We start from the raw sequence: 55,706 nt of genomic DNA, 5'->3' as shown, positions 1-55,706 counted from the left end.
CCGGGAAGTTGTTGCGATAGATCGATTTGCGTGCCAGCAGCCCGACGTTTTTCAGCGGGCCGCCCTGGATCACGTATCCCAGCTCCATCTGGAACTCACGCTCCTTGCGATCCTCGGCATTGAGAGCCGCCAATTCGATGTGATCACCACGCACATAACGCAGTCGACTGCGCAGGCCCGGCACGCCCACGGCGGCAAAGTCGTAGTCATGGATCGCCTGCCAGGTGCGTTCCTTGGCATTGAGGAAATCCGAGCTCATGGTCATTTCGCTCAAGCCCATCAGCTCGGTGCCGGACACATAAGGCGTGGCCGTATCACCACTGGAATGCATGTAGCCCAGGCTCACGCGATGGCCGCCCAGGCGATAGCCGACCAGCGCCGAAACGTTGCGGTTATCCACTTTGCCAGCCTTGGCCGCGCCGTCTTCGTCGCTGAAAAAACTGCGCAGGTCAGTGGTCAGGACGCCATCGCCCAAGGGCAGGTTATGCAATAACGCCAAGGTGTTCTGTTGATACAAATCCGCCACTTCGGCGTGGTAAGCCCGCAGGCTGAGGTCTTTGTTGACCTGGTAGTCGCCGCCCCCATAAGCCATATGGGACGAAGTCGCCGCACCGTTGAAACGACGGTTGGGCGAGGCGATGCTCATCGGTTGGTAGTCGGTGGAATCGCGCCGGGCGATGCGATCGATATAGCCGGTGTTCAACGTCAAGCCGTCGATGTCCTTGGAACTGAGGGTCGTCCCGCGAAAAGTCTGCGGCAGCAGCCGCGATGGGCTGGCAAAGGCAAACGGCAGGAAGATCGACACATCGCCGGTCTTCACGGTGGTTTGCGCGAAACGCAGCTTACCGGTCACACCCAGGCGCGAATACTCATCCGCCGCACGCTTGTCGCTGCTCGATACCGGTAACAGTTCGGTGCCGCTTCGGTCAGGCGATGAGTCGAGCTTGATGCCCAGCAACCCCCTCACATCGAGGCCGAACCCAACCGTCCCTGGGGTAAACCCCGACTCGACGTTCATGAACACACCTTGAGCCCACTCCCTGGCCGCGGTCTTGGCGCCGCCGTCCTTGTAGTCGCGGTCCATGTAGTAATTGCGCAGGGTCAGGGTACCGTGGCTGTCGTCGATGAAGCCCTCCGCCCGCAAGGCAGGAGAACCCAGGCTCAGCCCGAGGCAGGCCAGCAGACTGGCGAACGAGAAAACAGGGCGCGCCATCGAGGCGTCCCGGGCAAGGTTTGGCATGTTCGATATCCACTTATTGTTGTTGTTTTGATCGGCCCAGCCTTGGTGATAGGGGCCGTGGGAACCAAGAATGGAAACCGCGAGGGCCCTTCGTCAATCAACACTGACCGATAATCGAACATTAATATCATTAACTAATTTACCAACTGACTTGAATATTCGTACCAAGCCCCTGATTTTCATAATGATCTGGCCCGTTTATGACTCCTCCTTGGCATCCTTCATTTTTTAGTTAGCTTTGTTAATCTTAAATGCGCCTGCCGGTTATCCTCCGAGCCGGTGTCCCTCACAAAAACAATAAGAGGATTTGCCATGAACCGTCCGGCGCGTCGTGCGACGCTGACTATCGCCCTGTGTTTCATCGTCGCGTTGATCGAGGGTTTCGACCTTCAGTCAGCCGGTACCGCAGCCGCAGGGCTGCGACAGACGTTTGCCCTCGACCCGAAAATGATGGGTTGGGTATTCAGTGCCGGGATCATCGGGCTGTTGCCTGGTGCGTTCTTTGGCGGCTGGATCGCTGATCGCATCGGTCGCAAGAAAATTCTCATCGCCGCTGTCTTGCTGTTCGGCGTGTTTTCCCTCAGCACCGCTTATGTCGAACACTTCTCCAGCCTCTTGCTGGCGCGTTTCATGACCGGCCTGGGCTTGGGCGCCGCCCTGCCCAACCTCATCGCCCTGTGCGCCGAAGCCGTGGGCGAGCAGCGCCGGGGCACGGCCATCAGCGTGATGTACGCCGGCGTTCCGTTGGGTGGTGCGTTGGCGGCAGTGGTCGCCATGTTGTTTGGCGAACACTGGCAGATGACGTTTTTCATCGGCGGGTTGGCGCCCCTGTTGGTGGTCCCGCTGATGCTCTTGTGGCTCCCCGAATCCAGCGCCTTTCGCCAGGCGCAGGATGGCGGCACAGCGCGCGGCTCCACCACTCAGGCGCTGTTTGGTGAAGGTCGCGGCCGTACCACCTTGGCGCTGTGGCTGAGTTATTTCTTCACCCTGACGGTGATGTACATGTTGCTCAACTGGCTGCCGTCGTTGCTGCTGGAACAGGGCTTCAGCAAACCCCAGGCCGGCCTGGTGCAAATGCTGTTCAACATCGGCGGAGCGCTGGGCTCGTTGCTCGGTGGCCTGTTGCTGGACCGTTGCAATGGCATCAAGGTGGTGCTGTTCGTCTATGCCGGACTGCTGAGCGCCCTGGCCGGGGTCGGGTTTTCGGTCGGTATCGTGCCGATGGCCATTGCCGGGTTCGCCGCTGGGTTGTTTGTCATGGCGGCGCAATTGGTCCTCTATGCCTTGGCGCCGCCCTCCTACCCTACCTCCGTACGTGCGACGGGGGTTGGTGCAGCGGTGGCCATCGGACGCCTGGGGTCGGTGGCCGGGCCGCTGGCTGCCGGACAGATCCTGGCGGCAGGGGGTGGGACCACGGCCGTATTGCTGGCGACGTCTCCTGGGTTGGTGGTTGCGACGTTGGCGGTTCTTAGTGTGATTCGTTATTCGGCCGGGCCGCGATTGGGTGCTTCTGAGCCGGTCGCTGGGAACTCCTGACTTGGTGTGTATATCCGTTATTTAGGTAACGGCGGCTTAGGGTTCCACCCTTAGCACAGCCAACACTATCACCAGCTGACCCTCCGCTATCGCGAGCAAGCTCACTCCCACAAGGGATTGTGGGGCCGAGGCCCTGACATTGATCGGCCTAGACCTTGAACCGCGCCACCGTCTCATGCAGTGACCCGGCCATCTGCGCCAGGTCCTGGCCCGCCGTATCGGTATGCCGCGCGCCCAGCATGACCTGTTCGGACAGGTTGCGAATGTCCACCAGGTTACGATCCACCTCTCGCGCCACCAGCGCCTGCTGTTCCGTGGCACTGGCGATCATCAGGTTGCGCTCGTTGATCTGCGAGATCGAATGGGCGATTTCATCCAGGGCCTCGCCGGAGCGCTGGGCCACCAGCAGCGTGGCTTGCACCAGTTCGCTGTTGTTCTGCATGGAGCTCACCGCATGCCCGCTGTCCAGGCGGATATTACCGATCATGCCCTCGATTTCCCGAGTCGAATCCTGGGTCCGATGAGCCAGCGCCCGGACTTCATCGGCCACCACTGCAAAACCACGCCCGGCATCACCGGCGCGGGCGGCTTCGATGGCGGCGTTCAGTGCCAGGAGATTGGTCTGCTCGGCAATGCTGCGGATCACATCCAGCACCGAGCTGATGTCCTGTACCCGCCCGGCCAATTGCTGGATTCGGCCGGAACTGTCCGTCACACCTTCGGCCAGCGCGGTAATGGAAGCCACCGTTTCCTGGACCTGTTCACGACCACGCTGGGCCGTTTGCTCGGACACCCGCGAGGCTTCGCTGGTGCTCACCGCATTGCGCGCCACTTCGTCCACCGCGGCGGTCATCTGGTTCACGGCCGCGGCAGCCTGTTCGATTTCATGCCCCTGCAACTGCAAGGTGCTGCTGGTCTGGCTGCTCACCGCGCTCAGTTCTTCGGAGGAACTGGCCACTCGATCCACCGAGGCCGCAATGTGCCGGACCATGCTGTTGAGACTCTGCTGCATGTCGTGCATGTTACTCATCACGCTGTCATTGGCACCGACACCCACGGGCACGCGGATCGTCAGGTCGCCCTGGGCGATGAGGTTAAGCACCCGCGCCGCGTCATTGGGTTCACCACCCAGGGGACGGGTCACACTGCGGGTCACCAGGATCGCCACGGTCGTCACCAGGGCCAGGCAGGCCAGCACCAACGCCAGCATGTTGCGCCGCGCATCGTTGTAACGTGCCTGGGCCAAGTGCTCACGTTCGACAAAGACCTTGCCCTGCATCGCCATCATCCCTTCGAGGCTTTTGTACACCTCAAGCTCCGCCGGAATCACGCCCTGCTTGAGCTGCGTCATCGCCTCGTCCGTCGCGCCCTGGCGGATCAACGCCTGCACCTGGACGAACGCCGCCACGTAGGCCTCGCGACGTTTCTTCAACTCGGCATACGCGGCCTTGCCTTCAGGCTGATCGAACAGCGGCTCCAGCGTGGCGAAGGCCTGGGTAATCCGTTGTCGGGTGGCGTCGATGGATTGCTGGACTTGCGCATTGTTCTTGTCGATCAACAAATCCCGGGTATTCCTGGCGTTATCGCGCACGCCCGTGGCGATCACCATGATCGGGTCGATCTTCGGCCAATCCTGCCTGACGATCTGCTCGGCCTGGTCGCGCAGCATCGCCAGGTCGCTCAAGGCGTAAAGCGCCAGGGCAATCAAGGCCAGTGGCGCGATGGCAAAGCCGATCACGATGCGTTGGGCGGTGGTGAGTCTGGTCATATCAAATGCTCCCTGTTCAACTACCTGCCGGTTGGCAGCGCATTTGAAAACCTAAAAAAGTGTGGCCCGGTCATCCCGGGCCGCTGTCGGTCGTTCATCCCGGCGCTCGCTCAACTGCGTAAGACGAACGAGGGGAACAACTCGCGCATGGCGGCCCACAGCTCAGGCTGCAAGGCTTGTGCCGAAACGCTGGAAAGGTGGGGATCGAGCATCCGCGCAGTGCGCACCAGTTGCACCGCGAACCGCGTGACGCCGCGTTCGCTCAAGCGTCGGGCCAGGTTCAGCAACCGCTCGGGGTCGAACAAATGCCAGTGCACCGTTGTGCGACATTCATAGTCCACGCCGCTGGCCAGCAGGTGGTCAAGGCTGCGCCAGTTGGCGGCGCCGCTGCCTTCGACACGGGTCACGTCCAGGGCATCTTCGGGCAAGGCCTTGACGTCGAAACCGACCCAGTCGGCAAGCCCGACCACTTTGGCGAAGGCCGCCGGCTTGATGCCGGCGCTGTGCAGGCCGATGCGAAAACCCATCTGCCGCACTTCCTCCATGGCCGGCGCCAGGCCGTCCTGCAAGGTTGGCTCACCGCCACTGAACACCACGGCGTCGAGCAGATCCTGACGGCGCTGCAGGAACGCCAACACCCGGCACCAATCCACCTCCTCGCTACCGCGCGGCGGGATCAGTTGCGAGTTATGGCAATAACGACAACGCCAGGCACAGCCTTGGCAAAACAGTACGCACGCCAGTTGGCCCGGATAATCGAGGGTGGTCAGGGGCACCATGCCCCCGACCCGTAGCACTCGACTCATGGACGCCCGGCCGCGCGTTCGGTGAAGTGCACCCGCTCGCGATGCTCGGACTGCTTACCTGGGTTGAAGGCCGCCACCGGGCGGTGATAACCCATCACTCGGGTCCAGACTTCGCAGCGTTGACGCTGTGCTTGTGGAAGGCTTTGCGATGCATTCATGGGTGAAGCTCCTTGCGGTCGATGGATCGGATCAGTGAACGCTGCCCTGGCGCTGTTGTTGCAGCAGCAAGGCCTCGTCGCATTTCGGGCAAAACTCATGTTCGCCGGCCAGATAACCGTGCACCGGACAGATGGAAAAGGTCGGCGTGATGGTCAGGTACGGCAGGCGGAAACGTCCCAGTGCCTTGCGCACCAGTTGCTTGCAAGCCTGTGTGGAGGAAATCTGTTCTGCCATGTACAGGTGCAACACGGTGCCGCCGGTGTATTTGCATTGCAGTTCGTCTTGTAGCTCCAGGGCTTCGAACGGATCCTCGGTGAAGCCCACCGGCAGTTGCGACGAGTTGGTGTAGTACGGTGCGACCGGGCTGCCGGCCTGCAAGATATCCGGATAGCGCTTGAGGTCTTCCTTGGCGAAGCGGTAGGTGGTGCCCTCGGCGGGCGTGGCTTCGAGGTTGTAGAGGTGGCCGGTTTCTTCCTGGAATCGCAGCAGCGTGGCCCGCACGTGATCCAACAGTTTCAGGGCGAATGCCCGGCCTTGCTCGGTGTGCAGGCCTTGTTGGTCATCGGTGAAATTGCGCAGCATTTCGTGCAGGCCATTCACGCCGATGGTGGAGAAGTGATTGCGCAAGGTGCCCAGGTAGCGCTTGGTGTACGGATACAAACCGGCATCCATGTGATGCTGGATGACCTTGCGCTTGACCTCCAGGCTCTCCATCGCCAGTTCCATCAGGGCATCGAGGCGTTGCAGCAACGCGCTGGTGTCGCCCTTGTACAGATAACCCAGGCGCGCGCAGTTGATCGTCACCACGCCCAGGGAGCCGGTCTGCTCCGCCGAGCCGAACAAGCCGCCACCGCGCTTGAGCAGTTCGCGCACGTCCAGTTGCAGGCGGCAGCACATCGACCGCACCTGGTTGGGTTGCATGTCCGAGTTGAGGAAGTTCTGGAAATACGGCAAACCGTAACGGGCGGTCATTTCGAACAGCCGGTCGGCGTTCTCGCTGTCCCACGGGAAGTCGTGGGTAATGTTGTAGGTCGGGATCGGGAAGGTGAACACCCGCCCTTTCGCATCGCCGGCTTGCATCACCTCGATGTAGGCGCGGTTGATCAGTTCCATTTCCGCTTGCAGGTCACCGTAGGCGAACGGCATCTCTTCGCCACCGATGATCGGTATCTGTTCACGCAAGTCCTGTGGGCAGACCCAGTCGAACGTCAGGTTGGTAAAGGGTGTTTGCGTGCCCCAGCGCGACGGTACGTTGAGGTTGTAGATGAACTCCTGCAACGACTGCCGGACCTCGTCGTAGCTGAGCTGGTCCTTGCGCACATAGGGTGCCAGGTACGTGTCGAACGAGCTGAACGCCTGGGCGCCGGCCCATTCGTTCTGCAGGGTGCCGAGGAAATTCACCATCTGTCCCAGGGCACTGCTCAGATGCTTGGGCGGCCCGGCCTCGACCCGCCCTGGCACGCCATTGAGGCCTTCGTGCAACAGGGTGCGCAACGACCAGCCGGCACAATAGCCGGCGAGCATGTCCAGGTCGTGGATATGCAGGTCCGCCTCGCGATGCGCCTGGCCGATGGCCTGGCTGTAGACTTCGTCGAGCCAATAGTTGGCGGTGACCTTGCCCGATACGTTGAGGATCAGCCCGCCGAGGGAATAGCCCTGGTTGGCGTTGGCCTGCACGCGCCAGTCTTCGCGGTCCAGGTATTCGTTCATCGACGTGGCGACTTCCACCAGCGTACGGCGATCCCGACGCAGGCGTCCGTGTTGCTCGCGATAGACGATGTAGGCACGCATGGAGAGAAAGAAACCGGCATCCATCAACACCCGCTCGACACGGTCCTGGATCTGCTCGACGTTCAACCGCGTCTGCCCTTCCAACCGCGCCAACACCGCCTCCAGCAACGCCTCGGCCTCGGCTTCGGCGTATTCGCCAGTGGCCTTGCCAGCGGCGATCAGCGCCTGGCGGATCTTGTCCGCATCAAAGGCGACCACACTGCCATCGCGCTTGTGCAAGCGGTTACACCCTACTGAGATCAACGTGCTCTGCATTTTGGCTCCAGACACTACATATAGGCTTTTTGATTCGTATAAACACAATATGCAGTGGAGAGTACGGCCAAACGATCGAGTTGCAATTGATCGATATCAAGATTCAGGAGCGACGGCCAACCCGCTTGGAAGGGGGGGCAATGCGCCTCGTACAATGGGATCGGAGCACGACCGTGAGAACCAGGTCGGCTGGCAGACCGCCTTCGCGAGCAAGCTCGCTCCCACAGTTGGATCGGAGCACGACAATGAGAGCCAGGCCGGCTGGCAGGCCGCCTCGCGCTGGCTTTTGATCTGGGGGCCCCGTTAACCACGCTGGCCGAACGCAGGCATTGCGTAGTGGGCACCTCGGCATGGATGCCGAGGTAGCCGCGCTGGGCCATGGATGGCCCTTCGCGGCGGCCCACGGAGCAATGCCGGAGTGAGGGCATGCCGAGCCTAGGCGAGGCACCGAGTGGTGGGGCAAAAGCGTTTTGCTTACTTTTGCGCTTCTCAAAAGTGAGCCGCCGTCAGGGCGGAACCCTAAGTGGCCGTTACCGCAGCAACGGATATGCCCCCAATCAACAAATCCCAGCGCTCAGAACAGTACGGGGCTGCTGCGCACCCCAGCGGGAGCAAGCTCCCTCGCCACGGGGTCTGCGTAAGCCCTTAACCCCCACTCATATTCATGAACCGCACAATCTGCACCTCCCCACCAGGATTGAAGTCATGGCGCAAAGGCTTCCCACGCAACGCCTTCTGCACCGCCTGAATAACCGGCTGGTCATCCAAAGGATAACGCCGCAACAAGCCACGCAGATCGAGAGAATCCTCCTGCCCCAGGCACAACAGCAAGCGCCCTTCAACGGTCATGCGCACGCGATTGCAACTGGCGCAGAAGTTGTGAGTGTTGGGGGAAATGAAACCGATCCGGGTATCCGGATGCTGTTCCAAACGTACATAACGCGCCGGGCCACCACTGTTCTCCGTACTGTCGAGCAACCGGTGATGAGCGGCGATCACAGCCCGGACCTCATCGCTGGAACAGAACGACTCGCCCCGGGAACGCCCCACCTCCCCCAACGGCATCTCCTCGATAAAACTGATGTCGATGCGTTGATCGATGGCGTACTGCACCAGCGCCGGGACTTCATCGAAGTTGCGTCCCTTCATGACCACACAGTTGAGCTTGACCCGCTCGAACCCAGCGACCTTCGCCGCTTCAATCCCGGCCAGCACCTGGTCCAGGTTGCCGTTGCGGGTAATCGCCCGAAAACGTTCACCGTCCAGGCTGTCGAGGCTGATGTTCATGCGCTTGACGCCAGCCTCGACCAGCGGCTGGGCCAATCGCCCCAACTGCGAGCCGTTGCTGGTCATCACCAGTTCCCGCAGGCCGGGCAACGCCGCGATCTCGCGACACAACCCGACGATGCCCGGACGGATCAGCGGCTCTCCACCGGTCAGGCGGATTTTCTTCACTCCCAGGCCGACGAACAGCCGCGCCAGGCGCTGCAACTCCTCCAAGGTCAACACTTGCTGACGCGGCAGGAACGTCATGTTTTTCGCCATGCAATACACACAACGAAAATCACAACGATCGGTCACCGACATCCGCAAATAATCGATCTGGCGCCCAAATCCGTCCTGCAACACCGCATTCATGAAGACCTCCTGATTGAGCCCGTACTCACTGCACCAGCGGCGAGTCGGCACCCTGAAGATGAATGCCGCGAATGTCCGCCGCACCGATCAGGGTATGCAGGTACTGCACCAGCGCTTTTTGCCACACGCCCTGCTGCAACTGGGTACGAATCGCCGTCGCCACCGCCTCGTACGGCAATGGCTGGCCTTCGATGCGCTGGTCGATGCTGATCACGTGCCAGCCATAGCGACTTTCCAGCGGTTTACCGGCCAGGCCCGCCGGCAGGGTGAATAACTGGCGCTCCAGCTCAGGCACAGTCTGGCCCTTGCTGATCTGCCCCAGCGAGCCGCCCTGCTCCTTGGATGGACACGCCGAATGCTTGAGCGCCAACTCGGCAAAACTGCCCGGGAACTGATCCAGCCGCTCCAGCAGCAGCTCGGCCTGGACATGGGCCAGGCTGCGCGCCTCGGCATCGTCCGGCGCGCATTCGAGCAGGATGTGCCGCACCGCCAGCAACGGTGCGCTGTGAAACCGCGCTCGGTTGCTTTCGTAATAACGCAAGCAGGTGGCCTCGTCGCACTGCGGCACCTGCACCTCACGTTCGAGCAATAGCCGCGTGGCCGCTTCCTCTTCGTTTTCGCCGGCGCCGACCTGTAACGCCAGGCCCAGTTCGGCGATGCGTTGCTGGAGCAATTCGCGAATCACCAAGGCCCGTGCCGCCTGATAAACCGCCTCCTCGCGGCTTTCCGCCGGGTGGTATTGCAGCTCCTGGGCCATCGCCTGCGGGGTGATCGACACCCCGTTGACGCTGATGATCGGCCACTCCTGTTCACTGCTGGCAATCAACTGTGGCGCTTCATCCTCCGCCACCGGCCCGGCCTGGGCCGGCTCGAACTGCACCGCCCCCGCCGGTTCGGCATCGGCCACCGGCGCGATCACCGGTGCCGCTTTTGCCGAAGAACCGCAGCCGCCGCTGCCGCCACCACTACCGCCACATCCGCATCCACTCGCCATGATCTTCTCCTCAAAACTTCTGCCGAACGATTTGATAACGACGTCCCAGGTACCAGACCGGCGCACTGACGATATGGACCAGACGAGTGAACGGGAACAACACGAACAAGGTCAGGCCCAGCACCACGTGGAGCTTGTAGACCAGGCCTACCGGCGCTATCGAGGTAGCGGCTTCAACCGGACGCAACAGCACGGTGTTTTGGGCCCAGTCAGCCAGCATCACCATTACCGAGCCGTCCATATGGGCGGTAGAGGCCACGATGGTCATCAGCCCCAGCACCAGTTGCACCAGCAGCACCACCAGCACGAGGATGTCCGACGCATTGGAGGTGGCGCGAACCCGTGGGTCGGTCAGGCGACGGTTGAGCAGCATCACCAGGCCGATCAGGCCCAGTACGCCGAAGAAACCGCCGGAGACCATCGCCAGCAACTGCTTGTTCTCGGTGCTCAGCACGTGGTGGTAGATCGCCGAGGGTGTCAGCAGGCCGACGAAGTGGCCGGCCAGCACGAACAGCACGCCGATGTGAAACAGGTTGCTGGCCACGCGCATGCCGCGCTTGTTCAGCATCTGGCTGGAACCGGCCTTCCAGGTGTACTGGGACAGATCAAAGCGTGCCCAACTGCCAAGCAGGCAAATCGCCAAGGCGACATAGGGGTAGACCCCGAACAACAACAGATCCCATTTAGACATTACCCACCTCCCCGGCTGGCGCTGCGGCCAGCCCTTCATGCTGAAAATCCACCCAGTGCAGCGGCACCGCACTTTCGTCTCGCGCCTTGCCCGGCGCGCTGGGCATCGAGCTGCAACGGTCCTGCTGTTCGGCCTTCATGAAATCCACCGCCTCTTCTTCCCAGACCTTGTCCAGGGCCTCGAGGGAGTCATCCCGTGGCTCGGCCTTCACTTGCTCGCGCAACTCGGCCACGGCCACCTGAGGCTCGGCCCCGGCGATTTGTAGCAAGGCCCGGAAGCAACTGGCGTAGGCACTTTCACGTTCGTCCAGGCGCGCCGCGAGCAAGGCCAGCAGGTGCGCCACATCGGCCAGGCCCTCGCGGGCCTCGAGGTCTTCGCGGGTGGAAAGAAACTCCAGGTACAGCGGGATGTAGTCAGGTAGTTCCTTGACGCCGATGGCAAAACCGGCCTCTTCGTACTGGGCCATCATGTCGACCATGGCCTGGCCACGGTCGCGGGATTCACCATGGACATGTTCGAACAGCAGCAGCGACAGCGAACGACCGCGGCCGAACAGCGCACCGTAGTGCTCCTGGCCATCCATCAGGTCCTTGCCGCAGATCACCTCCAGCAATTCAAACAGCCCGGCGCGCTGGTTGGGACTGATTTCCCGTGCCTGGAGAATCGCTTGTTCCAGCTCATCCCGACCGGCCACCAGGGTCTCGGTCGGGTAGTCGAGCAGCAACGAAATCACCTTGAGAATGCGCATGCTCATTCCTCCCACAACTGCACGGTTTTGATCACGTCGCGGCGGTTGGCCTTCTTGCCACCGAACATGTTGGTGTCGGAGCTGCCACTGCAACCGCTGCCAAAGCTGAAGCCGCAACCGGAGCGCTCGGCGAACGCGTCGCTCATGGCGTCTTCGCGGTGGGCGCTTGGTACGACGAAGCGATCTTCGTAGTTGGCGATGGCCAGGTAGCGGTACATCTCTTCCACCTGGTTCACGCTCAAGCCGACGTCGGCCAGCACTTGCAGGTCCTGCACGCCGTCGACCTGCTCGGAACGTTTGTAGGCACGCATCGCCAGCAAGCGTTTGAGCGCAAGCTTGACCGGTTTTTCATCACCGGCGGTGAGCATGTTCGCCAGGTAGCGCAGCGGGATGCGCAGGCTGTCGACGTCCGGGATCACCCCGTTCATGCCCACGGTGCCAGCCGTGGCAGCGTTCTGGATCGGCGACAGTGGCGGCACGTACCAGACCATTGGCAAGGTGCGGTATTCCGGGTGCAGCGGCAGTGCGAGTTTCCAATCCACGGCCATTTTGTAGACCGGCGAGCGTTGCGCCGAATCGATCACCGACTGCGGCACGCCATCGGCCAGGGCTTGGCGAATCACTGCCGGGTCGTTGGGGTCGAGGAAAATCTCCAGTTGCTTCTCGTACAGGTCCTTCTCATCGGCGGTGCTCGCCACTTCGCTGATACGGTCGGCGTCGTACAGCAGCACGCCGAGGTAACGGATCCGGCCGACGCAGGTTTCAGCGCAAACAGTCGGCATCCCGGCTTCGATACGCGGGTAGCAGAAGATGCATTTTTCCGACTTGCCGCTCTTCCAGTTGAAGTAAATCTTCTTGTAAGGGCAGCCGCTGATGCACATGCGCCAGCCACGGCATTTCTCCTGGTCGATCAGGACGATGCCGTCCTCTTCGCGCTTGTAGATCGCGCCGCTCGGGCACGACGCCGCGCACGCCGGGTTCAGGCAGTGCTCGCACAGGCGCGGCAGGTACATCATGAAAGTGTTTTCGTACTCGCCGTAGATGTCCGCCTGGATCTTGTCGAAGTTCTTGTCCTTGCGCCGCTTGGCGAATTCAGTGCCGAGGATTTCCTCCCAGTTCGGGCCCCACTCGATCTTCTGCATGCGCTTGCCGGACACCACCGAGCGTGGTCGCGCGGTGGGCTGGTGCTCGCCCAGCGGTGCGGTGTGCAAGTGCTGGTAGTCGAAGTCGAACGGTTCGTAGTAATCGTCCAGGCTCGGCAGGTCCGGGTTGGCGAAGATATTCGCCAGTACGCGGAATTTGCCGCCGATGCGCGGGTTGATCGAACCGTCTGCGTTGCGGATCCAGCCGCCCTTCCACTTGTCCTGGTTTTCCCATTCCTTGGGATAGCCGATGCCCGGCTTGGATTCGACGTTGTTGAACCAGGCGTACTCCATGCCTTCGCGGCTGGTCCAGACGTTCTTGCAGGTGATCGAGCAGGTGTGGCAGCCGATGCATTTGTCCAGGTTCAGGACCATGCCGATTTGTGAGCGAATCTTCATCTCAGTTCTCCTCGATATCAGTCGGCAGTGGACGCGGCAGATCATCGCCACTGGAACCGTCGAGCCAATCGACCTTGACCATCTTGCGCACCACGACGAATTCGTCGCGGTTGCAACCGACCGTGCCGTAATAGTTGAAGCCGTAGGCCTGCTGGGCGTAGCCACCGATCATGTGGGTGGGCTTGAGCACCACGCGGGTCACCGAGTTGTGGTGGCCGCCACGGGTCTTGGTGGTTTCGGAACCTGGCACGTTCACGATCCGTTCCTGGGCGTGATACATCATCACCATGCCTTCCTTGACCCGTTGGCTGACCACCGCACGGGCGGTCAGCGCGCCGTTGACGTTGAAGCATTCGATCCAGTCGTTGTCCTCGATACCGGCGCGCTTGGCGTCGATTTCCGAGAGCCAGACAATCGGTCCGCCACGGCTCAGGGTCAGCATCAGCAGGTTGTCGCTGTAGGTGCTGTGGATGCCCCACTTCTGGTGCGGGGTGATCCAGTTCAAGACGATCTCGGTCTCGCCATTGCTGCGCTTGCCCTTCACGCCGGCGATGGTGCGGGTGTTGACCGGTGGCCGATAGCTCATCAGCTGCTCGCCGAACGCCTGCATCCACGGGTGATCCTGGTAGAACTGCTGGCGACCGGTGATGGTGCGCCATGGGATCGACTCATGGACGTTGGTGTAGCCGGCGTTGTAGCTCACGTGATCGTCTTCCAGGCCAGACCAGGTCGGGCTGGAAATGATCTTGCGTGGCTGGGCCTGGATGTCGCGGAAACGAATGGCCTCGTGCTCCTTCGAGACGGCCAGGTGGCTGTGGTCGATGCCGGTGAACTCCGACAGCGCTGCCCAGGCTTTCACCGCGACATGGCCGTTGGTTTCCGGGGCCAGGGACAGGATCACCTCGGCGGCGTCGATGGCGCTGTCGATCTTTGGTCGCCCTTGGCTGATGCCGGCCTCGACTTCCTTGTGGTTCAGTTCGCCGAGGAATTTCACTTCAGTCTCGGTGTTCCAGTTGATGCCCTTACCGCCGTTGCCGAGTTTTTCCAGCATCGGGCCCAGGGAGGTGAACTGCTTGTAGATGTTCGGGTAGTCGCGCTCCACCACCTGCAGGTTCGGTGCGTTCTTGCCTGGGACCGGCGCCACACCGGCACTTTTCCAGTCGGTGCCGCCAAAGGGTTGGGCCAGTTCGCCGACGCTGTCGTGCATCAGCGGTACGGTGACCAGGTCTTTCTCGACACCCAGGTGGCCGACCGACATGGCGGAAAACGCCTTGGCGATGCCCTTGTAGATTTCCCAGTCCGAACGCGATTCCCAGGCCGGATCGATGGCGGCCGACAGTGGGTGGATGAACGGGTGCATGTCCGAGGTGTTCATGTCGTCTTTTTCGTACCAGGTGGCGGTCGGCAAGACGATGTCGGAATACACACAGGTCGAGGACATGCGGAAGTCCAGGGTGGTCACCAGGTCGAGCTTGCCAATGGCGCCCTCGTCGACCCATTCGGCTTCGGTGGGTTTGCACTCGGTGCTATGGCCGATGTCTTCGTTCATCACGCCGTTCTTGGTGCCCAGCAGGTACTTGAGCATGTACTCGTGGCCCTTGCCCGAGGAGCCCAGCAGGTTGGAACGCCAGATGAACATGTTGCGCGGGAAGTTCACCGGGCTGTCCGGCTGTTCGCAGGCAAAGCGCAGGGAACCGTCCTGCAGCGACTTGACCACGTAGTCCTTGGGTTCCAGGCCCGCGGCGGCGGCATCGCGGCAGATGTGCAGCGGGTTGGTGTTGAGTTGCGGCGCGCTCGGCAACCAGCCGGCCCGTTCGGCACGGATGTTGTAGTCCAGGGCGTGCTCGGGGAACTGCGATTTGTCGGCCAGGGGTGAGAGCACGTCGTGCATGCTCATCTTCTCGTGGCGCCATTGCGAACTGTGGCCATAGAAGAAGCTGGTGCCGTTCATCTGCCGTGGCGGCCGGTTCCAGTCCAGACCAAAGGCCAGGGGCAGCCAGCCGCATTGCGGACGGAGTTTTTCCTGGCCCACATAGTGAGCCCAACCGCCGCCGGTCTGGCCGACGCAACCGCAGAGCATGAGCATGTTGATCAGCCCGCGGTAGTTCATGTCCATGTGGTACCAGTGGTTCATCGCTGCACCGACGATGATCATCGAGCGTCCACGGGTCTTGTCGGCGTTGTCGGCAAACTCGCGGGCGATCTGGATCGCCTTCTCGCGACTTACGCCAGTGATCTGCTCCTGCCAGGCCGGGGTGCCGGGCACCGAAGCGTCGTCATAGTCCTTGGCAACGTTGGCGCCGCCCAGGCCACGGTCGATCGCCAGGTTGGCCGCCGACAGGTCGAAGACAGTGGCGACTTTCGCCACGCTGCCATCGGCCAGCACCACGCTGTGCACCGGCACCCGACGGAACTGAACCGCATCACCGGCCACGTGCTGGAAGTACTCCTGGGCTTCGCCGGCAAAATACGGGAAGGCCACCTCGGCGACGTCGCCACCGATCAGGCTCAGCTTGAGGTCGATCTCACGTCCCTCGCCGCCCTCACGGGGCAGGATGTTCCACTTGCCCTTCTCGCCCCAGCGATAGCCGATGGAGCCTTGGGGCGAAACCAGTTCGCCGGCGGCATCCATGGCGATGGTTTTCCATTCCGGGTTGTTGTCCTGGCCGAGGTTGTCGGTCAGGTCGCTAGCCCGCAGGAAACGGTCCGGCTGGTAACCGGCACCCGGCGCAGCGCCAAGCATCGGCTTGAGCATCACCAATACCGGCAGGTCGGTGTAGCGCTTGGCGTATTCAGTGAAATAGGCGCTGGGCTTGTCCAGGTGGAATTCTTTGAAGATCACATGGTTGAAGGCTTGGGCCAGTGCGGCGTCGGTGCCCTGCTTGGGGTTGAGCCACAGGTCGGTGAGCTTGGCGACTTCCGAATAGTCCGGGGTGATCGCCACGGTCTTGGTGCCCTTGTAGCGCACCTCGGTGAAGAAGTGGGCGTCAGGGGTACGGGTCTGCGGGACGTTGGAGCCCCAGGCAATGATGTAGTTGGAGTTGTACCAGTCGGCCGATTCCGGCACGTCGGTCTGCTCGCCCCAGACCATCGGCGAAGCGGGCGGCAAGTCGCAATACCAGTCGTAGAAGCTCAGGCACACGCCACCGATCAGCGAAAGGTAGCGCGAGCCGGCGGCATAACTGACCATCGACATGGCCGGGATCGGCGAGAAGCCCACCACCCGGTCCGGGCCGTGCGTCTTGACGGTGTAGACGTTGGCGGCGGCAATGATCTCGTTGACTTCTTCCCAGTTGGAACGGATGAAGCCACCCATGCCGCGCTTGCTTTTATAGGAGTCGGCCTTGGCCTTGTCCTCGACGATGCTGGCCCAGGCTTCCACCGGTGGCAGGGTCTGCCGGGCTTCGCGCCACAGCTTGAGCAATGGCTTGCGAATCTTCGGGTACTTGAGCCGGTTGGCGCTGTAGATGTACCAGCTGTAGCTCGCGCCGCGAGGGCAGCCGCGTGGTTCGTGGTTGGGTAGATCGTTGCGGGTACGCGGATAGTCGGTCTGCTGGGTTTCCCAGGTGATCAAGCCGTTCTTGACGTAGATTTTCCACGAGCACGAACCGGTGCAGTTCACCCCATGGGTGGACCGCACGATCTTGTCGTACTGCCAGCGCGAACGATAGACGTTCTCCCAGTCGCGGGACTCCTTGCGGGTCTCGCCGTGCCCATCGGAAAACTCGCCTTGCTTACGGTTGAAAAACCGCAGTTGATCCAATAAATGACTCACAGTGTGTTCCTCTCAGGCTTGCTCCGCGGGGTCTGCGCCCCGCCCACGCAATAGTTGAATTCGTCTTAGCAGGGTGTCGCCGCGCCCTTGCGGGCGTACCACCACCAGGTCACCACGATGCAGCTCAGGTAAAAGCCGACGAACATGTAGAAGGCCATCTCCGGGCCGCCGGTCAGGGCCATCGAAGTGCCGAAGGATTTGGGGATGAAGAATGCCCCGAAGGCGCCCATGGCCGAGCTGAAGCCCAGCACCGCGGCCGACTCCTTGCCGGCATTCTTGAGCGCTTGCTCGCGCACCTCGGGCTTTTTGCCCAGGGCGGCTTTTTCATGCAGGGTGCGGAAGATCACCGGAATCATCCGAAAGGTCGAACCGTTGCCCACACCCGTGGTGATGAACAGCAACATGAACATGCCCAGGAAGCCGTAGAAGTTGCCGCCCTGGCCGCCTTGGGGCAAAAAGTGCATGACCCCGAACACCATCAGAATCATCAGCACGAAGTTCCACAAGGTGACCTTGGCCCCACCGAGCTTGTCCGCCAGCCAGCCGCCCAACGGCCGCACCAGCGCGCCCACCAGCGGGCCGAGGAAAGCGAATTTCAGGGCGATGACTTCCGGGAACGAAGTCTTGATCAGCAGGGGAAACGCGGCGGAAAAGCCAATGAACGAGCCGAAGGTCGCCAGGTACAACCAGCACATCAGCCAGTTGTGCTTGCGCTTGAAGATCACCGCCTGCTCGCTGAACGAAGCACGGGCGCTGGACAGGTCGTTCATGCCGAACCAGGCAATCAGGGTCACGGCCAGGATGAACGGCACCCAGATGAAACCGGCGTTCTGCAACCACAGCGAGCTGCCGTCAGCCAACACCTGGGGCTGGCCGCCCATGAAGCCGAACACGCCGAAAGAGATCACCAACGGCACGCTGAACTGCATCACCGACACCCCCAGGTTACCCAGCCCGGCGTTCAGGCCCAGGGCCGTGCCTTGCTGGGACTTGGGGTAGAAGAAGCTGATGTTGGACATGCTCGAGGCGAAGTTGCCGCCGCCAAAACCGCAGAGCAACGCGATCAACACGAACACGCTGTAGGGCGTGGCCGGGTTCTGCACAGCGAAGCCCATCCACAACGCCGGGATCAGCAGCGATGCGGTGCTCAGGGCGGTCCAGCGCCGGCCACCGAAGATCGGCACCATGAACGAGTAGAAGATGCGCAAGGTCGCACCGGACAGCCCCGGCAATGCCGCCAGCCAGAACAGTTGGTCGGTGCTGAAACTGAAGCCGATGGCATTCAGGCGCACGATCACCGTGCTCCAGACCATCCACACCGCGAAGGCCAACAGCAGCGCCGGGATGGAAATCCACAGGTTGCGCCGGGCGGTCAGTTTGCCGCTACTGCCCCAGAAAGCAGGATCTTCCGGACGCCAGTCATGAATGACCGGGCCCTTTTCAGGCGTTTGCAGAACGGACATGTTCTTCTCCTTGGGCAATGCTGGAAAACGGGGATTGAATGGCCGGCGGCTGTTTACCCAGCAGCGGGCGCTTGCGTATTTCGCTGAAGTACATCCAGGCCAGGGAGACCCAGACCACGCCGTACATCAACATGAAGCAGGACGAGCGCACGCCGGTAAGGTCCACCAGGGCGCCGAACATGATCGGCAGCACGAACCCGCCCAGGCCGCCGGCCAGGCCGACGATGCCGGACACTGCCCCCATGTTTTTCGGGTAGTCGTTGGCGATGTACTTGAAGACCGAGGCCTTGCCGAACGCGAAGGCGATGCCCATCACGAACAGCAGCACGGTGAACAGCGTGGCGTTGAGGCCGATATGGAAATCGACGATGCCGTTGACGGTTTGCACTTGCAGTTGGGTCTGGGGGTAGGAGAGCAGGAACAGGCAGATCCAGCTGACCCACAACACCCACCAGGTCACGCTCTGGGCGCCCCAGCGGTCGGACATCCAGCCACCGACGGCCCGCAGCACGCCACCAGGCAGGGAGAAACACGCCGCCAGCAGCGCCGCGCTTTGCAGGCTGAAGCCGTATTCCTGCACGTAGTACTTGGTCATCCACAAGGCCAGGGCCACGTAGCCGCCGAACACGATGGAGTAGTACTGGCAGTAGCGCCACACGGCCGGCTCTTTCAGGGTTTTCAACTGCTCGCGCAATGTGGCGCCGCCGGTGCCGCTGTGCTCCTTTTTCTCGCTGGTGAGAAACCAGAACAGCAGCGCGGTGATGAACAGGATGGCGCTGAACACCTTGGGCACCAGGTGCCAGGAGCCGAACGCGATCAGGGCCGGAGCGAGGAACTTGGTCACCGCCGCACCCGCGTTGCCGGCACCGAACACGCCCATGGCGAAACCCTGGTTCTGCTTGTCGAACCACTTGGCGACATAGGCGATGCCCACCGAGAACGAACCGCCGGCCAGGCCGACGAACAGGCCCAGCACCAGGAACTGCCAGAAGGCCGTGGCGAGGGTGATCAAGTACAGCGGCAGGACGCAGGACAGCATCAGCAGGAAGAACACGATCCGCCCGCCAAAGCGGTCGGTCAAAAGCCCCAGGGGCAAACGCACCAGCGAGCCGGTCAGCACCGGCGTGGCCGCCAGCAGGCCGAATTGGGTCTCGTTGAGGGCCAGCAGCTCCTTGATCGGAACGCCGAGCACGGCAAACATCATCCAGACCATGAAGCACACGGTGAAGGCCAGGGTACTCATCCCTAGTACCAGCCCTTGTTGCACTTGCGCTCGCATCACGATGCACTCCGTCAGTTCGATGAGCGCAGCCTAGTGATACGAACCCCGCAAAAACTTGACTTGGGTCAACGTGCGCCGGGGCGGTCCAGGCCTATGCTTGCCCCGTCTACCTCCAAGGAGGTAGACCCGGATATTGATACAACCCTTTATTTATCAATATCTTGAACAAGTCTGCCGAAGCTTTTATGGAAATGGAGCGGCCGACAACTCTTTAGAGGTAGTGCGCCCAGGATTGGCTGCTACACCCCCCAGGTCCAGGGCGCCCCTATGCTCGCTTCACAGTTTTGCCCCGCAGGCCCGCGTCGATGATGCGCTGGCTGCGCAGCTCCCTGCCCGCTCGCGCCGGGCTGGCGGTGATCCTCATCGCCATCCTGGCCCTGGCCAGTTCCTTGAGCGCCGGATTGATCGCCTGGTTCAGCCAGGGCGACGCTGCCGCTATCAATACCGCTGGCTCCGTGCGCATGGAGACCTACCACCTGAGCTGGAAACTGGCGGCGGGGGCCAACGACGACGTCCCCGCGATCATCGCCAGCCTGCAACAACGCCTCGACAGCCCTGCCCTGCGCGCCGTGCTGGAAGATGGGCCGGAAACCTCCCTGCACAAGAGCTATCGCGACCTTGTGCAGCGCTGGAACCAGACTTTGCGCCCGGCCATCGAGCGTGGTGACTCGGCATTTTTCCAGGCCAGCGCCAACACCTTCGTCGATCAACTGGACCAGTTCGTCACCCTGCTGCAACGTCAGAGCGAGCACAAGCAAGGCTGGCAGCAGGTGATCCAGGGCGCGGCGCTGTTCAGCACCATGATCATCCTGCTGATCGGACTGTATGAATTGCAGTACGGCGTGGTCACGCCCTTGCAGGAGTTGGTGGACGCCACCCAGCGCTTTCGTCGTGGCGAATTCCAGGTGCGGGTCAATCACCAGTCCGAAGATGAACTGGGCCAGTTGGCGACCAGTTTCAACACCATGGCCGAGACCATCGAGCAATCGCACCGCACCCTGGAAAACCAGGTCCAGCAAAAGACCCTGAACCTGCAACAGGCCAACGCCGCCCTGGAACTGCTGTACCAAAGCAGTCGCAGCCTGGCGACGCGACAAGCCAATGCCGAAGGGCTGGATGAACTGATCCGACGCTTCCAACAACGCCTGCCGGGCCTGCGCCTGACGCTGTGCCTGCAAGGGCAATTGCAGGCACCGGCCAGGCACCTGCTGGCGTTGCATGGCGCCGACAGCCGCCAGGTCTGCGCCAGCAGCGATTGCGCCAGTTGTCATAAACACAACGCTGCACGCCCGCAAGCCTTCAGCATCAGCAACCAGGGCAACGAACTGGGTGAGCTCAAGGCCCATTTTGTCGACGGCCACGCCGCGCAGCCCTGGGAAACCGCATTGATCCAGGCCCTGGCCAACCTGATTGGTACGTCGCTATCGCTCAAGCGCCAGCGCGAACAGGACCATCGTCTGCTGCTGCTCGATGAACGCACGATCATTGCCCGCGAACTCCACGACTCCCTGGCCCAGGCCTTGTCGTACATGAAGCTGCAAGTCAGCCGCATGCAGACCCTGATGCGTCGGGGCGAACCGGTGCAGACCCTGGAGACCGTCACCGGTGAACTGCGCGAAGGGCTCAACAATGCTTATCGCCAGTTGCGCGAGTTGCTGACCACCTTCCGCTTGCAGATCCACGATGACGGCCTGGTCGAAGAACTCAAGGACACTGCCGAGGAGTTCTCCAACCGCGGGGACTTCAAAGTGCATCTGTTCGTCGACACCCTGGCCTTCGAGCTGTCGGCCAGCGAGCAGATCCATATCCTGCAGATCACCCGTGAGGCCCTGTCCAACTGCCTGCGCCATGCCCATGCCGAAAACGCCTGGCTCGAACTGCGCCAGGAAGGCGAGACCGTGCGGCTGTCGATCGAAGACGATGGCCGGGGCTTCAGCGGCGAGGTGGACCAGCGCGAACACCATGGCCTGAACATCATGAACGAACGGGCCCGCAGCCTGCGCAGCCAGCTCCAGATTCACTCCCGTACCCCCCAGGGCACCCGCATCCAGGTGCATTTCCAACCGGAATTCCTGGGCCAACACACCGAAGGCCTCGCAACATGAACGCCCCCCTGCACCACACCCTGCTACTGGTCGACGATCATCCGATGATGCGTCGCGGCATCCGTCAGATGCTTGAGCTCGAAGACGATTTGCAGATCGTTGGCGAAGCCAGCCACGGCGAAGAAGCCCTGACCCTGATCGAACCGCTCAAGCCCGACCTGGTGTTGTTGGACAACAACATGCCGCAGATGAACGGCATCGAGACCCTGCGCCGGCTGCGCGCCATGCACTACACCGGCAAGGTGCTGCTGTTCACCGTGTCCGATGCCGAGGACGACATCCGCGACGCACTGCGCCTGGACGCCAACGGCTACCTGCTCAAGGACATGGAGCCGGAGTTGCTGATCCAGTACATCCGCGATGCCCTCAACGGCGCCCTGGTGATCAGCCCCGGCCTAACCCGCGTCATGGCCCAGGCGCTGCGCTCGCCACCGCGCCAGGCCGATGTAGAACTGACCGAGCGCGAACGCCAGGTGCTCAAGACCATCGCTGGCGGCTACAGCAACAAGGTCATCGGGCACAAGCTGGGCATCACCGAAGGCACGGTCAAGGTGCATGTGAAGAACCTGCTGCACAAGCTCGGCTTGCGTTCACGGGTCGAAGCGGCGGTGTGGGCGATGGAGCATTTGCGCGGGGCGGGTTAGGCCTGGCGAATAGATCCCATGAGCAACACATAACCTGTGGCGAGGGAGCTTGCTCCCGCTGGGGCGCGCAGCGGCCCTGTTTTTTGGGGCTGCTACGCAGCCCAGCGGGAGCAAGCTCCCTCGCCACAAGGATAGTCATCAGGCCTCCCTCTTCCGAGGTAGGCCTGCCGAGGCATAGGCCGGCGACGATTTGGGCCCTACCATGACGGCACGCGGAGGTACGCCATGCTGACCCACCCTTCCATCGTTTTACTGTTGCGTCGCCATCACCTGTTCAGCCAATTGCCGGAGCGGGTCTTTGAAGATGTCTGCAGCCTGGCCGTCCTCAGGCGCCTGGACAGCAACAGCACGCTCATGCACCAGGGCGACCCGGCCAAGCGGTTTTTCCTGCTGGTCAGTGGCCAGATCAAGCTGTTCCGGGTCACCGGCGAAGGCCAGGAGAACCTGGTGGAGATCATCCAGCCCGGACAGACCTTCGCCGAGGCCCTGCTATTCAGCGAGGCCCGGTGCTACCCGGTCAGTGCGTCGGCAATCAAGGACAGCGTACTGGTGAGCATCGAGGGCACCCACTACCGCAAGGCCCTGGAGGACCAGCCCAAAGTCTGCCTGGCGATCCTGGCGAGCATGAGCATCCACCTGCACCAACGCCTCAAGGACATCGACAACCTGACCCTGGCCAGCGCCAGTCGGCGGGTGATCAATTTCCTGCTGCAGGAGCGCGATCCACGCAACGGTCAGTTGGTGCTGCAGGTGTCCAAACGCCTGGTGGCCTCCAAGCTGGGGATTCAGCCAGAGACCTTCTCGCGCATTCTGCATCGCTTGGTGGACGGTGGCCTGATCGCCATGGAACGGCGCAACATTCGTATCCTGGCCGAGGAAGCGCTGGAGGCTTACCAGCAATAGCCCGAGCTAGCGCACCCTCCGTGGCGAGGGAGCTTGCTCCCGCTGGGCTGCGCAGCAGCCCCAAAAAGGCCAGACACAATCAATCTGACACACCGCTGTGGCAAACTTGGGGGTGCTTCGCCCCCAGCGGGAGCAAGCTCCCTCGCCACGGGATCGGTGTTTGGCTCAGGGGCTTTGATCAACCCCTATTCGCATCCTGGCCGAGGAAGTGCTGGAGGCTTACCAGCAATAGCCCGAGCAAGTGCACCCTCTGTGGCGAGGGAGCTTGCTCCCGCTGGGCTGCGCAGCAGCCCCAAAAAGGCCAGACACAATCAATCTGACACACCGCTGTGGCAAACTTGGGGGTGCTTCGCCCCCAGCAGGAGCAAGCTCCCTCGCCACGGGATCGGTGTTTGGCTCAGGGGCTTTGATCAACCCCTATCATCGGTATCAACCGCTCGAACAACGCATCACCCTCTTCTTGCGAGCACTCGACCCCGAAACGCTTGCGCCAGCCCAACTGACTCAGGATCACATGCACATCCGCTTCCAGGTCGTGTTGCTGCAAGCACGCCTGGACGCATCGCAACGGGCAACCGTCCAAGGCAATGATCCGCCGCCCCGAGCGTGCCTTGTTGACTAGCGGCGCCACATGCCCGCCGACCCCGACGATGCAGGACATCTCGGCCAGGCCAGCGCGGTCCAGGCGCAAGGCCACGTTGTTGGCCAGTTGCGCCACGTTGGAGCAACCGGAACAGGAATACACCAGGGGCAATAGGGTTGGGGCTTTCATCACACTGCGGCCAACCCCTTGCCCGCCCGCTCCAGATTGCGCCACAACCAAGGCGGCAATACCTCCGGATCAAGACTGTCGATCAGGTTCTTCAGCGCCAGCCCCAGCTCCGTGTCCCCCTCGATCACCAGCCGCCGCCGGAAGAACAACGTATCGGGATCCTCCTGACGGCTGGCCAGCAACAGGAACTCGCGCCAGTTACCGCTGATGGTGACCTGGGCCTCGGCCCGCTCGGCGATGCGCAATCCATCCCGCGCCAGGGTCAGGTACCAACACAACTTTAGGTCCGGCACCCGCAGGCACAACCAGCGTCCACGCAGCACATCGAACCCGCCATCGCGCAGCGGCTCGGCCAGGCAACGATTGAGCGCCTGTTGCAACGCCAGGCGCTGCACCACGAACGGCACCTTGCCCACCAGCAGCAGCAAGCGGTCAGCGCCCTTGAGCACCCACTTCTTCGGACTCAACACAGGCCCGCCTCCTCTACCTTCAACATGCCGGCATGGCCGTGCCAGTAGCCGTTGCAGCCCTCGACAAACAGCGGCGGCGCCTCCCCCTGGCGCACGCGATCAAACGCGCTGACCACCTCGGCCATGCCCTGGGCTCGCGGACTCAAGCGCAGGATGTCGGCCCCGCAAGCCACCAGAGCGTTGTAATCAGCCAGCAGGTTGCTCACCTCACCGGACATCGTCTGGATGCCATTGAGCGTAAACAACGGCTGGCCCTCCTGACTGCTCAGCGCCAGGCCATCGGGGTAATTGATGCAGCAGAACTGGCAGTCATCCTTGGGCCGGTTTTCGGCACGAGCGGTGAAGCAGCGCGCCGAGTAAGCCAGGGGCAGATGGCCGTAGGCAAAGATCTCGACTTCAGGCACCTCACGCTCCATGTCTCGCACTTGCTCCAGCACATCGCCAATCAGCGCCGCCGAACACTCCACCGGTGGCACCCAGCGGACCATGCCGCTGTCGAGCAATTGGCCCAGGGCGTGACCGTTGTACAAATTCAACGCCGGACCGCCCACGAAAGGCAGCTTGCGTTCGGCCAGGAACTGCACCGCGCCCATGTCATTGGCTTCCACCAATAATTGGCCGTTGTCACACAGACGGCGCAGCGAAGACAGCTCCGAAGCCGCTTCGATCAGTGTCAGGCTCGACAACACGATCTGTGCCCGACTGCACGTCTGTAGCTCGCGCGCCAGCCCCAGCCATTGATCCAGAGAAAAGGCCCGGCGCTTGGAGCACACAGTTTCCCCCAGGTAAATCACGTCCAGCGGCAATGCCGACATCTCGGCATAGAAATTCCCCAGTTGCGCTTTGTCCCAGTAAAACAGGACCGGTCCCAGGCTGAGTTTCATCTGGCCTCCCCTCATTGCCATGATCGATGGTAGGCACCCAGGGTGGTCTGGCTGCCTTCGGACAAGCCAGCCAGCACCTGGCGCCATTCTTCCCGCACCCGGAACCGTTGCGGCGCGACCTGGTGGGCATCCAGTGCGGCGCGCCAGACCCGGGTCACTTGTTCAACATAGGCCGGGCTGCGTTGGCGACCTTCGATCTTCACCGCTTCGACGCCGATGGCCGCCAGCTCCGGCAACAGGTCAAGGGTGTCGAGACTGGTGGGTTCTTCCAGCGCATGGAAACGCTTGCCGCCTACCAGGAAGCGGCCTTTGCACAGGGTCGGATAACCGGCCGGTTCTTCGGGGGTGTAGCGGTCGATCAGCACCTCGCTCAGGCGTGCGCTGAGGCCTTGGGCATCCTCGCTCCAGCGCACCGCCTTGGCGGGCGAGCAGACGCCGCACAGGTTCGGCGATTCGCCGGTGATGTAGGAAGACAAGTGGCAACGGCCTTCAGCCATGATGCACAGGCTGCCGAAACCGAACACTTCGATCGGCACCGGGCTGGCAGCCGCCACCTGTCGCACCTGGGCCAGGGACAGTACCCGCGGCAGCACGGCGCGGCGGATGTCATAGCGCTGGGCGTAAAAAGCCAGGGCCGCGGCATGGGTCGCCGAGCCTTGTACCGACAGGTGCAGCGCCAGTTTCGGGTGACGCTGGCTGGCGTAGCCGAGCACGCCGGGGTCGGCGGCAATCAGGGCATCCACGCCGAAATCGGCGGCACGGTCCACCGCCCGTTGCCAGCGCTCCCAGCCCTTGGGCTGCGGGTAAGTATTGACCGCCACGTACAGCTTGCGTTGGTGCTGACGGATGTGTGCGACAGCCGCGTCGAACTGCTTGTCGTCCATGTTCAGCCCGGCAAAATGCCGAGCATTGGTGTCATCGCGAAAGCCGACATAGACGGCATCGGCGCCTTGGCGCACCGCCGCTTTGAGGGCAGGCAGATTCCCTGCCGGGCAAACCAGTTGCATGGGGCATCCTCATGAGAAAAACTCAAGCGCCGCCAGTCTAGCCAGCCCTCGGCCGGCGACCTTGACGGCAATCAATTGCCGTCAATGCATCAGGCTCGCGAATGGCAGGTACAGCACTTTATCGTGCTTGTGCAGTTGCGCCTCACACTCCACCACCGCCAGCCCATCGGCCCAGCAAGCGGCCGTCAGCATCGCCGAACTTTGCTGAGGGTGCAGTTCCACACACAGGTGGCCGTTGGCATCCGGGACCAACCTGGCCCGCAGGTACTGCCGGCGTCGGTTGCGCTTGAGCCAATCGAACCCGGCCGGCAGTTGCAACGGTACAGGCAGCACGTCGCGCATGCCTTGGGCGTGGAACAGGAAGGGACGCACGACGATCAACGCGGTAATCAACGCCGCTGAAGGATTGCCCGGTAGCCCAATCCATGGCTTGCCTTCCACATCCCCAAAGGCCAGGGGCTTGCCCGGCTGGATGGCGAGGCGCCAGAGGTCGATGCTGCCCAAGGCTTCGATGGCTTGCTTGAGGTGGTCTTCTTCACCCACCGAGACACCGCCCGATGTGATCAGCACATCGCATTCGGCGGCGGCCAGGCGCAACGCTTGTCGACTGGCCAATAGCTGGTCGGGCATGACCCCGAAGTCATGCACCTCGACACCCCAACCGCGCAGCAGTGCGGCGAGGCTATGACGATTGCTGTTGTAGATCTGTCCTGGCGCCAGTGGCTCGCCCGGCTCGCGCAGCTCATCGCCGCTGCTGAGCAAGCCCACTTGCAAGGGGCGATAGACGTCCACCTGGCCGACGCCGGCACCGGCGAGCAAACCCAACTCCTGGGCACGCAAGCGCGTGCCGGCTTCGAGCAGCCGGTCTCCTCGACGCAGTTCCTCGCCTTCCTTGCGAACATGGTCACCGCCGCTGACCGACGGCAACCAGACCCGCTCGCCATCGACGCGACAGCTTTCCTGCGGCACCACCGTGTCGGCCCCCGGTGGCAGCGGCGCGCCAGTAAAAATCCGCACGACGTGCCCGGCCTGCAACGGCTCGCCCGGCTCGTCACCCGCGGCGATCCGCCCGCCCAACAGCAGGTAGCCGCCGTCACCCGGCAGGTCAGCGGCCCGCAGGGCATAGCCGTCCATCGCACTGTTATCCCAGGCCGGCAGGTTCATCGGGCACAGAATGTCGGCGACCAGCACACGCGCCAGGGCCTGATCCAGGCCAACCCGTTGCACGGGCGGTGGCGGCGGGGCCTGGTCGAGCAGATGACGAATCGCCTCATCCACCGGCATCAGCACGCCGCTGTCGCACACCTTGCCGCTCACGAGCGTGTCTCGCAGGCGGTCGGAGCAATGCCGGCCTGCGGCTTGAGATGCGGGGTGAAATTGCACGGGCCAGTGCGGCTGTCCAGTTGCCCGACCAGGATCTTTTCCCAGCCGGTCCGGCAAGCCCCCGGCGAGCCTGGCAAGCAGCACACCAGCACGCCATTGCTCATGCCCGCCAAGGCGCGCGATTGCAGCGTGGACATACCGATTTCCGCCAGGGACACCTGGCGGAACAACTCACCAAAACCGTCGACGTGCTTGTCCAGCAACGGCGCCACCGCTTGGGGGGTGTTGTCGCGCGGGGTGAACCCAGTGCCGCCGGTCATCAACACCACCTGCACCTTGGGGTCGGCGATCCATTGGGAGACCTGGGCGCGGATCTGGTAGATATCGTCCTTCACCAGCCCACGGTCGATGAGCACGTGTCCGGCTGTTTGCAGCAGGTCCGCCAGGGTTTGGCCCGAGGTGTCGGTGTCGAAGGTTCGCGTATCGCTGATGGTAAGGACCGCGATGTTCAGTGGTTGAAAGAGGCGTTGCGTCAGATGGGCCATGATCAGCCGTCCTGTCAGAAAAGATGGCCCAGCCTGAACCGCAATCGTTGCCGGGCCTATTCCTCCTTGGAGGTACCTCCCTCGGCGCTCAAGGCGCCAGGCGGCTGCGCTGCCAGGCGCCATCCTGCAGGCGGTAGTCGAGGCGATCGTGCAAACGGTCAGCGCGGCCCTGCCAGAATTCCAGTCGCTCGGGTCGCAGGCAATAGCCGCCCCAATGCGCGGGACGTGGCACCGGTTGATCGGCGAAACGTTGTTCGGTTTGCACCAGCAAGGTCTCGAGCGCGGCCCTGTCCTCCAGTGGTCGGCTTTGTGGCGACGCCCAGGCACCCAGGCGACTGGCGACGGAACGGGACTCGAAATAGGCATCCGACAACGCGGGATCAAGCTTGCAGACCAGTCCTTCAATCCGCACTTGCCGCTCCAGCCCCGGCCAGAAAAACGTCATGGCCGCCCAAGGGTTGGCCGCCAGGTTCTGTCCCTTGGCGCTGTCATAGTTGCCGAAAAACGAAAAGCCCTGGGCGTCGAAGCCCTTGAGCAACAACACCCGACAGTGAGGCCGGCCCTGCTCATCCACCGTCGCCAACGCCATGGCGTTGGCTTCCACCGGCGGGCTTTCGGTGTCTCGGGCCTGTTGCATCCAGAGCCTGAACAAAGCCATGGGGTCGTCGGGTGCCTGGACTTCATCCAGGCCATCGAGGGTGTACTGGCGGCGCATTTTGGCCAGGGAAAGGGGCATGACGGTGATCTCCACGATGGGTTTGGGCCAGTGTGGATTCTGCGGCGATGGTGGGCCTTGATCGTTGTCAATGGTGGTTCTTGTGGTGAGTTGAAGGGCGCTATCGCGAGCAAGCTCGCTCGCGATGAAGGCAACGCGGTCTAACAGATCAACGGCTACTTGAGCCCCAACCGCCGCGCCAGCTTATGCAAGTTGCTCGGATCAACCTCCAACAACCGCGCCGCCCCCGCCCAATTCTGCCCGCAACGCTCCAGAGCCGTGAGGATCGCCTGTCGCTGACAAGCATCAACCGCCTCACCCAAGGGCTGGAACGGCACATCAAGCACTTCCAGGGGCCTCTCCGGCAACGCCTGGGCCGTGACGGCGCCGGCATTGACATCCAGATCCAGCACCTGCGGCTCCAAGGTCATGATCAGGCTGCGACTGGCGCCCCGGCTCAGTTGCTTCAACGCCGCGCGACTGATCACATGTTCCAGCTCCCGCACGTTGCCCGGCCAGGAGTACGCCAGCAGCGCCTGTTCAGCCGCCGGTGACAGGCGCAAGCCACGCAAGCCCAGGCGCGTGCGGTTCAGTTCGAGAAAGTGCCCGGCCAGCATCAACACATCGTGGCCACGCTCGCGCAGCGGTGGGATCGGCACCGGGTAGACCGAAAGCCGGTGGTACAGGTCGGCGCGAAACAGCCCGTCGCGAATGCTGTCAGGCAGGTGCCGGTTGGTGGCGGCGATGATCCGCACATCGACGTGCAGCGGCTTGTCCGCCCCCAGGCGCTGGATCTCGCCGTTCTGCAAGGTGCGCAGCAGCTTGGCCTGCACACTCAGCGGCAACTCGCCGACTTCGTCGAGAAAAAGAGTGCCGCCATTGGCCGCGTCGAAACGCCCGGCGCGGTCGGTGGTCGCGCCAGAGAACGCGCCTTTGACGTGGCCGAACAATTCGCTTTCGGCCAGGGACTCCGGCAACGCCGCGCAATTGACCTGGACCAATGGTTTGTGGGCGCGCCGGGACAAGCGATGCAGACGCCGGGCGAACAATTCCTTGCCCACGCCGGTTTCGCCCAGCAACAGCACCGGCAGTTCGGAGTCGGCCAGTACATCCAACTCGTTGAGCAACTGTTGCAGCCCCTCGCTACGGCCGAGGATTTCGCCCTCCTCGGCCGGCAGGCGCAGGTCCGCCGGGTCGCTGCGCGAGGCCCTAAGGCTGCGGTTTTCCTGCTCGAGCCGAGTGACTCGCACCGCCGCTTCGATCTGCAAGGTGCAGCGCTTGAGTTCCTCTCGGGCGCGGCTGTCGAAGGTGCCGGCGTGCAACGCATCGAGGGTGATCGCGCCCCAGAGCCGGCCTTCCACATACAGGCTTACGCCCATGCAGTCGTGCACCGGCAGCGGCTCGCCGACATGGTTGTCGAGCAAGCCGTCATAAGGGTCCGGCAAGCGACTGTCAGGCTCGAACCAGGTGGGTTCGCGCGAGGCCATGATTGCCGCCAGGCGTGGGTGTTGGGCAATCACGAACCGTCGGCCCAGCGCCTCGTGGACCAGGCCCACGGTCGCCACGGGCCTGAGGCTGTCGTCGTCCAGGCGCAACAATCCCACGGCGCCACTGTTGAAGTATTCGCGCAGGGTCTGCACCAGGCGCTGCAATCGCACCGCATTGGGCAGCTCGACGATCAGGTCGGCGGCCAGGCTTTCACGCAGCATGGTAGTGATGACCCTCCAGGGTTCGTTTGACCCTCAACAGTCAGGGTGACAATCACCCTGCCAAAAATTTAATGCTTTATTTTCAATCAGTTGAAACTGGCACGTCGACTGCAAAGTCCGTTCATCCGTCCCTGCCGGGATTCAACCCCAAGGAAACATGATGAGCCTCGATTTGCTGGAACAAAGCCTCGGCCAACTGGCCTGCGATATTCCCGGTGCAACCCGTACCTTCCATCATTACAACCTCGACTTCTGCTGCGGCGGGCAAAAGTCCTTGCGTGAAGCAGCGCTGGGCAAAGGCCTGAACCCGCTGCTGATCGCCGACGCCCTGCGCACCTTGCAAGCCGCTGGGGAGCTGGGCCATGACTGGCGCGACGAACCCCAGGCGACCTTGATTGGCCACATCCTGGAGCGCTACCACGCACGCCATCGCGAACAGCTGCCGGAACTGATCCGCCTGGCCCGGCGCGTCGAGCAGGTCCACGGTGCGCGACCCAGTTGCCCGAACGGCCTGGCCGATCACCTGCAGGACATGTACCAGGAACTCGAAGGCCACATGCTCAAGGAAGAACAGGTGCTGTTCCCGATGCTGCAACAAGGCCTGGGCGAACGGGCCTCGGCGCCGATCCAGGTGCTGCGCTACGAACACGACCAGCACGGTGAAGCCCTGGAAACCATGCTCGCCCTGACCGACCAGATCACCCCGCCCGCCGACGCCTGCAACACCTGGCGCGCCCTGTATCGCGGGTTGGTGGAGTTTCGTGATGACCTGATGCAGCACATCCACCTGGAAAACAATGTGCTGTTCGTCAATGCGATGAAGCCTGCCCGTTAACTCTCACAAACATTGCCCATTACGCCTGTGGGAGCAAAGCTTGCTCCCACAGGCATTCGTTGCTCCCATCCCTGCTCAAAACTGCCAATAGAACATCGCCTTGGCCAACACCACGATCAACACCATGTGCCCCAGGATACTGCGACGCAACCAGCAGGCTCGGTTCGGCGTCAGGCGACCGCGCTTGAGCCAGTACGCCAGCCACAAATAGTGACCGATGATGCTCAGGGCCAACAGGATCTTCAGGCTCAGCAGCAGGCCGAAGCTGTTGCTCAACGACTGGCTCAATGCGCAGCGATGCTGCCAGGCCAGGGCCATGCCGGCGCCGTACAGCACCAGCACGACGCCGTGCAGCACGTGCCGCGAGCGCTGGGCGATAGCCTGGTCGGCAGCGTCCTTGACGCCTTGGGCCAACGGCCGACGGGCGCCATGCCAGATGAAGACCTCGAAAAACAGCGTGCCAATGAAGGCGATGGCCGCCAACAGGTGGGTAACCAGCAAGACCCCGTACATTATCGATTCCCTCTGCCCAGTCGGCTCATCCCGGATGCCCATCCACCCGAGCCTTGAGCAGCATCGGCCCATAGCGCCAGGCGTATAGACCGAACGCCAGTGTCCAGCACAGCGCCGCCAGCCACAGCCCGGCCAACGGCAACAGCAGCACCAACAGCACGCGGCTCAGGCACGCCAGGTTCAGCAGGATGAACGCCAGGGTCATGCCCGCCGGCGGCTCGAGGGCGCGCCCGGTATGGCCCAGGCTGACACGGGCAACCATCGCCAGGATCAACCCGGCCATGGCGCCGATGGTCAGGCCATGCACCGCCAGGCTCGGGTTCACTGGCACGCCGAAGTGCCACAGCGCCATGCCCAGGCAAGCCACCGCCAGCCAGGCGTAGGCCAGGTGCAACGACCACAGCAGCGGCACCCGCCACAAATCCCGATCATGCCAACGCACCAGCCGAATCCCGTGGCCCACCGCCAACGCGGCGAACAACAGGCCGACCCAGACGCTGGTCACCAGCGCCGGACCGAAGGCATACAACAACGCCACCAGCGCCGCCCCTGCCAGCAACAGGCGATCGAGCCACGGCCAAGGGGTAACGCCCTCGACCCGACCGAGGCCGCGCTGGGTAAAGAATGGAATCACGCGCCCGCCGATCAACCCCATCATCGCCGCCACCAGCCACAGGCCGGTGAGCACGCTCTGGCGTTGCAAGCCCTCGTCGTGCTGCACCAGGCCGTATACGGATAACGCATCGGCGGCGGCCAACAGCAGCAATACCAGCACAATTGGGTAATTGCGCTTCTGCCGCACACGCCACAACATCACGCCCATCAGCGCGGCGACCGCCAGGGCAAAACCCAGCTCCAGCAACGTCAGTAACGGCCAGGGCGCATCCACCAACCAGGCCAGCCGCGCGCCCAGCCACAACAACGCCAGCGTTGCCAGGCGCTTGCCGCTGAGGCCGGGGATTCCGGTCCAGGTTTGCACCGCCGTCAGCAGGAACCCGGCAATGATCGCCAGGCCGAAACCGAACAACAGTTCATGCCGATGCCAGGCCAACCAGCCGCCGGCTGGCTGCCAGGTCGACAAGCGCCCGGTGAACGCCAGCAGCCACAGGGGAATGGCCAACAGCGCCAACACGCAGCCCGCCAGGAAGAACGGCCGAAACGCCAGGCGCCACAGCGGCAGAATGGCCATGGCCTTGCGACGGTCAAGCACTTGCATACATCACTCCTTTTGCCTCGCTGAACCGCCAGCGAAGTACGACAAACCAGGGTTCGAATGATCGGCTATCGGCGCTGGCAGGCCTTGTCTCAGATCAAGCCAGCCAGGTGCCTCGACCAGTCACTTGCAAGGGGCTTGCCGAACCGGGTCGAGCCATTCGCTAAATACCCCTACCCCCCTGTGGAAGCGAGCTTGCTCGCGATGGCGGTGGGCCAGACAACTCAATACTGACTGATCCGACGCCATCGCGAGCAAGCTCGCTCCCCCAGAGACTGTAGCCTAACGGGGTACTTATGACCCTTTCGTGGTTGTTTTAACCCGATTGCGCCAGGGTCATTTTTACCCTCACTGACTCTAACGTCCCATGAATCAACGCCGGCAGGCATGGCCCGTCTCTTGCTCAGGCACGGCATCACCTTTCTTGTCGGGGTCATCCATGAAATCCGTCGTTCTGCCGTTTACCTGGTTCGTCTTGCTCTCCTGCGTCGTGGCGCTAGCCAGCGGCCTGTCCCTGAGCCTGGTCTGACCCCGACCACCTCTTTCGCCCTTACAAGGATTCCATGCCATGGTGCTCCACCGCGTCCATCACCAGATTCTGCGCAGCCATCACCTGTTCGAGCCTTTGAACGAAGAAGAGCTCAACGAATTGATGAGCAACAGCCAACTGCTGAACATCGACCGGGGCGATCCGCTGTTCCGCCAGGGAGAGCCGGCGCAGGCGTTTTACTTCGTGATTTCCGGTGCCGTGAAAATCTACCGGCTGACCCCGGATGGCCAGGAAAAGGTCTTCGAGGTGATCGGCGAGCGCCAGACCTTCGCCGAAGCCATGATGCTGATGGACACCCCCAACTACGTCGCGTCCGCTGAAGCCGTCGGCCCGACCCAGGTATACCGGCTGTCCAACGCTACCTACATGCGTCTGCTGCAAAGCAACAGCCGGCTGACCTTCGCCCTGCTCGGCAAGCTCTGTGTACGCCTGCACCAACGGGTCAACGAGATTGAAACCCTGTCACTGAAGAACGCCACTCACCGCGTGGTGCGCTACCTGCTGACGCAACTGGTGCGCCTGCAAACCGTGGACAGCCAGTTCGAATTGCCGATGGCCAAGCAGTTGATCGCCGGGCACTTGTCGATCCAGCCGGAAACCTTCTCGCGGATCATCCGGCGCCTGATCGATGAAAAAATCATCACCCAGGACGGTCGCCAGATCGCCATTCTCGATCGCCTGCGCCTGGAGCAATTCGAATGAGCGCGCAGCCCACTTGCCTGTATTGCCAACAAGCCAACCCGATACACGAGACCGAATGTCGCCAGTGCGGCATGCCCCTGCCAGTCGAGGCCGCAAAGGCCAGCGAGCGTCGGTTGCGACGCTTCACCTGGTTCTGTGTCGGCTTGACGATCTTCTGCTTCGGCATGTTCTTCTGGCTGCCCCGCAGCATCGCCTGAGTCCTCAATCCTGAGTCAATTGCCGGTACAACTGCGGTAAACGCAGCGGCAGTTGCTCGGGCTGGCGAATCAAGGTGTAGCCGTTGGCCCCGAACATGTACGGCAGGTAATCCCCCGCTTCGCGATCGATGGTGATGCAGAACGGCGTCAGCCCTTGGCGCCGGGCTTCCAGCACTGCCTGGCGAGTGTCTTCCACACCGTAGCGTCCTTCGTAGAGGTCCAGGTCATTGGGCTTGCCGTCACTGAGCAGCAACAACAATTTGCGCCGCCGCTTGCAGCCCGCCAACCGTTGCGTGGCCTGGCGAATCGCCGCGCCCATGCGCGTGTAGTAACCGGGCTTGAGCCCTTGGATCCGCCCCCGGGTGTGGTCGTCATAACGCTGGTTGAAGGCCTTGAGTTCATGCATGCGCACCTGCTGGCGGCGCAAGGAAGAGAACCCGTACAAGGCAAAATCGTCCCCCAGCACCGACAGGGTTTCGCCGAACAGCAACAGGCTGTCGCGAATCACGTCGATCACCCGGTGTTCGTCGTTGAGGTGGGCATCGGTAGACATCGACAGGTCGGCCAACAGCAGGCAGGCCAGGTCGCGGCGGGTCTGACGCTGGTCCATGAACAGCCCGCGTTCACTGCACTGCCCGTGCTGGCGTTCGACGTGGAAATCCAGCCAGGCTTGCAGGTCCAGTTCCGAGCCTTGGGTTTGCTGGCGCAACCATTGGCGATCGTTGCGCAAGTGTTCGAACTGGCGACGCAAGCGCTGGGCCGAGCTTCGCAGGCGTGCGGGCAACGGCTGGGGCTGGCAATCGCGAGGGGTAAAGGTTTGCAGGCTGACGAAGTCGTCCTGCAGTCGTTGCTTGCGGTAATCCCATTCCGGCAACAGGATGCCTGCGCCCAACGGGAGGTCATCCACATCGGCCGGCGGCAGGTCCAGGTGCAGTTTCAAACCACCGCCCTTGCGTATGCGGGTACGTGACAAGGTCAACTGGTCCAGGTCCTCGGCGACGCGAGCGGCGTCCGGGTCTTCGCTGTCATCCGCCCAGCGATCCAGGTCCACGTGTTCGGTCCAACTGAACAGGTTTTCCAGGCGCACGATCAGCAGCCCACCATCACGGGTGGTGTCGTCGATTCGCTCGGCGCGCTTGCGCCCGCCCTGCTGTTCACCGGGCGGCGTCGCCAGGTATTGCTCGGACTCCTCAAGGTTGGCGGCCTGGGGATTGGCCAGGTGTTGGGGTGGGTAGAGCCACAGCGGCAACGGCCAGGCCGCCCGCTCGCTGCGTGGAAAATGTTCGACACTGCCCGGTTCGCGCAAGGCCTGGCACAACGCCCGTTCCAAGGCGGCTTCGGCCGGGTTGAGCGTGGCCGGATCGGGGCGCAGGGACAGGTGCGCCTCCACCAGTCGCCGGTAGCGAGGGCGCAGCGCCGGGTAGCGCTTCAACACCGCCAGGGTCCAGCGCTGATTGTCCCGTCCCCAGTGCGTCATCGGCCCCGACTGCGCGGCCAGCAACGCGAGCCAGCGATACAGCTCTTCGTTGAGCCCGACATCGGGGAACGTCGCCAGGCTCGCCGGCAGCCGCAGGTTATCGCCATCGCAACAGGCCAGGGGCACTTGCTTGCAGGTGCCGGCAATCTGCTGCAACAGGTTGCGACGCAACAACAGGTCGCGGTCGCTGACCGCTTCCACCCCCAGGTGAGGCGCACCGCCAGTGGCGCGAAACAGCACCTGCAACGAGCGTTGCCGGGGCACCAGCTCGACCCGGGCCTCAGGAAAATCAGCACTGGCCCGACGGGTGATGAAACGGTGCCAGACACTGCCGACCCATTCTTCCAGCTCCAGGGTGAATGCCATGGTTATTCTCCTCTTAAGCCGTTGCGCTGAAGGGACTGGCTCACACCGCTTTCGTGGCGAGGGAGCTTGCTCCCGCTGGGGTGCGCAGCAGCCCCCTTTTTTGTGGGCGCTGCGCACCCAAGCGGGAGCAAGCTCCCTCACCACAAATGAGTCCGGCTCAGTCGCTGTGGTGACTCACGAAGGCACCACCGCCGCTGGTGCCCGCAGGGCCGCACGGCCACGTTGACGGAAGCTGAACAGGTAGCAGAGCAACCCGGCCAGGAACCCGATACCGCTGACCAGTCGTGCCCAGAACAGCGGCTTCAAATGATCCATCGTGGCCATGAACGGCAAGGCACTGCCATCCGCCATCCAGCGTTGCAACCACACCTGGACCACACCGGCAGCGGTGAGGAACAAGGTGATCATCACCATCGACAAGGTCATCAACCAGAAGCCCCAGATCTCCAACCGCTGGGAACGTTCGTCCGCTGCTTCACCCAACCCACGCAAGCGTGGCATGGCGTAGCTGATCAGCGTCATCACGATCATTGCGTAGGCGCCGTAGAAGGCCAGGTGACCGTGGGCCGCAGTCAGTTGTGAACCGTGGGTGTAGTAGTTGACCGGTGCCAGGGTGTGCAGGAAACCCCAGACGCCCGCACCGAAGAACGCGGTGACCGTGGTGCCCTTGGCCCACAACGTGGCGGCGCGGTTCGGGTGTTGCCGACGACGGTTTTTCACCATGCTGAAGGCGAAGACCACCATGGCCAGGAACGGTAGCGGTTCCATCGCCGAGAAGATCGAGCCCACCCACAGCCAGACCTCGGGTGCGCCGATCCAGAAGAAGTGGTGACCGGTGCCGATGATCCCGGTGATCAGTGCCATGGCGATAATCACGTAGAGCCATTTCTCGACCACTTCGCGGTCCACGCCGGTGATCTTGATCAGGACGAAAGCGAGCATCGAACCCATGATCAGTTCCCAGACACCTTCGACCCAAAGATGCACCACCCACCACCAGTAGAACTTGTCGCGAGCGAGGTTTTCCGGGTTGTAGAAGGAGAACAGGAAGAACACCGCCAGGCCGATCAGCCCGGTCATCATCACCATGCTGACCGTGGTCTTGCGACCTTTGAGCAGGGTCATGCCGATGTTGTAGAGGAACCCCAGGCACACCACCACGATGCCCATCTTGGTGATGGTCGGCTGCTCCAGGAACTCGCGCCCCATGGTCGGCAGCAAGTCGTTGCCGGTGAACTTCGCCAGCGTTGCATAAGGCACCGAGAGGTAGCCCAGGATCGTCGCCACGCCAGCGGCGGCGAACACCCAGAACAGCAACAGCGCCAGTTTCGGGCTATGCAGTTCGCGATCGGCCTCCTCCGGGATCAGGTAATAGGCGGCGCCCATGAAGCCGAACAACAGCCAGACGATCAGCAGGTTGGTGTGGACCATGCGGGCCACGTTGAAAGGGATCAGCGGGAACAGGAAGTCGCCGACCACGTATTGCAGCCCCATGATCAAACCGAACAACACCTGCCCCAGGAACAGCATCAGGGCAAACACGAAGTAGGGTTTGGCGACGGCCTGCGAGGCGAATTTCAGATGCGGATTAGCCATGCTCATCTCTCAGCCCTCCTTGTTTGGCGGCCAGCCATTGGTATTGATTTTCGAGCTCCATTTGAGGAACTCGGCGATGTCGTCGACCTCCTGCTCGCTCAGGTTGAACTGCGGCATGGCCCGACGCCCCGGAACGTTCAGCGGCTGCATTTTCATCCAGGCCTGCAGGAACGGCTTGAAGGCTTCATCGCCACCGCGACGGTTGACCACGTTGCCCAGCTCCGGCGCAAAGTACGCGCCCTCGCCCAGCAGGGTATGGCAGCCGATGCAGTTATTGCGCTCCCAGACGCCCTTGCCGCGTATCACCGATTCCGTCAATTGCGCCTGGTTGCTGCGTTCTGGAAAGGTCTGTTCCGTGTGGTAGGTCAGGGCCAGGAATATCAGGAAAAAGAAGATGCTTCCCCCGAAATAAATATTCCTGGCCATGCCTTTGGTGAAAGTATCTGACATGGTCACTTCCTCATTGCTTGGCGTGTTCATTCTAGGAAGCGAGGGGTCGGAAACCGCTTGATGGCGATCAAGAATCTCCGATGGTTTTGGTGGGTTGTTCCTGCAGCACCGATCCCGTGGCGAGGGAGCTTGCTCCCGCTGGGTCGCGAAGCGGCCCCAAAACCTGCCGGCACGGTGTGTCAGGTAGAGTGAGGTTGTTAGGAATAGGGCTGCTGCGCAGCCCAGCGGGAGCAAGCTCCCTCGCCACGGGTTATGTGCCTGACAGAAGTGTCGAGGCGATCAGCACCGCCAACAGCACCGCCCAGCTCAATATCAACCCACGCCACAATCGCGGTGCATGGCGCAGTTCCATGAAGCCGTCGGCGATCAGCCAGGCCTTGGTCACCGCGACCACCAGGATGGCGATGGACACCAGCCCGGCAGCCGCGATCTGGCCCAGGGCAACGGTGCCGGTGCTAAGCACGGCCAGCGTCATCCAGCAAGCAATCAAGACACGGGAAGCCGACATGAGCACCTCCGCTCAATCAAGGATGTAGACCACCGGGAACAACAGCACCCAGACCAGATCGACCATGTGCCAATACAGCACGCCGGATTCCAGCCCACTGTTGCGCTGCGCCCCATAGCGACGGCGCCGGCAGCCCTCGGCCAGCCAGCCAAGGATCACCATGCCCAGCAGCACATGGAGGAAATGAAACCCCGTGAGGATCCAGTACAAGGTGAAGAATGTGTTGCGCTCCATCCCCAGGCCGTTCGCCAACAGATGGGCGTACTCCGTGAGCTTGATCCCCACATAGCCCGAAGCAAGCAGCAACGCCACCCACAGCAACAACGCCCCCCGACGTGGCCGGTCTTGCCTGACCTGCTCCTGGGCCAGGGCGGCGAACAACCCGGCCGTCAGCAGGCTGAGGGTCATCGCCAGGCCGGTGGAGCGGTCCAGCAATTGCCGGCCTTCGCTGAAAGTCTGTGGGTACAACGCCTGGGCGACGGTGAACGTCAGGATCAACAACGCGAACACCGACAACTCGGCGAGGATGAAAAACCACATCGCCAGGTCCCCGGGCAAACGTCGGGGCACGGCAACGGTTTCAGCCAAAGTGGACATCGACCACATCCATCAACGCTGCAACGGTCTGCGGGTCGTCACTCAATGGCTCGGCCAGGCACGCCAGGCAGGCCTGGCGCGGGTCCATGCCGGAGCCGATCATGCGCGCGGCGAAAATCAGCAGGCGCGTCGAGGCAACTTCCTCCAAATCATGCTGATCGAGCCGGCGCAGCGCCTGCCCCAATCGCACCACCTGAGCCGCCAGGGCCAGATCGACGCCCGCCTCGCGGGCAACGATACGCTCTTCATCGGCCACCGCCGGATAGCCAAAGCGCATCGCCACGAAACGCTGGCGAGTGCTGGGCTTCATGCCCTTGAGCAGGTTCTGGTAACCGGGGTTGTACGACACCACCAGCATGAAGGACGGCGGCGCCTGCAGCACTTCGCCGGTGCGTTCCAGGTACAGCTGCCGACGATCATCGGCCAGCGGGTGCAACACCACGGCCGTGTCCTGGCGCGCTTCGACCACCTCATCCAGATAACAGATACCGCCCTCGCGCACCGCCCGGGTCAAGGGCCCGTCCTGCCACCAGGTGCCCTGGGCGCCGATCAGATGACGGCCCACCAGGTCGGCCGCGCTCAAGTCATCGTGGCAGGCCACGGTGTACAGCGGCAGTTTCAGGCGGTGGGCCATGTGCTGGACGAAACGGGTCTTGCCGCAGCCGGTCGGGCCTTTGATCAGCACCGGCATGCCGTGATGCCAGGCCTGCTCGAACATCGCCTGCTCGTTGTCCTGGGGTTGATAAAAGGGTTCGTCGGGGTGCTGCAAAGTGTGGATAGCGTTCATGGCAAGACCTGATCAGACAACACGATTGCAGGCCACGCTACGGTGCCCTGCGACAACCTGGCAAGGGCCGCGGCCGGCAAACTTGATCGCCGTCAAGCGGCTAACCACCGGCCTGGGCATAGCCTTGCACCGCACCAAGAACCTGCGCGCCGAACGTCAATTACAGCGCAGCGCGGGTCACGCCTGAGGAGAAATGGAATGCTGATCAGCCACAAAAAATCGTGGGCCCTGCGGGTCACGGCGCTGTGTACAGCGCTGGCCGCCCCCCACGCCTTCGCCGACCAAACCGCTGCGCCGGAGCAACCCCGCGTGGTCAAGACCGAAGGCGCGCCCGACCTGAGCCAGGCCGACTTCGACACGGCCAAGGAAATCTACTTCCAGCGCTGCGCCGGTTGCCACGGTGTGCTTCGCAAAGGCGCCACCGGCAAGCCGCTGACACCCGACATCACCCAATCGCGCGGCCAAGCCTACCTGGAGGCGCTGATCACCTACGGTTCGGCCGCCGGCATGCCGAACTGGGGCACCTCCAATGCCCTGACCAAAGACCAGATCACGGTGATGGCCAAGTTCATCCAGCACACCCCGCCGACGCCACCGGAATGGGGCATGGCGGAAACCCGCAAGACCTGGAAAGTGCTGGTCAAGCCTGAAGACCGGCCGACCAAACAGATCAGTACGCTCAACCTGCAGAACCTGTTCTCGGTGACCCTGCGCGACGACGGCAAGATTGCCCTGATCGACGGCGACAGCAAGAAGATCGTCAAGCTGATCGACACCGGTTATGCGGTGCACATCTCGCGCATCTCGGCGTCGGGTCGCTACCTGTTGGTGATCGGCCGGGATGCCAAGATCGACATGATCGACCTGTGGCCGAAAGAGCCGACCAAGGTCGCGGAAATCAAGGTGGGCATCGAGGCTCGCTCGGTGGAAACCTCCAAGTTCAAGGGCTACGAAGACAAGTACACCATCGCCGGCTCGTACTGGCCGCCGCAGTTCACCATCATGGACGGCGAGACCCTGGAGCCCAAGCAGATCGTCTCGACCCGCGGCATGACCGTCGACACCCAGCAGTACCATCCCGAGCCTCGGGTCGCGGCCATCATCGCCTCCCACGAGTGGCCGGAGTTCATCGTCAACGTCAAGGAAACCGGCAAGGTGATGCTGGTCAATTACCAGGACATCAAGAACCTCACCATCACCAGCATCGACGCCGCACCGTTCCTGCATGACGGCGGCTGGGACAGCAGCCATCGCTACTTCATGACGGCCGCCAACAACTCCAACAAAGTCGCGGTGATCGACTCCAAGGAACGCAAGCTCACCGCCCTGGTGGACGTTGGCAAGACCCCGCACCCGGGCCGCGGCGCCAACTTCAACCACCCCCTCTACGGACCGGTCTGGGCCACCAGCCACTTGGGCGATGCCGGCGTTTCGCTGATCGGCACCGACCCGGTCAATCACCCGCAATACGCCTGGAAACAGGTCGGTTCGCTCCAGGGCCAGGGTGGCGGTTCGCTGTTCATCAAGACTCACCCCGCGTCTCGTCATCTGTATGTCGACACCACCCTCAGCCCCGACGCCAAGCTCAGCCAGTCGGTAGCGGTGTTCAACATCGACAAGCTCGACGCCGGCTACACCGTGCTGCCGATTGCCGAGTACGCCGGTATCAAGAAAGGCGCGCTGCGTGTGGTGCAACCGGAATACAACAAGGCCGGCGACGAGGTCTGGTTCTCGGTCTGGAGTGGTCAGGAAGACGAGTCGGCCCTGGTGGTGATCGACGACAAGACCCTCAAGGTCAAGAACGTGATCAAGGACAAACGCCTGATCACCCCGACGGGGAAATTCAACGTCTACAACACCCAACACGACATCTATTGAGCCCCATCAATAAGAGGAAAAACCATGAAGCCTATTCTGATTGCCCTGGCCTTGACTGCCGCCTACAGCCTGCCGGCATTGGCGCAAGACGGCCCGACGCTGTTCAAGAGCAAGCCCTGCGCGGCCTGCCACTCCATTGACACCAAGGTGGTGGGCCCGGCGCTCAAGGACGTCGCGGCGAAAAACGCCGGCGTCGCCGGAGCACAGGATCTGCTCGCCAAGCACATCAAGGAAGGTACGCAAGGCAACTGGGGACCGATGCCGATGCCGGCCAACCCCGTGACGGAAGAGGAAGCCAAGATCCTGGCGGCGTGGGTCCTGACCCTTAAATAAACCCGGCAGGGAGACCTGTCTGACACAAACCCTGTGGCGAGGGAGCTTGCTCCCGCTGGGCTGCGCAGCAGCCCCCCTGGTTTTGCCTGACACACTGAGTCGTCAGGTCGTTATCGGGGCTGCTTCGCAGCCCAGCGGGAGCAAGCTCCCTCGCCACAGGACCGCGCACGATTTTGATTCAGGAGGACGTCATGGAACGACACAGTGCTACAACCCTGGCGACTGCCCTGCTCTTGGTTCTTTCGTCCTGCGTGCTGGCCGCTCCCGACAGCCAGCGCCAGGCCCAACTGCAACACCTGCTGGACCAGGATTGTGGCGCCTGCCACGGCCTGTACATGACCGGCGGCCTCGGCCCACCCCTCACCCACGAAGCCCTGGCCGGAAAATCCCGCGACAGCCTCATCGCCACCGTCACCCTCGGACGGCCCGGCAGCGCCATGCCCGGTTGGGCACCGTTGCTTGCACCCGACGACATCCGCTGGCTGGTGGACCGGCTCCTTCAAGGAAAACCCGCCTCATGATCCGTTCTATCCTCTCCTCCACCGCCATCGCCCTGCTGCTCTGCGGTTGCGCCCAGACACCGCTTCGCGGCACCGGCGATTTGGGCGTGGTGGTGGAGCGCGCCACCGGCAGCCTGCAAATCATTGAAAGCGACACCCGCACCGCCCTGGGCCGCGTCGAAGGCCTGGGCGACTTGTCCCACGCCTCGGTGGTGTTCTCCCGCGACCAACGCTACGCCTACGTGTTCGGGCGCGATGGAGGCCTGAGCAAAGTCGACCTGCTGAGTGCGCGCATCGAGCGGCGCATCATCCAGGGCGGCAACAGCATCGGCGGTGCAATCAGCCAGGACGGCAAGCTGATCGCCGTCTCCAACTACGAGCCCGGCGGCGTCAAGGTATTCGATGCCCAGACCCTGGAACAGGTCGCCGACATCCCGGCCACGCCATTGCCCGGCGGACAAAAGCGCTCACGGGTGGTCGGCTTGGTGGACGCGCCGGGGCAACGCTTCGTGTTCAGCCTGTTCGACACGGGTGAGATCTGGACCGCCGACTTCAGCCAAGGCCTCACCCCGCGCATCGAACGTTTCACCGCTATCGGCCAGCAACCCTACGATGCCCTGATCACCCCGGACGGGCGTTATTACATGGCCGGGCTGTTCGGTGAAGACGGCATGGCCCAACTCGATCTCTGGCACCCGGAGCTTGGGGTGAAACGGGTACTGGGGCATTACGGTCGCGGCCAGGAGCGGCTCCCTGTGTACAAGATGCCGCATCTGGAAGGCTGGGCCATGGCCGACCAGCAAGCTTTCGTGCCTGCGGTCGGGCATCACCAGGTGTTGGTGATGAACGCCCAGGATTGGCAACAGACCGACGCCATCGCCGTGGCCGGTCAACCAGTGTTCGTCACGGCGCGTCCGGACGGTCGGCAGCTGTGGGTCAACTTCGCCTACCCGGACAACGACCGCGTCCAGGTCATCGACACCCAGACCCACGCCATCGTCGCGGATCTGCGGCCAGGCCCGGCGGTGCTGCACATGGAGTTCACCGCGCGGGGTGACCAGTTGTGGTTGTCTGCCCGGGACGGTGGCGAGGTCCAGGTCTGGAACCCGTATCGGCTCAAGCGCCTGAGCAGCCTGCCGGCCCTCAGCCCCAGCGGCATTTTCTTCAGCAGCCGCGCGCACAAGCCGGGGTACTGACCATGACCTCCAGCTCACTGGCCCGGCGCCTGATCGATCAATTCCAGCATGGCCTGCCGTTGTGCGCCGAGCCCTATCGGGCCATGGCCCAGACCTTGGGCTGCAGCGAAGCCCAGGTCATCGACTGCCTGCAACACCTGCAAGTGGCCGGGACCTTGTCGCGGGTCGGCCCGGTGTTCGAACACACCCGGGCCGGGGCCAGCACCCTGGCCGCTCTGGCCGTACCCGAAGAGCGCTTGCACCAGGTGGCGGCACGCATCAGCCAATACCCGGAAGTCAATCACAACTATGCCCGCGAACATCGCTACAACCTCTGGTTCGTGCTGACCGGCCCCAACCGCGCCCACCTGGAAAACATCCTCCAGGAACTGGAGAACGACACCGGTCTCACGCCACTGGACCTGCCCATGCTGACCGCCTATCGCATCGACCTGGGCTTTGCCCTGGAGGCCACCCCATGAAAAACGCCCTGAGCGAACAACAGTCACTGGCACTGCGCCGTTTGCTGGAAACCGGCCTGCCCCTGACATCGCGCCCCTTCCAGGCCCTGGCCGAGCAGATCGAGGCCAGCGAGCAACAGGTGCTCGAACAGGTGCAGCACTGGCATGAACAGGGGCTGTTCCGCCGTGTCGGCCTGGTGGTCAACCATCGCGCCTTGGGGTTTGCCGCCAACGCCATGCTCGTGCTGGACGTGCCGGACGCCTTGGTCGATGAAGTCGGGCGTCGCCTCGGGCAAGCGCCCGGCATCAGCCTTTGCTACCAACGCCCCAGGCGCCTGCCCCAGTGGCAGTACAACCTGTTCTGCATGATCCATGGTCGCCAGCGCGACCGTGTCGAGGCCCAGATCCAGGCGCTGCTTGAAGAACATCGGCTGGACGACTTGCCCCACCAGTTGCTGTTCAGCACGCACCTGTTCAAGCAATGCGGCGCACGTTACGCCGCCCCGGTCGGAGCCCATATCGATGGATGACCTGGACCGCCGCCTGATCAATCGCCTGCAACTGGGCCTGCCTTTGGTGCGCCACCCTTGGCAGGCCCTGGCCCAAGAGCTGGACAGCAGCAGTAGCGAATTGCTCGATCGCCTGCATGAGTTGCTCAACGACGGTGTACTCACCCGCTTCGGCCCGATGTTCGATATCGATCGCCTGGGCGGTGCGTTCACCCTGGCGGCGCTGGCGGTGCCCGAGCCGCGTTTCGAGGCCATCGCCGAGCTGCTCGCGGACATGCCCGAGGTCGCCCACAACTACCGCCGCGAGCACACCTGGAACATGTGGTTCGTGCTCGCCTGCCCCAGCGAACAGGCGATCAACGACACCCTGCTGCACATCGAACACCTGACCGGCCTGGTGCCGCTGAACCTGCCCAAAGAGGAGACCTACCATGTCGGCCTGTATTTCCCCGTCTGAGTCTTTGTGGCAAGCGCCGCCACGGCTGGATGAAACATCCTTGGCGCTGCGCCTGGTGGAACTGACCCAGGCCGGCCTGCCCTTGCTCGAAGACCCTTGGGCCTGGCTGGCCGAGCAACTGGAACTGAGCGTGGAATCCACCCTCGACCTGCTCAAGCGCCTGCAGGCCGACGGTGCGATCCGCCGCATTGCCGCCGTGCCCAATCACTATCGCCTGGGCTATCGCCACAACGGCATGACGGTCTGGGACGTGGCCGATGCCGACATCTCGCGTCTCGGCGCCCTGCTGGGGGTGCAGCCCTTCGTCAGCCACTGCTACCGGCGCCCGCGCCAGCCGGGCTGGCGCTACAACCTGTTCGCCATGGTCCATGGCCGCAGCCGCGAAGAAATCGACAGCTACCGCGAACACCTGCGCTACCTGCTGGGGGACGCCTGCGCCGCCGACGACATGCTGGTGAGCAGCCGCATCCTGAAAAAAACCGGCCTGCGCCTGTCACCCGCCTCGCGCTGAACCCGCACGCCGACTGAAGGAGCGCCTTATGTTGAGGATCAGCCATTACCTGCGAGCCCTGGCCGGGCATTGCCCCGCCCCACGTGTCGCGCCACCGGGCAGCAGCCGCCCACCAGTGGTGATCTGGAACCTGCTCAGGCGCTGCAACCTGACCTGCAAGCACTGCTATGCAACGTCGGCCGATAGCGTGTTTCGCGATGAACTGGACACCCCGGCGGCGCTCCAGGTCATTGACGACCTGCACGAGGCCGGCGTGCGGGTGTTGATCCTCTCCGGCGGCGAACCGCTGTTGCGCGAGGACCTGTTCCAACTCAGCACTTATGCCCGCGACAAAGGTTTTTTCCTCGCTTTGTCCACCAACGGCACGCTGATCGACGCTTCCAATATCGAACAGATTGCTGCGGCGAACTTTGATTACGTAGGCATCAGCATCGACGGACTGGAAGCGACCCACGATGAATTCCGTCAGCTCAAGGGCAGTTTCGCCAGCTCCATGGCGGCCATCCGGCTTTGCCGCGAGCAAGGCATCCGGGTCGGGTTGCGCACCACCCTCACCCAGCAAAACCATGCCCAGTTGCCGCGCTTGCTGGATTTGATGAATGAGTACGACGTACAGAAATTCTACCTGTCGCACCTCAACTACAGCGGCCGGGGCAAGCGCAGTCGCAAGCTCGATGCCCAGCAACAGATGAGCCGCGAGGCCATGGCCTTGATCTTCGAACGGGCCTGGCGCGACATCGAACAAGGCCGCGACAGTGACTTCGTCAGCGGCAACAACGACGCCGACGCAATCCTGCTGCTGCAATGGGTCGCCCGGCGTCTGCCCCAACACTACGCCGCACTCGAGCAGATGCTGCGAGCCTGGGGCGGCAACGCGTCGGGTAGCGGCATCGCCAACATCGACAATACCGGCGAGGTTCACCCCGACACGTACTGGTGGCAGCACTCGGTGGGCAATGTCCGCCAGACACCATTCAAGACGCTCTGGCTCAATCGCCCCGATGCCCTGCTGCTGAAGCTACGCGAACACCCACGGGCCGTTGGCGGTCGCTGCGGACAATGCCGCTGGCTGGCGATCTGCAACGGCAATACCCGCACCCGGGCCTGGGCCGACGGTGACCTATGGGGCCAAGACCCTGGCTGCCACCTCAGCGACGAAGAAATCGGCTTGCACGCGATCCCCAGCGTTGCGATGCCCTGCGCCTGATCAACCGACGGCGAACCCGATACCGAACCAAGGAAGTCCCATGCCTGCCACCATCGTTTTGCCCGCTGCCCTGCAATCGCCCTTCAGACCGGGTGAAGTCGCCCTGGTCGGCGCCGGCCCCGGTGACCCGGGCCTGCTGACATTGCGCGCCTGGAGCCTGTTGATGCAGGCCGATGCGGTGGTCTACGACCGCTTGATCAGCTCGCAATTGCTCAGCCTGATCCCCCTGACCTGCGCCCGCCACTACGTCGGCAAGGCCGCCGGTTGCCACAGCCTGCCCCAGCCACAGATCAACGAACTGCTGGCCGAGCTGGCCGACCAGGGACAGCGGGTGGTGCGCCTCAAGGGCGGTGATCCGTTCATCTTCGGTCGCGGCGCCGAGGAACTGGAGTATCTGCTGGCCCGCGGTATCGATTGCCAAGTCGTGCCTGGCATCACCGCCGCGGCCGGTTGCAGCACCTATGCCGGCATTCCCCTGACCCATCGCGACCTGGTCAATTCCTGTCGCTTCATCACCGGTCATTTGCAACGCGAAGGTGACTTGAACCTGCCCTGGCAAAGCCTGGCGGATGACAGCCAGACCCTGGTGTTCTACATGGGTCTGTCAAACCTCGGCACCATCGCCGCACAACTGATCGCGGCGGGCCTGGCGGCTGATACGCCGGCGGCCTTGATCAGCAACGGCACACGCCCCGACCAGCAGGTCTTGCGCGGCACCCTCCAGCAATTGCCGGAGATGGCGCTGGCATGCACCGAAGGCCTGCCGACCTTGACGGTGATCGGCAAGGTGGTCGGTTTGTTTGCCCATCAGGTATTGGAGCATCCGGCCCGCCTGCACCCGGCCCTACCGCTCCAGCCAACTATCGCGAGGGTGGCCTCATGAGGATCGGCTGGCTTGCCCCATTACTGTGGATCGGTGCCGTCCACGGCGCCACGGCGCCTGACCCGGACCTGGCGTTGGCCGAACAGAACTACCAGCAACACTGCCAGCAGTGCCACGGGGTCAATCGCATCGGCGGCGCCGGGCCGGCGCTGTTGCCTCAGAGCCTGAGTCGGATCAAGCCCGACGAAATCCGCCAGGTGATCGAGCATGGACGCCCGGCCAGCCAGATGGCGGCATTCGGCGCGGTGCTGGAGCCCGCGCAGATCGATGGCCTGACCCACTATCTCCAACGTCCACCGGCCGTCGAACCGACCTGGAGCGAGGACGATACTCGCCGCAGCCATCGCCTGCTGGCGGATGTCGCGACCTTGCCCGACAAACCCCAGCACCACGCCGATCCGCTGAACCTGTTCGTGGTGGTGGAAGCTGGCGATCATCACGTCGATATCGTCGACGGGGATCGTTTCGAGGTCCTGGCGCGCTTCGCCTCACATTTCGCGGTGCATGGCGGACCGAAGTTTTCGCCGGACGGACGCTTCGTCTATTTCGCCTCCCGGGACGGCTGGATCAGCCTGTATGACCTGCACAACCTCACGCTCATCGCCGAGGTGCGAGCCGGGCTCAATACCCGCAACCTGGCGGTGAGCAAGGACGGGCGCTGGGTGCTGGTGGGCAACACCCTGCCCGGCAACCTGGTGGTGCTGGATGCCCGCGACCTGTCATTGGTCAAGACCGTTGCAACGGTGGGGCTGGACGGCCAGGCGTCGCGGGTCAGCGCGGTCTATACCGCGCCGCCGCGCAACAGCTTCATCGTCGCCTTGAAAGATGTGAAAGAGGTCTGGGAACTGTCCACCGGCCCGAATCCGGACTTTGTGCCCAGGCGTATCGAGGCCGAGGATTACCTCGATGATTTTTCCTTCTCGCCCGATTACCGGCAATTGCTCGCCACCTCGCGCAAGGCCCAAGGCGGCCAGGTGATCGACCTCGACACGGGGCGGATTGTCACCGATATCGCGCTGCCGGGCATGCCGCACCTGGGCTCGGGGACCTATTGGAAACGCGATGGACACTGGGTGTTCGCCACGCCCAACATCAGCAAGGGGCTGATCTCGGTGATCGACTTCGACACCTGGAAAGTCATCAAGCAGATCCCTACCCTGGGGCCGGGTTTCTTCCTGCGCAGCCATGCCAATTCCCGCTACGCCTGGACCGACGTGTTCTTCGGCCCGGACAACGATGCCATCCACCTGATCGACAAACAGACCCTGGAAATCGCCCACACCCTGCAGCCCATGCCCGGCAAAACCGCCGCCCACGTCGAGTTCACTCGCGACGGCCGCTACCTGCTGCTGAGCATTTGGGATACCGATGGCGCGCTGATTGTCTACGACAGCAACACCCTCGAGGAAATCAAGCGCCTGCCCATGAACAAGCCGTCGGGCAAGTACAACGTCGGCAACAAGATCGAGTTCGCCGAGGGGACGTCACACTGAAAAAAGGGGGCTGATGCGCAGCCCCCAGGAGCAAACTTCCCCGCCACAAAAGACTGCGACGGTGTCCAGTTGGAATGCCTATTGTGGCGAGGGGATTTATCCCCGTTGGGCTGCGCAGCAGCCCTCAGACAGGGCAACCCGGTGTATCAGCCTGATCAAATGAGAAGCTTATAGGGGCTGCTGCGCAGCCCAACGGGGATAAATCCCCTCGCCACAGGAGCTTGCTCCCGCTGGGCTGCGCAGCAGCCCCAAAAGCCGACCTGACACATCTCAGTTGAAGGGAGTCACCCTTACCAGGTGAGCACCGCACCCACCGCGAAGGTATCGGTGTCTTCGTTCTGGGCGCTGGTGTCGTGGCCGTTGATTTCGAACTGGTTGTACTCGGCCACGAGCTTGAGGTTGTCGTTGATGTCGTGGAACAGCGCGATGCCACGGGTTTCGTAATCGGCGCCACTGCCCACCACACCGTTGCCGTCGTCATCGGTCTTGCCGTAGGACAACGCCAGGCGGTTCTTGCCCAGCTTGTAGGAGCCCTGCAACAGGTAGCCCTTGCTGTCGACATTGCGCAGGGTGGCTTCACCGGCGTTGTTGGTGAAGAACGGGTTGATGCCCTTGGCCTGGAACCCCGAGCCGGTCAGCGACAACCCGCCCATCTTGGCCTGCACACCATACCCCAGGCCCTTGGAAGTGACCGATTCGACGGTGGAGTCGGTGTTGTCCGAGGTCTGGTAGCTGCCGTTGAGCCAGCTGTAGATCTTCGCCCCGCCCAGATCGAACTGATAGGTGATCTCGCTCTCGGTGCGCGGGTTTTCCTGATAGGCCTTGCCCGTGGCGCTGTTGTCGTTGGTGTCCACCGGGTCCATGATCCCCACCGCCACGCGCAGGCCCTCCATCACCGGCGTGCGATAGGTGATCTGCGAGGTCGGGAACGGGTACGGGTAACCGCTGCCGATGTTGCCGAACGACACGCCACCGCCGTCCACCAGGCCCAGGGTGTCACTGACCTGGCCGTAACCGGCGAGCAACTCGTCCAGCAGGATGTTGGAGCGGGCAAACAGGCCGAAGTCCTTGCCGATCAGCACCTCACCCCACTCCGGGTTCGCCACGGTGCCGTAGAACTGGCGCACGTCGATGGCGGTGTCGGTGCCATTGGTTTCACTGTCGTTGATGGTCACCCAGAACGAGGCCCGGGCACCGAGCTTGAGGTCATCGACCTGCTTGCCCATGTTGAAGCCCAGGTAGTTGGGCAAGAACCCCATCTTGACCCGCGCCTGCCGACGGTCGTACTGCTCACCCGCGCGGTCGACGTCACTGTTGACGTAAAAGGCGTTGATGTAGCCGTCGGTGGAAAAGGTGGTCTGGTCCTTGTCGTACAGCATGATTTCGGCGTTGGCCCAAGGCATCAGGCCCAGGCTCGAAACACCTACGATGACCGCAGGCAAAAAACGTTGGCGGGTATTTTTATTGTTGTGCATGGCGCGCTCCGCAACAGGGGACTGGATGTCGGAGGCGATTATCGAAAGGCGCCAGGGCGCGTTATACGCTGCCTTGGAGGCAATTGGCGGATGCTTTGGAAGCGCCGGCCCGGCGCGGCAGTTTGGGTGTAAGACGGCGAGGCTGGCGGGTGCGACAGCTTAGGTGTAAGACTGCCTTGCCGACGGGCGCGGTACTTTGGGTGTGGGCCGCTGGGTGGGCTGGGAGGATGTTGGGTTGGTGCTAAATACCACTGGCCTTGTGGCGAGGGGATTTATCCCCGTTGGGGCGCGAAGCGGCCCTAAAACCTGCCTGACAGATCCAGGGGGCAGCTGCGCAGCCCAACGGGGATAAATCCCCTCGCCACAGGAGCTTGCTCCCGCTGGCCTGCGCAGCAGGCCCCCTCGCTGTCTCCTCAGAACCTCGGCTTGACGGTCTTCCACTCCGGCCGGTAACGCTGCATCTGCCGCACATCGTCGCGCTGGCGGATGCCGCAACTGAGGAACTGGTCATGCAGCTTGCCCAGTTGATCCCGATCCAGTTCCAAGCCCAGGCCCGGCGCCCGGGTGATCTTCACGCAGCCGTCGACAATCGGCAGCTTGCCACCCTTGATCACTTCTTCATCCGGTTCCTGCCACGGGTAATGGGTGTCGCAGGCGTAGTCCAGGTTCGGCACCGCTGCCGCCACGTGGGCCATGGCCATGAGGCTGATGCCCAGGTGCGAGTTGGAATGCATCGACACGCCCAGGCCGAAGGTGCTGCACATTTTCGCCAGGGCCTGGGTGTCGCGCAGGCCGCCCCAGTAATGGTGGTCGGCCAACACGATCTGCACGCTGTCCAGCGCCACGCTACGGCGGAACTCATCGAAATCGGTGACCACCATGTTGGTTGCCAGGGGCAGCCCCGTGCGTTTGTGCAGCTCGGCCATCCCCTCCAGCCCCGGTGTCGGGTCTTCGTAGTACTGCAGGTCATCCCCCAGCAACTCGGCCATGCGAATCGAGGTTTCCAGGGACCAGTTACCGTTGGGATCGATGCGCAACGGATAGCCGGGAAATGCCCGTTTCAGCGCCTTGATGCAGGCGACTTCATGCTCCGGATCGAGAGCGCCGGCCTTGAGCTTGATGCTCTTGAAACCATAGTCCTGGATCATCCGCCGGGCCTGGGCAACGATCTGTTGTTCGTTGAGCGCCTCGCCCCAACTGTCGGGCGGGTACGGCGAATCGATGTGCTCGGCGTACTTGAAAAACAGATAGGCGCTGAACGGAATCTCTTCGCGGATCGCGCCGCCCAGCAGGTCCACCAACGGCACGTCCAGGTAATGGGCCTGCAAATCCAGGCAAGCCACTTCGAACGCCGAATAGGCATTGCTCACCGCCTTGCTCGCGTGGGAACCCGGCGCCAGTTCGGCACCGGCAACGCTGGCCGGTTTGTGCGCGGCGACGGTCGCCTGGACGATAGACCGCAACTGGTTGAGGTTGAACGGATCCAGGCCGATCAACTGGCTCTGCAACTGCTGCTGGATCGCCAAGGCCGGCGCATCGCCGTAGCTCTCCCCCAGACCGATGTAACCGTTGTCGCTTTCGATCTCGATGATCGAGCGCAACGCGAACGGCTCATGGATGCCGCTGGCGTTGAGCAAAGGTGGATCGCGAAAAGCGATGGGTGTGACGGTGACGCGTTTGATCTTCATACAGCGGCTCCCGATGGGCCAGGTTTCAAAGCTTGAGAGGTTTGCGACTGATCGACTTCGACAACGGCTTCGGGCCGGCCGGACAGTGAGTTCGGGGTATCGCGCTTCGGTGCGGTGCGAGCGAAAAAGATCACCACGGCGGCGACAAGCGAAGTGGCGGCCAACCCATACAGGCCGCCCTCGATGGAGCCGGTGGTCTGCTCCAGGAAACCGAAGGCCGTCGGCGCCACAAAACCGCCGAGGTTACCGATGGAGTTGATCAAGGCGATCACCGCCGCCGCGATGCGTGCATCCAGGTAGCCTTGGGGAATCGGCCAGAACAACGCCGACGCCGCCTTGAAACCAATCGCCGCAAAACAGATCGCGACAAACGCGAAGATCGGCCCTCCCGTGGTGGACATGAACATGCCAAACGCAGCGACCACCAGCGTCACCGCGACCCAGGCCTGCTGGAATTTCCATTTGCCGGCCAGGGCGGCAAAGCCGTACATCGCGATGATGGAAATGATCCACGGAATGGAGTTGAGCAAGCCGACCTGGAAGTCTCCCAGGTTGCCCATTTTCTTGATCATGCTCGGTAGCCAGAACGTGGCACCGTAGATGGTCAGGGCGATGGAAAAGTAGATGAAACAGAACAGCGCGATCTGCCGGTCAGCCAACAATTTGAACATCGACGGCTTGATCACCTGGGCCGCCTCCCGGGCCCGTTGCTCTTCGGCGATAGCGGCGATCAATACGGTTTTCTCTTCACTGCTCAGCCATTTCGCCTGGCTCGGATGCGATTGCAGCCAGAACCAGACAAACCCGCACAGCACGATGGAGGCGAAACCTTCGATCAGGAACATCCATTGCCAACCATGCAGCCCCATCCCGCTGATGTGCAGCAAGGCGCCGGACACCGGGCCGGAAATCACCGAGGCGATGGCCGACCCGCTCAGGAAGATCGCCATCGCCTTGCCGCGCTCGTTGGCAGGTAGCCATTGGGTGAAGTAGTAAATGATGCCGGGAAAGAACCCCGCCTCCGCCGCGCCGAGGATGAAGCGCAGCACATAGAAACTGGTTTCGCCGCGCACAAAAGCCATGGCCATGGCCGCCGCGCCCCAGGTGAACATGATGCGCGTCAGCCAGGCCCGCGCGCCGTAGCGTTGCAACAGCATGTTGGACGGCACTTCAAACAGGGCGTAGCCGACGAAGAACAACCCGGCGCCAAGCCCATAGGCGGCAGCGCCGATGCCCAGGTCGGTTTCCAGGTGACTGCGCACGAAACCGATGTTGACCCGGTCGATGTAGTTGACGATGAACATCACCACCACCAACGGCAATACATGACGTTTGACCTTGGCCGCCGCGAGCGCCAGGGTGCTGTCATGGGTGGAGTCCGTTACGTTATTCAAGGGGTGCCTCCCGATCATTGTTTTTGTGGGGAACGGGCCGATGATGGACGCGGGGGATTGTTCCCGTCTAATCTAACTTGGCACTTGATTGATACCTGGATTGAATCAATGTTTGAACTGGCCCAGTTGCGCTGCTTCACCACCGTGGCGACCGAACTCAACTTTCGTCGTGCCGCCGAACGCCTGAACATGACCCAGCCTCCGCTGAGCCGGCAGATCCAATTGCTGGAGCACCACTTGGGCGTCGAACTGTTCACCCGCAGCACCCGCAGCGTGGCGCTCACTGCCGCCGGCCGGGCGTTTTTCATCGAAGCGCAGAACCTGCTGGAACAGGCCCAACAAGCCGCCATCGCCGCCCGGCGCTTTGCCCAGGGTGACATCGGTTCGGTGACCATCAGCTTCGTCGGCAGCGCGGTGTACGAGTTTCTGCCCAAGGTGATTGCCGAGGCCCGGCTGAAACAGCCCCAGGTCAAAATCGTCCTGGCGGAGATGAACACCTACCAGCAGCATGAAGCCCTGCGCGCTCGGCGCATCGACCTGGGCATCGTCCGCTCGCCACTGCTGGAGACCGGCTACGCCACCGAATGCCTGGTGCGCGAACCCTTCGTACTGGCGGTGCCTGCCGGACATCCGCTGGCCAGCGCCGAGACCGTGAGCGTCCAGGATCTGGACGCCCAACCGTTCCTCATGTACTCCCACGCCGCCTACCCGCCCTTCAATGAACTGCTCACCGGCATGCTGCGCTCGGCCCGGGTCGCGCCGCAATTCGTACAATGGCTGGGGTCGTCGCTGACGATCCTGGCACTGGTCAATGCCGGCATGGGCCTGGCGCTGGTGCCGCGTTGCGCCAGCAGCGTGGTGTTCAAGCAGGTGGTGTTTCGCGAGATCGACCTGGGCGAAGGGGTTCAAAGCGAGTTGCACCTGGTATGGCGCCAGGACAACGACAACCCGGCGTTCACCATGTTGCTGGAAGGAATTCGGGGAGCGGTTCGCGAGGGCCTGTGAATACACCACCACAGCTAAAAGCCCCCCCTGTGGCGAGGGAGCTTGCTCCCGCTGGGCTGCGAAGCAGCCCCAAAAAAGACAACGCAATAAACCTGACACACCTCGATGCCGATTCCTGGGGGCTGCTGCGCAACCCAGCGGGAGCAAGCTCCCTCGCCACAAAAACTGGATGCGACGCGCCT

Annotated in this window: 51 protein-coding genes; 19 read left to right on the top strand and 32 right to left on the bottom strand. The window is 62.7% G+C overall.

The window, feature by feature from the left end; genetic code table 11:
- On the bottom strand, positions 1-1,240 hold a 1,240-nt coding region (locus tag BLU76_RS27415; protein WP_092152511.1), incomplete at its 3' end, for an OprD family porin.
- Positions 1,241-1,552: 312 nt separating this feature from the next.
- On the opposite strand from BLU76_RS27415, the gene mhpT reads away from it, so the two are divergent.
- The gene (gene mhpT / locus BLU76_RS27410; RefSeq protein ID WP_092225265.1) at positions 1,553-2,776 is read left to right on the top strand and encodes a 3-(3-hydroxy-phenyl)propionate transporter MhpT; all 1,224 of its coding nucleotides are present in this window, start codon (positions 1,553-1,555) and stop codon (positions 2,774-2,776) included.
- Between the two features lie 148 nt (positions 2,777-2,924).
- On the opposite strand, the gene BLU76_RS27405 is transcribed toward mhpT, so the two are convergent.
- The 12 genes from BLU76_RS27405 to BLU76_RS27345 form a co-directional block, all read right to left on the bottom strand.
- Positions 2,925-4,544 carry a methyl-accepting chemotaxis protein gene (locus BLU76_RS27405; protein WP_092145737.1) on the bottom strand — a complete coding sequence of 540 codons (1,620 nt, stop codon included), beginning with the start codon at positions 4,542-4,544 and terminating at the stop codon, positions 2,925-2,927.
- A 110-nt stretch (positions 4,545-4,654) separates the two neighbouring features.
- Positions 4,655-5,350 carry an anaerobic ribonucleoside-triphosphate reductase activating protein gene (locus tag BLU76_RS27400; RefSeq protein WP_256572712.1) on the bottom strand — a complete coding sequence of 232 codons (696 nt, stop codon included), beginning with the start codon at positions 5,348-5,350 and terminating at the stop codon, positions 4,655-4,657.
- Positions 5,347-5,508 (bottom strand): anaerobic ribonucleoside-triphosphate reductase, encoded by a 162-nt coding sequence (nrdD, locus tag BLU76_RS27395; RefSeq protein ID WP_003202433.1) that lies wholly within the window; start codon positions 5,506-5,508, stop codon positions 5,347-5,349. Before nrdD ends, BLU76_RS27400 begins: the two co-directional genes overlap by 4 nt.
- A gap of 31 nt (positions 5,509-5,539) precedes the next feature.
- The gene (locus BLU76_RS27390) at positions 5,540-7,555 is read right to left on the bottom strand and encodes a ribonucleoside triphosphate reductase (RefSeq protein WP_092145740.1); all 2,016 of its coding nucleotides are present in this window, start codon (positions 7,553-7,555) and stop codon (positions 5,540-5,542) included.
- 645 nt (positions 7,556-8,200) lie between these two features.
- Complete coding sequence (gene moaA / locus BLU76_RS27380; RefSeq protein ID WP_092225261.1) at positions 8,201-9,193, bottom strand: GTP 3',8-cyclase MoaA; 993 nt, start codon at positions 9,191-9,193, stop codon at positions 8,201-8,203.
- 25 nt (positions 9,194-9,218) lie between these two features.
- Complete coding sequence (locus BLU76_RS27375) at positions 9,219-10,187, bottom strand: peptidylprolyl isomerase (RefSeq protein ID WP_092225259.1); 969 nt, start codon at positions 10,185-10,187, stop codon at positions 9,219-9,221.
- Positions 10,188-10,197: 10 nt separating this feature from the next.
- A complete protein-coding gene (narI, locus tag BLU76_RS27370) occupies positions 10,198-10,878 on the bottom strand; it encodes a respiratory nitrate reductase subunit gamma (protein ID WP_063320860.1) in 681 nt (226 codons plus the stop codon).
- Positions 10,871-11,626, bottom strand: a complete 756-nt coding sequence (gene narJ / locus BLU76_RS27365; RefSeq protein WP_092145744.1) for a nitrate reductase molybdenum cofactor assembly chaperone — start codon at positions 11,624-11,626, stop codon at positions 10,871-10,873. Before narJ ends, narI begins: the two co-directional genes overlap by 8 nt.
- A 2-nt stretch (positions 11,627-11,628) precedes the next feature.
- Positions 11,629-13,167 (bottom strand): nitrate reductase subunit beta, encoded by a 1,539-nt coding sequence (narH, locus tag BLU76_RS27360; protein WP_063320858.1) that lies wholly within the window; start codon positions 13,165-13,167, stop codon positions 11,629-11,631.
- A gap of 1 nt (position 13,168) precedes the next feature.
- Positions 13,169-16,942: a nitrate reductase subunit alpha gene (locus tag BLU76_RS27355; RefSeq protein ID WP_092225257.1), complete on the bottom strand. Its 3,774-nt coding sequence runs from the start codon at positions 16,940-16,942 to the stop codon at positions 13,169-13,171.
- A gap of 65 nt (positions 16,943-17,007) precedes the next feature.
- The gene (locus BLU76_RS27350) at positions 17,008-18,405 is read right to left on the bottom strand and encodes a NarK family nitrate/nitrite MFS transporter (protein ID WP_092145748.1); all 1,398 of its coding nucleotides are present in this window, start codon (positions 18,403-18,405) and stop codon (positions 17,008-17,010) included.
- Entirely contained in the window at positions 18,383-19,684 is a 1,302-nt protein-coding gene (locus tag BLU76_RS27345) for an MFS transporter (protein WP_371856951.1), read from the bottom strand. Before BLU76_RS27345 ends, BLU76_RS27350 begins: the two co-directional genes overlap by 23 nt.
- Before the next feature lie 308 nt (positions 19,685-19,992).
- Between BLU76_RS27345 and BLU76_RS27340 the strand changes: the two genes are divergently transcribed.
- The 3 genes from BLU76_RS27340 (at position 19,993) to BLU76_RS27330 (ending at position 23,339) form a co-directional block, all read left to right on the top strand.
- Positions 19,993-21,792, top strand: coding sequence for a HAMP domain-containing protein (locus BLU76_RS27340; RefSeq protein ID WP_092145753.1), 1,800 nt, complete (start codon positions 19,993-19,995; stop codon positions 21,790-21,792).
- The gene (narL, locus tag BLU76_RS27335) at positions 21,789-22,436 is read left to right on the top strand and encodes a two-component system response regulator NarL (RefSeq protein WP_063320853.1); all 648 of its coding nucleotides are present in this window, start codon (positions 21,789-21,791) and stop codon (positions 22,434-22,436) included. The genes BLU76_RS27340 and narL overlap by 4 nt, the downstream gene beginning before the upstream one ends.
- 225 nt (positions 22,437-22,661) lie before the next feature.
- Positions 22,662-23,339: a Crp/Fnr family transcriptional regulator gene (locus tag BLU76_RS27330; RefSeq protein ID WP_063320852.1), complete on the top strand. Its 678-nt coding sequence runs from the start codon at positions 22,662-22,664 to the stop codon at positions 23,337-23,339.
- Between the two features lie 397 nt (positions 23,340-23,736).
- Here BLU76_RS27330 and BLU76_RS27325 read toward each other — a convergent pair whose 3' ends face one another.
- The 8 genes from BLU76_RS27325 to norR all read right to left on the bottom strand — a co-directional run bounded on the left by BLU76_RS27325 (position 23,737) and on the right by norR (position 30,764).
- Positions 23,737-24,111 carry a putative zinc-binding protein gene (locus BLU76_RS27325; RefSeq protein WP_092225255.1) on the bottom strand — a complete coding sequence of 125 codons (375 nt, stop codon included), beginning with the start codon at positions 24,109-24,111 and terminating at the stop codon, positions 23,737-23,739.
- A complete protein-coding gene (locus tag BLU76_RS27320) occupies positions 24,111-24,581 on the bottom strand; it encodes a ubiquinone anaerobic biosynthesis accessory factor UbiT (protein WP_092225253.1) in 471 nt (156 codons plus the stop codon). Before BLU76_RS27320 ends, BLU76_RS27325 begins: the two co-directional genes overlap by 1 nt.
- Positions 24,575-25,465: a U32 family peptidase gene (locus tag BLU76_RS27315; RefSeq protein WP_092145757.1), complete on the bottom strand. Its 891-nt coding sequence runs from the start codon at positions 25,463-25,465 to the stop codon at positions 24,575-24,577. Before BLU76_RS27315 ends, BLU76_RS27320 begins: the two co-directional genes overlap by 7 nt.
- Before the next feature lie 11 nt (positions 25,466-25,476).
- On the bottom strand, positions 25,477-26,472 hold the full coding sequence (locus tag BLU76_RS27310) for a ubiquinone anaerobic biosynthesis protein UbiU (RefSeq protein WP_092145759.1): 996 nt from the start codon (positions 26,470-26,472) through the stop codon (positions 25,477-25,479).
- An 81-nt stretch (positions 26,473-26,553) separates the two neighbouring features.
- Entirely contained in the window at positions 26,554-27,789 is a 1,236-nt protein-coding gene (gene glp, locus BLU76_RS27305; protein WP_092145761.1) for a molybdopterin molybdotransferase MoeA, read from the bottom strand.
- Positions 27,786-28,340, bottom strand: a complete 555-nt coding sequence (gene moaB / locus BLU76_RS27300) for a molybdenum cofactor biosynthesis protein B (RefSeq protein ID WP_072347918.1) — start codon at positions 28,338-28,340, stop codon at positions 27,786-27,788. The genes glp and moaB overlap by 4 nt, the downstream gene beginning before the upstream one ends.
- An 88-nt stretch (positions 28,341-28,428) precedes the next feature.
- Entirely contained in the window at positions 28,429-29,076 is a 648-nt protein-coding gene (gene pdxH, locus BLU76_RS27295) for a pyridoxamine 5'-phosphate oxidase (RefSeq protein ID WP_092145764.1), read from the bottom strand.
- A 155-nt stretch (positions 29,077-29,231) separates the two neighbouring features.
- The gene (norR, locus tag BLU76_RS27290; RefSeq protein WP_092225251.1) at positions 29,232-30,764 is read right to left on the bottom strand and encodes a nitric oxide reductase transcriptional regulator NorR; all 1,533 of its coding nucleotides are present in this window, start codon (positions 30,762-30,764) and stop codon (positions 29,232-29,234) included.
- Between the two features lie 160 nt (positions 30,765-30,924).
- Between norR and ytfE the strand changes: the two genes are divergently transcribed.
- Positions 30,925-31,599: an iron-sulfur cluster repair protein YtfE gene (gene ytfE, locus BLU76_RS27285; protein ID WP_063320845.1), complete on the top strand. Its 675-nt coding sequence runs from the start codon at positions 30,925-30,927 to the stop codon at positions 31,597-31,599.
- A 75-nt stretch (positions 31,600-31,674) separates the two neighbouring features.
- Here the strand turns inward: ytfE and BLU76_RS27280 are convergent, their stop codons facing one another.
- A complete protein-coding gene (locus tag BLU76_RS27280; protein ID WP_092225249.1) occupies positions 31,675-32,112 on the bottom strand; it encodes a hypothetical protein in 438 nt (145 codons plus the stop codon).
- Between the two features lie 25 nt (positions 32,113-32,137).
- Positions 32,138-33,328 carry an NnrS family protein gene (locus tag BLU76_RS27275; RefSeq protein ID WP_092145770.1) on the bottom strand — a complete coding sequence of 397 codons (1,191 nt, stop codon included), beginning with the start codon at positions 33,326-33,328 and terminating at the stop codon, positions 32,138-32,140.
- 565 nt (positions 33,329-33,893) lie between these two features.
- On the opposite strand from BLU76_RS27275, the gene BLU76_RS27265 reads away from it, so the two are divergent.
- The gene (locus tag BLU76_RS27265) at positions 33,894-34,577 is read left to right on the top strand and encodes a Crp/Fnr family transcriptional regulator (protein ID WP_003202487.1); all 684 of its coding nucleotides are present in this window, start codon (positions 33,894-33,896) and stop codon (positions 34,575-34,577) included.
- On the top strand, positions 34,574-34,774 hold the full coding sequence (locus tag BLU76_RS27260) for a protein DnrP (RefSeq protein ID WP_072347903.1): 201 nt from the start codon (positions 34,574-34,576) through the stop codon (positions 34,772-34,774). Before BLU76_RS27265 ends, BLU76_RS27260 begins: the two co-directional genes overlap by 4 nt.
- Before the next feature lie 4 nt (positions 34,775-34,778).
- Here the strand turns inward: BLU76_RS27260 and BLU76_RS27255 are convergent, their stop codons facing one another.
- From BLU76_RS27255 to BLU76_RS27230, 6 genes are all read right to left on the bottom strand, one after another.
- Entirely contained in the window at positions 34,779-36,617 is a 1,839-nt protein-coding gene (locus BLU76_RS27255) for a nitric oxide reductase activation protein NorD (RefSeq protein WP_092225245.1), read from the bottom strand.
- Between the two features lie 174 nt (positions 36,618-36,791).
- Positions 36,792-38,219, bottom strand: a complete 1,428-nt coding sequence (locus tag BLU76_RS27250; RefSeq protein WP_092145776.1) for a cbb3-type cytochrome c oxidase subunit I — start codon at positions 38,217-38,219, stop codon at positions 36,792-36,794.
- A 3-nt stretch (positions 38,220-38,222) separates the two neighbouring features.
- Entirely contained in the window at positions 38,223-38,663 is a 441-nt protein-coding gene (locus BLU76_RS27245) for a c-type cytochrome (RefSeq protein WP_003202495.1), read from the bottom strand.
- A gap of 250 nt (positions 38,664-38,913) precedes the next feature.
- The gene (locus tag BLU76_RS27240; protein ID WP_063320838.1) at positions 38,914-39,171 is read right to left on the bottom strand and encodes a cytochrome C oxidase subunit IV family protein; all 258 of its coding nucleotides are present in this window, start codon (positions 39,169-39,171) and stop codon (positions 38,914-38,916) included.
- 12 nt (positions 39,172-39,183) lie between these two features.
- On the bottom strand, positions 39,184-39,768 hold the full coding sequence (locus BLU76_RS27235; RefSeq protein WP_092225243.1) for a cytochrome c oxidase subunit 3 family protein: 585 nt from the start codon (positions 39,766-39,768) through the stop codon (positions 39,184-39,186).
- Entirely contained in the window at positions 39,752-40,486 is a 735-nt protein-coding gene (locus BLU76_RS27230; RefSeq protein ID WP_371856181.1) for a CbbQ/NirQ/NorQ/GpvN family protein, read from the bottom strand. Before BLU76_RS27230 ends, BLU76_RS27235 begins: the two co-directional genes overlap by 17 nt.
- A 267-nt stretch (positions 40,487-40,753) precedes the next feature.
- On the opposite strand from BLU76_RS27230, the gene BLU76_RS27225 reads away from it, so the two are divergent.
- The 11 genes from BLU76_RS27225 (at position 40,754) to BLU76_RS27175 (ending at position 49,962) form a co-directional block, all read left to right on the top strand.
- Positions 40,754-42,433 (top strand): cytochrome D1 domain-containing protein, encoded by a 1,680-nt coding sequence (locus BLU76_RS27225; protein ID WP_092145780.1) that lies wholly within the window; start codon positions 40,754-40,756, stop codon positions 42,431-42,433.
- A 24-nt stretch (positions 42,434-42,457) separates the two neighbouring features.
- Positions 42,458-42,766 carry a c-type cytochrome gene (locus tag BLU76_RS27220; RefSeq protein WP_063320835.1) on the top strand — a complete coding sequence of 103 codons (309 nt, stop codon included), beginning with the start codon at positions 42,458-42,460 and terminating at the stop codon, positions 42,764-42,766.
- Positions 42,767-42,957: 191 nt separating this feature from the next.
- Positions 42,958-43,287, top strand: coding sequence for a c-type cytochrome (locus BLU76_RS27215; protein ID WP_092145782.1), 330 nt, complete (start codon positions 42,958-42,960; stop codon positions 43,285-43,287).
- A complete protein-coding gene (locus tag BLU76_RS27210; protein ID WP_092225241.1) occupies positions 43,284-44,462 on the top strand; it encodes a cytochrome D1 domain-containing protein in 1,179 nt (392 codons plus the stop codon). The genes BLU76_RS27215 and BLU76_RS27210 overlap by 4 nt, the downstream gene beginning before the upstream one ends.
- A 2-nt stretch (positions 44,463-44,464) precedes the next feature.
- Complete coding sequence (locus BLU76_RS27205; RefSeq protein WP_063320832.1) at positions 44,465-44,923, top strand: Lrp/AsnC family transcriptional regulator; 459 nt, start codon at positions 44,465-44,467, stop codon at positions 44,921-44,923.
- Positions 44,920-45,432 (top strand): siroheme decarboxylase subunit beta, encoded by a 513-nt coding sequence (locus BLU76_RS27200; protein WP_063320831.1) that lies wholly within the window; start codon positions 44,920-44,922, stop codon positions 45,430-45,432. The genes BLU76_RS27205 and BLU76_RS27200 overlap by 4 nt, the downstream gene beginning before the upstream one ends.
- The gene (locus tag BLU76_RS27195) at positions 45,425-45,868 is read left to right on the top strand and encodes an Lrp/AsnC family transcriptional regulator (RefSeq protein ID WP_092145786.1); all 444 of its coding nucleotides are present in this window, start codon (positions 45,425-45,427) and stop codon (positions 45,866-45,868) included. Before BLU76_RS27200 ends, BLU76_RS27195 begins: the two co-directional genes overlap by 8 nt.
- Positions 45,843-46,379: a siroheme decarboxylase subunit beta gene (locus tag BLU76_RS27190; protein WP_092225239.1), complete on the top strand. Its 537-nt coding sequence runs from the start codon at positions 45,843-45,845 to the stop codon at positions 46,377-46,379. Before BLU76_RS27195 ends, BLU76_RS27190 begins: the two co-directional genes overlap by 26 nt.
- Positions 46,380-46,407: 28 nt before the next feature.
- Positions 46,408-47,586 (top strand): heme d1 biosynthesis radical SAM protein NirJ, encoded by a 1,179-nt coding sequence (nirJ, locus tag BLU76_RS27185; protein ID WP_092225237.1) that lies wholly within the window; start codon positions 46,408-46,410, stop codon positions 47,584-47,586.
- A 40-nt stretch (positions 47,587-47,626) separates the two neighbouring features.
- Positions 47,627-48,469 carry a uroporphyrinogen-III C-methyltransferase gene (gene cobA / locus BLU76_RS27180; protein WP_092225235.1) on the top strand — a complete coding sequence of 281 codons (843 nt, stop codon included), beginning with the start codon at positions 47,627-47,629 and terminating at the stop codon, positions 48,467-48,469.
- Positions 48,466-49,962: a nitrite reductase gene (locus BLU76_RS27175; protein WP_092225233.1), complete on the top strand. Its 1,497-nt coding sequence runs from the start codon at positions 48,466-48,468 to the stop codon at positions 49,960-49,962. Before cobA ends, BLU76_RS27175 begins: the two co-directional genes overlap by 4 nt.
- Before the next feature lie 290 nt (positions 49,963-50,252).
- Here the strand turns inward: BLU76_RS27175 and BLU76_RS27170 are convergent, their stop codons facing one another.
- The 3 genes from BLU76_RS27170 to BLU76_RS27160 form a co-directional block, all read right to left on the bottom strand.
- The gene (locus BLU76_RS27170; protein ID WP_092145796.1) at positions 50,253-51,437 is read right to left on the bottom strand and encodes a porin; all 1,185 of its coding nucleotides are present in this window, start codon (positions 51,435-51,437) and stop codon (positions 50,253-50,255) included.
- A 413-nt stretch (positions 51,438-51,850) separates the two neighbouring features.
- Entirely contained in the window at positions 51,851-53,125 is a 1,275-nt protein-coding gene (locus BLU76_RS27165) for a glucarate dehydratase family protein (protein WP_092225232.1), read from the bottom strand.
- Positions 53,122-54,537 (bottom strand): MFS transporter, encoded by a 1,416-nt coding sequence (locus BLU76_RS27160; RefSeq protein WP_092225230.1) that lies wholly within the window; start codon positions 54,535-54,537, stop codon positions 53,122-53,124. The genes BLU76_RS27165 and BLU76_RS27160 overlap by 4 nt, the downstream gene beginning before the upstream one ends.
- 90 nt (positions 54,538-54,627) lie before the next feature.
- Here BLU76_RS27160 and BLU76_RS27155 point away from each other — a divergent pair, with 90 nt between their 5' ends.
- Positions 54,628-55,524, top strand: coding sequence for a LysR family transcriptional regulator (locus BLU76_RS27155; RefSeq protein WP_063320823.1), 897 nt, complete (start codon positions 54,628-54,630; stop codon positions 55,522-55,524).
- The last annotated feature ends 182 nt before the right edge of the window (positions 55,525-55,706 follow it).

Source organism: Pseudomonas sp. NFACC08-1 (genome assembly GCF_900106735.1).
GTDB lineage: Bacteria > Pseudomonadota > Gammaproteobacteria > Pseudomonadales > Pseudomonadaceae > Aquipseudomonas > Aquipseudomonas fluorescens_Q.
The sequence above is the reverse complement of the archived record's forward strand: the minus strand, read 5'-3'. Positions and strand labels throughout refer to the sequence as shown.

Coding starts and splice junctions, on each gene's coding strand:
- mhpT (WP_092225265.1), top strand. CDS start 1,553: ATGAACCGTCCGGCGCGTCGTGCGACGCTGACTATCGCCCTGTGTTTC.
- BLU76_RS27405 (WP_092145737.1), bottom strand. CDS start 4,544: ATGACCAGACTCACCACCGCCCAACGCATCGTGATCGGCTTTGCCATC.
- BLU76_RS27400 (WP_256572712.1), bottom strand. CDS start 5,350: ATGAGTCGAGTGCTACGGGTCGGGGGCATGGTGCCCCTGACCACCCTC.
- nrdD (WP_003202433.1), bottom strand. CDS start 5,508: ATGAATGCATCGCAAAGCCTTCCACAAGCACAGCGTCAACGCTGCGAA.
- BLU76_RS27390 (WP_092145740.1), bottom strand. CDS start 7,555: ATGCAGAGCACGTTGATCTCAGTAGGGTGTAACCGCTTGCACAAGCGC.
- moaA (WP_092225261.1), bottom strand. CDS start 9,193: ATGAATGCGGTGTTGCAGGACGGATTTGGGCGCCAGATCGATTATTTG.
- BLU76_RS27375 (WP_092225259.1), bottom strand. CDS start 10,187: ATGGCGAGTGGATGCGGATGTGGCGGTAGTGGTGGCGGCAGCGGCGGC.
- narI (WP_063320860.1), bottom strand. CDS start 10,878: ATGTCTAAATGGGATCTGTTGTTGTTCGGGGTCTACCCCTATGTCGCC.
- narJ (WP_092145744.1), bottom strand. CDS start 11,626: ATGCGCATTCTCAAGGTGATTTCGTTGCTGCTCGACTACCCGACCGAG.
- narH (WP_063320858.1), bottom strand. CDS start 13,167: ATGAAGATTCGCTCACAAATCGGCATGGTCCTGAACCTGGACAAATGC.
- BLU76_RS27350 (WP_092145748.1), bottom strand. CDS start 18,405: ATGTCCGTTCTGCAAACGCCTGAAAAGGGCCCGGTCATTCATGACTGG.
- BLU76_RS27345 (WP_371856951.1), bottom strand. CDS start 19,684: ATGCGAGCGCAAGTGCAACAAGGGCTGGTACTAGGGATGAGTACCCTG.
- BLU76_RS27340 (WP_092145753.1), top strand. CDS start 19,993: ATGATGCGCTGGCTGCGCAGCTCCCTGCCCGCTCGCGCCGGGCTGGCG.
- narL (WP_063320853.1), top strand. CDS start 21,789: ATGAACGCCCCCCTGCACCACACCCTGCTACTGGTCGACGATCATCCG.
- BLU76_RS27330 (WP_063320852.1), top strand. CDS start 22,662: ATGCTGACCCACCCTTCCATCGTTTTACTGTTGCGTCGCCATCACCTG.
- BLU76_RS27325 (WP_092225255.1), bottom strand. CDS start 24,111: ATGAAAGCCCCAACCCTATTGCCCCTGGTGTATTCCTGTTCCGGTTGC.
- BLU76_RS27315 (WP_092145757.1), bottom strand. CDS start 25,465: ATGAAACTCAGCCTGGGACCGGTCCTGTTTTACTGGGACAAAGCGCAA.
- BLU76_RS27310 (WP_092145759.1), bottom strand. CDS start 26,472: ATGCAACTGGTTTGCCCGGCAGGGAATCTGCCTGCCCTCAAAGCGGCG.
- moaB (WP_072347918.1), bottom strand. CDS start 28,340: ATGGCCCATCTGACGCAACGCCTCTTTCAACCACTGAACATCGCGGTC.
- pdxH (WP_092145764.1), bottom strand. CDS start 29,076: ATGCCCCTTTCCCTGGCCAAAATGCGCCGCCAGTACACCCTCGATGGC.
- norR (WP_092225251.1), bottom strand. CDS start 30,764: ATGCTGCGTGAAAGCCTGGCCGCCGACCTGATCGTCGAGCTGCCCAAT.
- ytfE (WP_063320845.1), top strand. CDS start 30,925: ATGAGCCTCGATTTGCTGGAACAAAGCCTCGGCCAACTGGCCTGCGAT.
- BLU76_RS27280 (WP_092225249.1), bottom strand. CDS start 32,112: ATGTACGGGGTCTTGCTGGTTACCCACCTGTTGGCGGCCATCGCCTTC.
- BLU76_RS27275 (WP_092145770.1), bottom strand. CDS start 33,328: ATGCAAGTGCTTGACCGTCGCAAGGCCATGGCCATTCTGCCGCTGTGG.
- BLU76_RS27265 (WP_003202487.1), top strand. CDS start 33,894: ATGGTGCTCCACCGCGTCCATCACCAGATTCTGCGCAGCCATCACCTG.
- BLU76_RS27260 (WP_072347903.1), top strand. CDS start 34,574: ATGAGCGCGCAGCCCACTTGCCTGTATTGCCAACAAGCCAACCCGATA.
- BLU76_RS27255 (WP_092225245.1), bottom strand. CDS start 36,617: ATGGCATTCACCCTGGAGCTGGAAGAATGGGTCGGCAGTGTCTGGCAC.
- BLU76_RS27250 (WP_092145776.1), bottom strand. CDS start 38,219: ATGAGCATGGCTAATCCGCATCTGAAATTCGCCTCGCAGGCCGTCGCC.
- BLU76_RS27245 (WP_003202495.1), bottom strand. CDS start 38,663: ATGTCAGATACTTTCACCAAAGGCATGGCCAGGAATATTTATTTCGGG.
- BLU76_RS27240 (WP_063320838.1), bottom strand. CDS start 39,171: ATGTCGGCTTCCCGTGTCTTGATTGCTTGCTGGATGACGCTGGCCGTG.
- BLU76_RS27235 (WP_092225243.1), bottom strand. CDS start 39,768: ATGTCCACTTTGGCTGAAACCGTTGCCGTGCCCCGACGTTTGCCCGGG.
- BLU76_RS27230 (WP_371856181.1), bottom strand. CDS start 40,486: ATGTTCGAGCAGGCCTGGCATCACGGCATGCCGGTGCTGATCAAAGGC.
- BLU76_RS27225 (WP_092145780.1), top strand. CDS start 40,754: ATGCTGATCAGCCACAAAAAATCGTGGGCCCTGCGGGTCACGGCGCTG.
- BLU76_RS27220 (WP_063320835.1), top strand. CDS start 42,458: ATGAAGCCTATTCTGATTGCCCTGGCCTTGACTGCCGCCTACAGCCTG.
- BLU76_RS27215 (WP_092145782.1), top strand. CDS start 42,958: ATGGAACGACACAGTGCTACAACCCTGGCGACTGCCCTGCTCTTGGTT.
- BLU76_RS27210 (WP_092225241.1), top strand. CDS start 43,284: ATGATCCGTTCTATCCTCTCCTCCACCGCCATCGCCCTGCTGCTCTGC.
- BLU76_RS27205 (WP_063320832.1), top strand. CDS start 44,465: ATGACCTCCAGCTCACTGGCCCGGCGCCTGATCGATCAATTCCAGCAT.
- BLU76_RS27200 (WP_063320831.1), top strand. CDS start 44,920: ATGAAAAACGCCCTGAGCGAACAACAGTCACTGGCACTGCGCCGTTTG.
- BLU76_RS27195 (WP_092145786.1), top strand. CDS start 45,425: ATGGATGACCTGGACCGCCGCCTGATCAATCGCCTGCAACTGGGCCTG.
- BLU76_RS27190 (WP_092225239.1), top strand. CDS start 45,843: ATGTCGGCCTGTATTTCCCCGTCTGAGTCTTTGTGGCAAGCGCCGCCA.
- nirJ (WP_092225237.1), top strand. CDS start 46,408: ATGTTGAGGATCAGCCATTACCTGCGAGCCCTGGCCGGGCATTGCCCC.
- cobA (WP_092225235.1), top strand. CDS start 47,627: ATGCCTGCCACCATCGTTTTGCCCGCTGCCCTGCAATCGCCCTTCAGA.
- BLU76_RS27175 (WP_092225233.1), top strand. CDS start 48,466: ATGAGGATCGGCTGGCTTGCCCCATTACTGTGGATCGGTGCCGTCCAC.
- BLU76_RS27170 (WP_092145796.1), bottom strand. CDS start 51,437: ATGCACAACAATAAAAATACCCGCCAACGTTTTTTGCCTGCGGTCATC.
- BLU76_RS27165 (WP_092225232.1), bottom strand. CDS start 53,125: ATGAAGATCAAACGCGTCACCGTCACACCCATCGCTTTTCGCGATCCA.
- BLU76_RS27160 (WP_092225230.1), bottom strand. CDS start 54,537: ATGATCGGGAGGCACCCCTTGAATAACGTAACGGACTCCACCCATGAC.
- BLU76_RS27155 (WP_063320823.1), top strand. CDS start 54,628: ATGTTTGAACTGGCCCAGTTGCGCTGCTTCACCACCGTGGCGACCGAA.